This window comes from Marinobacter antarcticus (assembly GCF_011049865.1).
In the GTDB taxonomy this organism is placed as follows: Bacteria; Pseudomonadota; Gammaproteobacteria; order Pseudomonadales; family Oleiphilaceae; genus Marinobacter; species Marinobacter antarcticus_A.
In genome coordinates this window covers 1-50,767 of the sequence record NZ_DRGY01000091.1, presented here as the reverse complement: position 1 = coordinate 50,767, position 50,767 = coordinate 1, and the positions used below count along the sequence as shown (strand labels likewise).

The window sequence follows — 50,767 nt, the reverse complement described above, 5'->3', positions numbered from 1 at the left end:
GGCCCAAACATCTCTGCGCCCATGAACAAGCCACTGCCATGCTCACCGTAGACCCGCAACAGGCCTCTGTTTTTGCCGATCACCCGGCTTCGACCCTGGTCTTCAAACGACACCTCGCCCACTGCGAAGCGGCCCTGGCAGTGCTTATCGACCTCGTTAATCGTTAATCCCACCGTCGCGATTTGGGGGTCAGTGAACACAACCGCCAAGGGTGTGCGCCTGTGACCGGTAAGAACTTCCGGGTAAGAGGCAGCATTGTTACCCGCGATTCGACCCTCATCTGCGGCTTCATGCAACAGCGGCAACGCGTTGTTGGCATCCCCGGCAATAAAAATAGAGCTCTGCCCGCACCGCAGTGTGTAAGGGTCAAATAGGGGCATGCCTTTGTCATCCAGCTCGATATCCGCATTCTGGATATCAAGACCGTCAACATTGGGCCGTCGCCCCGTCGCCGCAAGCAGATAATCGAATGTTTCCGTCTTTTCGCCAGCGTTGCCGTCTGTGAAGGTGATTGCGACGCCGCTTTCCACTCGCTCAACCTGCTTTACATCGCCATCGGGGTCGAGTGGGAATTCTTCATTAAATCGCTGAAGCGCATACTCGCGGATACGGTCATCCTGAATCGGGCCTACGGAACCGCCTACGCCGAACATTCTTACCCGAACACCAAGTCTGCTGAGCGCCTGCCCAAGCTCAAGCCCGATCACGCCCGGCCCGAAAACCACCACCGACTCCGGCAAATCCTGCCACTCAAAAATATCGTCGTTTACCACCAGACGATCTTTCGCTTCTTTCAGAAAACCCGGAATGTTGGGGCGTGAACCGGTGGCGATAATAATCCGCTGTGCGTGAATTTCGATTTCATTGTCAACGATCAGGCGATTGGGCCCAGCGAAGCGGGCAGACCCTTTGATACGGTGTTCTTCAGGGAACGCCTCGACGGAACGGACAACCGATCCGACAAAACGGTCGCGCTCTGAGCGCACCCGCGCCATGACCTGTTTACCATCAATGGTAATATGCCCGGCCGAGACGCCGAACAGCTCGCCTTGTGCCATCTGATAGGCGTTTTCTGCGGCCGCAATCAGCAGTTTGCTTGGCATGCAGCCCACCCTGGCGCAGGTGGTGCCGTATTGGTCACCTTCAATCAACACCACTTTGTCTGTGGTCTTTGTTACTCTCTTATAGGCCACCATCCCTGCAGTTCCCGCACCGATAATGGCAACATCAACTTCTCGCTTTTCCATAAAACAGTCTCCAGACCGAAATTCCCAAAACGGGAGCGTGGGTGAAACGTTCAATTACGTATACGTCAGTGTAGAAGCCGGGATTGGTTTGCGTGGTGCGTGAAAAAAACCGCGATTGGTTTTATGCTGACATGGTTACACAGAGTCTGACAATTTCTGAACTCTTATTCATAAGCCTTTACCCGTAAACCCGATAGATCGAGATCCTTTTCTATGAGCAGTTACTGGCCAGAATTTTTCACTGTCGCTCTAGTGCACTTGCTGGCGGTTGCCAGCCCCGGACCGGATTTCGCCGTGATGCTTCGGCAGGCTCTGTGTCAGAGCCGAAAAAACGCGATAATCACATCCATCGGCATTGGTGGGGGCATTTTGGTGCACGTCAGTTACTCGTTGCTGGGCATTGGCTTGATCATCCAGCAGTCCGTCCTGCTGTTCTCGATACTCAAGATTGCCGGGGCTCTTTATCTTACGTGGATTGCCGTGCACTGTTTGCGAGCCCGGGCCGGTGGCATTCATGTACAAACCGAACCTGGCACTCTGCAGTCAGGGTTTGCCGCGCTGCGCCTGGGTTTCTTGACCAACGCCCTGAACCCGAAAGCGACGCTGTTTTTTGTTTCGTTGTTCTCGGTTGTCATCAGCCCGGGCACGCCCGTGGCGATTCAGGCCGGCTACGGTGTTTACATGGCCGTTGCGACGGGGGGCTGGTTCACCCTGGTTGCCATCTTTTTTACACTGCCCGCCGTTCGCAAAGGATTCAACCGCTTCGGTCACTGGCTGGACCGGCTGATGGGCGGTGTCCTGTTGCTTCTGGCGGGCCAGCTACTGCTCTCTACAGTGAGCGGAGCAGAGCCTCTGTCTGATTCCAGCACAAGCATGGATCAGTAATAGAACAGCCGTATCGCAAATCATCACCGTCGTCCTGCCGGCCAGGCTCGAGAAAACTTTCCAGCATCAGTCCGCGAATGCTGGCATTACCTGCGCGTTTCTGGCGCATCACCTCACGGGCGACGTCTATCTGTCGTTCGGCTTGCTTGCAGGCATTGTCGTGGCTGCAGTCCACCATGATGGCGGCACACACACCCGCACTGGAAAGGCTGTGGACGGCTTGCTCAACGCTCGCGGCATCGTAGTTGGTCATGCCCCGGCCGCCACGCAACACCAGATGGGTATCCGGGTTGCCCCCGGTGCTGACCATAACCAGTGTGCCGGCCGCGGATACGCCCAGATGATGATGCGGGTGCGCAGCGGAGCTCATGGCGTTAATCGCCACGCTGATTCCACCATCGGTGCCATTCTTGAACCCCGCGGGCATGGGTAAGCCGCTGACCATCTCACGATGAATCTGGGATTCGGTTGTGCGTGCACCAATGGCTGTCCAACTCACCAGATCCCCCAGATAATCCATAGCGAACGGGCTCAGGGCCTCGGTAGCCAGTGGCAGGCCCATCTCGGCCAGGTTCAACAGCAAACGGCGGGAGCGCAGCAAGCCTTCGTTAAGATCGCCGGTTCCTGTGCGTTCGGGGTCGTACAGCAATCCTTTCCAGCCGACGGTGGTTCTGGGTTTTTCCAGATATGCGCGCATGACAATCAAAAACCGGTCGCTGACGGCGTCAGCCAGAGTTTTGAGCTTTTTCCCGTACTCCAGCGCCGCGACCTCATCGTGTATAGAGCAGGGCCCGACCACAATCAGGGTGCGCTCGTCTGTGCCGTGCAGAACATTGCGAACCGATTGCCGGTGCCTGGCCACCTGCCCGGCAAGCTTCTCGTCTACCGGCAGCCGCGCTCTCAATTCCGCCGGCGTCGGCAAGGCTGTTTCCTGCCGACGCGCTGCTGGCGCTGATATCGGGTCTTGCTTGGCCGTTTCCAAAGGCATGTTCATATCTGTGTTTCCGTTTCCCTGCGTCAGAATCAAAAAAGCCCCGGTTGGTGGGCTACCAATCGGGGCTTTCTGAGTCCGATGGCAGCCTGGTTTTTCGCCGGGCTGCCATCCTCGTTGTTTGTTCGGTGAAGATGTTACGGGCGGCCCTGGCGCTGGCTAAAATAAAAGCCAAATCCAAACCGCCAAAAAAACACACTCGCGCTAGCCACCATCGGTTTTTGGCCGAAAGCTTGCAGAACATTCAATTGACAGATCGCTTGTGTCGTATTCATGCTAACCAATATACCCCCCGGGTTTTCAACTTGGCAACCCGTAAACCGGACTTTTTAGCAGACAAGTCAGCAGACCAGCCGAACTTTTCGGGAAAATGGGAACCAGACATGACACTGAATCTACGCAATTACGCCTTCTTGTTTTGCTTCATACTCGTGCTGGCACTGGTTTCCGGTGCCGGCCCTGCGAACGCTGAATCCCGAGCTTACCAGCTCAACAACCGGCCGGGGGACGACGTCGCCAACCAAGTGCGCGAGTTGTATAAAGGCGAGTCGTTATCGGTAACCGCCCGGGGTCAGCAACTGGTCGTTCGTGGCGATCAACAACTGCTGGACGAAATCGGCACCTTGGTTGAAACTCTGGACGTCGCCCCCGCACAGCTCCGGATAACCGTGCGCTCTCAGGAAGACATTGGCGGCAAACGTTCCGGCGGAGGCGTGACGACCACGCGGAACGAACTCGGCCTGAACGTGGAGCACCGCGTTACAAGCACCGCAAGCTCCCGGGAACGAAGCCTGATGGTGATGGATGGGCAATCTGCTCACATCACGTCTGGCCAGGTACGGGCATTGCCTTTGGCCGTGCGGGGAGGCAGAAATCCGGCGGCTATCTTTTCGCAAGTACAAACGCGCAGCGGGTTTATTGTCAGCCCTCAGGTTATTTCAGACCGTGCGGTGGAACTGAACATTGTATCTTTCGAGGCAGATCCCGCCGAGTTGGAAGGCTATGATATTCAGGCTCTGGTTACGACTCGCAGGGTAGAACCCGGGCAATGGGTTTCTTTGGGCAGCACGTTAACCGAATCCACCAGCAGCCAGTCTGGCATTGTCTATAACGTGAAAAGCAGCCGGTCAGACAACCGGAGTTTTGAGGTGAAAGTCGACGTTATTCACTGAGCCTCACACCCTGGTGCGCAACAATACACTTTTGGCTTCGTTGATTTTTGCCGCGAGATAATCACTGCCACCGCGGTCAGGGTGCAGTTTTTGCATCAACCGACGGTGGGCCATCACAACCTCCTCCTTCGGACAGGCCGCCGTTACGCCCAAAATTTCACAGGCTTCACGCTCTGACATAGCATTGCTTTGAGCCTGATCAGGCCCCTGTTGTTCCGTTCCTGCTTGCGCACCAGCTTCTCTATAACCGGTGCCGGAAAAGAAACGACTGAGGGCAGGCACAAACCGCACAAGGCCCGGTAATTTACGCAACAAGGGAATCAGCGCGGCCACGGCGGCCGTGAGCACATGCACTCGCCCGGTAAGCACCATGAATATCAGCAGCGCACCGCCCACAACGACAACGGCCTTCCAGGCAGCCGCTTTCTTTTTTTCATCTGACAGCCCACCCCATTGCTTCAGAACCACAAAAACGGCAGCCGCTAACGCGATTCCCAGTATCCATTGCATAGTTGATCCTTTCGCGACGTCTGGTCGTAATTCTGTCACCTGAGCGACCGATAATACTAGCAGCAAATATCCATAAATCGGTGACATTGCACTCTGAATTTTGTAGGATGCTATGTTTTATCGATGACGAACAGTTTCCGCATCCAAAACAGTCTATTGTTGTGCAACGACCCGGCGGGGAAACACGGCGAGCCCGGTTCCCTTTCGGTTCATCGCAAACCCCGGACCAGACAGAGATTCCCAGGACCTGAACTATGCGCACCGCTTCCCGCTTCCTGATCGCAATCATTTTCCTTGCCGTAGTGCTTGGCGGCATTTTCGGCTACAAGTTTTATCAATTTGGTCAGATGGAAGAACAGATGTCCAAGCCGCAGCCCGCCACGAAAATATCCGCGACTACGGCTAAAACCGAAAGCTGGACACCTTCTATCAAAGCTGTCGGCAGCATCAAGGCCATCAATGGCATAGAAGTGGCTAACGAGGTTCCGGGGATTATTGAGAGCATAAGTTTTGAATCCGGCGACACCGTCAAACAGGGCGACGTGCTTATCCGCCTGAATACTGCGATTGACGAGGCCTCCGTGCGCACGCGCCGCGCTGAGTCGCAACTTGCGGAACAAGAGTTCAAGCGCATATCCGACCTGCTGCCGAAGCGGGCCGTTTCCCAGTCCCAGTATGACGAATCCAAGGCTAACTTCGACGCAGCACGCGCTCGCGTGAACGAAGCCGACGCTCAACTGAGCAAGAAAATAATCCGCGCACCATTCGACGGAAATCTGGGTATTCGTATGGTAGATCAAGGGGAATATATTGCCACCGGCACGCCAATCGTTGAAATCAACATGCTCAACCCTATCTACGCAGACTACACCCTGTCTGAGAAGAACCTGCAGCAAGTTGCCCGGGGTTATTCTGTGGTTGTTACCGTTGCCGCTGTTCCCGAGCAGGAGTTCCTGGGCAAGGTCAGCGCTATCAACACGTCGGTAAACCCGGAAACGCGCACCGTGCGCGTCCGAGCGACTTTAGACAACCCGAAGAACCTGCTGCGGCCCGGTATGTTTGCAACCGTGCAGACCAAACAGCCAAAAGATAATGACGTTGTTACCGTCCCCCGTACCGCCATCTCCTACAACACCTACGGCGATTTCGTTTTTGCCGTTGAGAAAAACGACGAGGGTGATCTGGTTGTGAATCGGCGCACCATCACCGCTGGCCCGACTCGGGATAAGCGAATTGCGGTGCTTTCTGGCCTTAAGGCTGGCGAGAGAGTCGTTTCCAGAGGACTGCTGAGACTTCGTGCCGGCCAAAAGGTCACCGTTCAGGATGAGAACAAGGACGAAGAAAAGCAGCCGCAGGAGGCATCTGAGTAATGCGATTCACCGACATTTTCATCCATCGCCCCGTACTGGCGACGGTGGTCAGCCTACTTATTCTGTTGCTCGGTGCCCGGGCCGCCATGGAAATGGAAATCCGGCAATATCCAGAGCTTGAAAGCACCACCGTTACGGTCACAACGGCCTATCCCGGTGCCAGTTCCGACCTGATCAAGGGCTTTATCACCACGCCCCTGCAACAGGCTATTGCCGAAGCCAGTGGCATCGACTACCTGACCTCTACAAGCTCTCAGGGCTCGTCGACCATTGAAGCCAAGATGATACTGAACTATGACGCTAACGCAGCCTTGGCCGAAATTCAGGCGAAAGTAGCCAGCCAGCGCAATGTGCTCCCGGCGGAAGCTCAGGATCCCGTTATCTCCTCCACCACCGGCGACTCCACGGCGCTGATGTATATTGCCTTCTACAGCAGCCAAATGGCCGTCCCGCAAATTACTGACTACCTGACACGGGTGGTGCAACCCAGGCTTCAGGCTTTGTCCGGAGTTGGCAAAGCAGATTTGCTGGGTCGTAAATTTGCGTTGCGAGTTTGGCTGGACCCGGAGCGTTTGGCCGCCGTCGATATGACGCCCACAGAAGTGGTCGCCAAACTGCGCGCCAATAACTACCAAGCTGCTGTCGGTAATACCAAAGGTGCCTACACCGAAATCAGCATGACCAGCGATACCGATGTGGCGAACCCTGATGAGTTCCGCAACCTCGTGGTCAAGCAGGCGAACGGAACCCAGATCCGGCTCCAGGATATTGCCCGGGTAGAATTGGGGTCAGAAACTTACAGTGCGCTGGCGCTTTACAAAGGCCAGCCGGCGACCTATGTCGCGATTGAACTGGCACCCGGAGCTAATCCCCTCACAGTCGCGAGCTTGGTGAAAGGCGATCTTCCGGATATCAAAAGCCAACTGCCGGGCGATCTGGACGTTCGGCTTGCCTACGATGCCTCCAATTTTATTGAAGACTCCATCAATGAAGTTATCTTCACCCTGCTCGAAGCTATGGGTATTGTGCTCGTGGTGGTATTCCTTTGTCTGGGGTCGATCCGCGCGTCCATTGTGCCCTCTATTGCGGTTCCGTTGTCGCTGATTGGCGGCGCTTTTATCATGTTGATGTTCGGATTCTCCCTGAACCTGCTTACGTTGCTATCCATGGTGCTGGCAATCGGGCTGGTGGTGGACGATGCCATCATCATGGTGGAGAACGTACACCGGCACATTGAAGAAGGTGAATCGCGAATTGATGCCGCTTTGCACGGCGCACGGGAAATGGCAGTGCCCATTATTGCCATGACCACAACGCTGGTGGCGGTCTACGCGCCCATCGGTTTTATGGGTGGCCTGGTAGGCTCCCTGTTTACAGAATTTGCATTTACACTGGCGGGCACGGTCGTGATCTCGGGGATCGTTGCACTTACGCTCTCTCCAATGCTGTCCGCCAAAGTTCTCAAGCCCCACGGCAGTCCCGGCAAGTTTGAGAGTCTGGTAGAGCGCACATTCACTGGCATTTCTTCAGGCTATAAAGTTGCGCTCGGTTCGCTGATGCAAACCAAGTCTGTGGTGGTATTTTTTGCGCTCGTGATACTGGGCTCCATCTATTTCATGGCGATGATGAGCCAGAATGAATTGGCACCCACAGAAGATCAGGGCATTTTGTTTTATCAGGGTCTCGGGCCCCAGACGTCAACGCTGGATTATCTTCTGGAGAATGGAGAGGAAGTCCAGGAGCGTTTAGCCTCTGTCCCCGGCTACGCCGAAGATTTCATGATTGTCGGTATCACAGCTCCCAACGCCGTGTTCGGCGGTTTCAAAATGGCACCCTGGAGTGAGCGGGAAATAAGCCAATTTGAGGCTCAACCTCAGTTGGATGCGGCGCTCAAGAACGTAACCGGGTTGCAAACGGCGGTGTTCCCCCGGCCCTCCCTTCCCGGCTCAGGAGGTGGTCTGCCGTTCCAGTTTGTGATCACTACGGGTAGCAGCTACGAACAGCTCGATCAGGTGGCCGATGAATTGCTGGGCAAGGCCATGGGCAGCGGCAACTTCATGTTCTTGCAAAAATCGATAAACTTTGACCGCCCGATTACACGCATCAACGTAGATCGTGACCGGGTTGCCGACCTAGGGCTCTCGATGCAGGATGTGGGACAGTCGCTTTCCAGCATGCTCGGCGGTGGATATATCAACCGCTTCAGCATGGAAGGCCGTTCCTATCAGGTCATTCCGCAGGTGGATCAGAAGTTCCGGTTGAATGAACAGGCCTTGAACGATTATTACATCCGCACAGGCAAGGGCACCCTGGTTCCGCTCGGCAGTGTCGTGAGCTTCAGTCATGACGTGGAGCCCTCAAGCCGTACGCAGTTCAACCAGCAAAACTCCCTCACTCTGCAAGGCGTGGTTATGCCAGGGGTTGCGGCGGGCACGGCCATGGACTTTATAGAAAAAACGGCAGGTGAGGTATTCCCGCAGGGCTTCACCTTCGATTACACCGGTCAGAGTCGGCAGCTTGCAAACCAGGGAAGCGCCTTGGTCGTGACCTTCTTCCTGTCTTTGCTGGTTATCTATCTGGTGCTTGCGGCGCAGTTCGAAAGCTGGCGCGACCCGATTATCATTCTGGTGTCGGTTCCCATGTCGGTGGCCGGCGCAATGGCGTTCATCGTGCTCGGTTTCGCGACCATGAACATTTATACGCAGGTAGGTCTGATCACATTGATCGGCGTTGTGTCCAAAAACGGCATACTGATCGTAGAGTTTGCAAACCAGCTACAGAAGGACAAAGGCTTGAACAAAGTGGAGGCCGTTATTGAAGCAGCCGCCATCCGCCTTCGGCCGATCATAATGACGTCTCTGGCGCTGATCTTTGCCATGGTGCCACTGCTGCTAGCAGCTGGCCCGGGTGCAGAAAGCCGCTTCGCTATTGGCCTGACTATCAGTGCGGGTCTGGGCATTGGTACCTTGTTTACGGTTTTCGTACTGCCCGCGTTTTATATCCTGCTGGCCCGCGATCACAATCAGGGTAAAAACGAAGCGGACGAAGATTCTAAATCGTTACCGGCTAAAGCCTAGCGTATCAACGGCAAGTCCAAAAACCCGGCGCTCCTTGCGGTGAGCCGGGTTTTTGGTAGTCTTGCGTTCTCACCCGCCCCTTATCTCGGAAGATTGCCGTTATCGTGTTGTTATCATGACGCTGGGAACGCTGTTCTGGTTGTTTGTCGCAGTTTTTTTCATCTGGTATTGGTGGCGCGCCAAGGCTATCAAGGATTCCGTCCTGCGCGCCGCCCAGAACTACTGCAAAACCATGGACGTTATGCTGCTTGACGACGCCATTTATCTGCGGGGCATCTGGTTCAGGCGGGATGATCAGGGCCAGATTCGTGTATGGCGCCGCTTTATGTTTGATTTCACATCAACCGGCGAAGAACGATACAGCGGCCGAGTCATCATGCTCGGGCCCCGAATACTGCATATGGAACTTGATCCCCACCGATTCAATTGAAATCCGGCGCAAGCGCCCACAGCACCTCGGCAATCACCTATCCGCAAAGCCCACACAACCATGTTTGGGTTTCCTATACTGTTCCCGCCACTCTCTACCAATAGACCGGGACAATGGACATCCATAACGATCAACGCTTTGCAATCAACCTGAACGTTCGCGGCATTCAGCCTTCGGCCACTCTGCGCATCAACGAGTTGAGCAATCGGCTCAAATCCGAAGGCAAAGACATCATCAAGCTCGGGCTTGGGCAATCCCCCTTCCCGGTTCCTGAGCGCGTTGTGGGTGCGCTCAAAGAGCACGCCCACGAGAAAGACTACCTGCCAGTAAAGGGCCTCAAAAGCCTGCGTGAATCCATTGCAGCTTATATAAACCGCAGTGAACGCATGCGCTGCACCTGGGAAGACGTGCTCATTGGCCCTGGCTCCAAGGAGCTGCTGTTCATCCTTCAGCTCGCCTATTATGGCGATCTGCTTATTCCACGCCCAAGTTGGGTGTCCTACGCGCCCCAGGCCCGCATTATTGGCCGTTCCGTACACTGGTTGCCAACCCACGCCGATAACAACTGGCAGCTCACCGCTGAAGAGCTGGACATCGTGTGCCGGGACGACGAGTCGCGCCCACGCATCCTGATTCTCAACTACCCGTCCAACCCCACCGGTTGCACCTACACCGACGACCAGTTGCTGGCCATTGCCAATGTGGCCCGCAAATACAAGCTCATCCTGCTTTCCGACGAGATCTACGGAGAAGTGCACTTCGAGGGGCGCCACAAGTCCATCGCACGCTACTATCCGGAAGGCACCATCATCAGCACCGGCCTGAGCAAATGGGCGGGCGCCGGCGGCTGGCGACTGGGTACCTTTATTTTCCCGAAAGAGCTGCGACCCCTTCAGGACGCCATGGCCATCATCGCCAGCGAAACCTACACCGCCACCAGCGCTCCCATACAGCATGCGGGCATTACGGCGTTTAACGGTGGCGACGACATCGACGAATACCTCAAACAGTCCCGCCGAGTGCTTAAAGTGATTGGCGAGTACATGCATCGACGCCTGAGTGACATGGGCGCAGTTGTGCAGAAACCGGAAGGCGCGTTTTATCTGTTCCCGGATTTCTCAAGCTTCCGCGACCGGCTCACCAAAAAAGACATCAAAACCAGCCAGGCTTTTTGTCAGTCATTGCTGGAGGACACCGGCGTTGCCATTTTGCCTGCCAGCGACTTTGGCTTTGCTCCCGACCACTTGGGCGCGCGCCTGGCGTTTGTCGACTTCGACGGTGCTGAGTCCCTGAAACTGGCCGGCGGTGATTTTGCCGACCAGGATCTCGGTGATGGCTTTGTCGCGCAAGCAGGCCCTCGCCTGGTCAAGGCCATGGACAAGATGGAGGCCTGGCTGAACAGCCTCTGATCCTGCCCCATGATAGACTGGCGCCCTCATTCTTTAGAGACGTAACGGGGGCGCCATGTCTGATCCTGTTTCCCTTAGGGGCATTACCGATTTCGCAGAAGATCTGGCCCGGGAGGCCGGGAAGCTGATTCGCCGGGAGCGTGATCACAACACCCTGCGCACTGACTATAAACAGCAGACCGAGCTGGTCACCCACGCCGATATCATGGCCGATGAGTTCATCACCGGCGCCATCCGCAAGCGCTTTCCCGATCACCGCATCCTGTCCGAAGAAACCATGCCGGATCTCAGTCAAGCCGAGAACCTGGACACACCTCTGTGGATCATCGATCCCATCGATGGCACGGTAAATTACGCCTACGGTCACCCGCAGGTTGCGGTGTCCATTGCCTACGCTGAAAACGGCCACGTGCGAGCTGGCGTAGTGCACGCGCCCTTCCCGGGCGAAACATTCCGCGCCACCCGAGGCGAAGGCGCCATCCTCAACGGCAACCCCATCCGCCACAGCGGTGCTACCGTGCCCAGAGACTCGCTATTTGCAACCGGCTTCCCCTACACCAAAGACAACCTGACCCCGCTGATAAGCCGTCTGGACGCCATGATTCACCAATGCCGCGATTTGCGTCGCATCGGCTCTGCGGCTCTGGATATCTGCTGGGTGGCCTGTGGCCGGCTGGACATCTACTACGAAAACGTCAGCCCCTGGGATTTCGCCGCCGCCCGCCTGATCGCCCTGGAAGCCGGCGCCACTGCCGGCCACTTCGGTGAGGTTCCCGAGGGTTATCCCGCCGACCTCTGGGGGCGCGACATTCTGATTTCGGCACCTGCGATCTGGGAGCCTGTTCGAAAGATTCTTCGTGATGCTTCGGGGTATGAGTGAAGCGTGGGCGTTTCGATTATTGGGAGCCCCAAACACCCTCAGCAACCAGCCCCCAACTTTCGTCAAAGTCTGTGGAGGGCAACCGAGAAAACGAAGAGCGGATAAACCGCTGAATTCGGCCTTCCGTGAACACCAGAACAAAATCCGCGCCCCGGGTAGCGCTGGTGCGGGGCCGCAAGCCCTGGCGGATTTCGCCTTCCTTGAGAATTTGCCGAACCTGAGTTTCAAGACGCTCGAAGAACTGGGACGCGCGCTTGCGCAAGGCCTCGTTTTCCCCCACCAGCGCATCACCCGTAAGAACACAACACAAACCCGGATTACGCTCGGCAAACACCAGCACCAGATGCACCATCTGCTGCAACCGCACGCACACATCCTCCTGTTCCTGAAGAATAACCTGGCAGCGGGAGAACACAGCCTCTTCCGCAAACTCCAGGAGCGCTTCGAACATCTTCCGCTTGCTGGGGAAATGGCGGTACAGCGCTGCCTCCGTCACGCCAACGGATCTGGCAAGAACAGAAGTCGTAATTCTGGCTCCGGGATCGTTTTCCAGGAGTCCCAGAAGTGCGTGGAGAATCGCGTCCCGGCGACTGGGTTTCTGATCGGTCATGGCAATACTGCAGCGCTCTTAATCAGAATCAGAAGAAAGTGCCATCAAGGGGCGACGACGCACTCGCGTAGAGCTTTTTAGGCATCCGCCCGGCAAGATAGGCTTCTCGCCCGGCTTCGATGGCCAGACGCATGGCGTTGGCCATTTTAATCGGATTTTTTGCCTGAGCGATGGCGGTGTTCATCAGCACGCCATCACAGCCCATCTCCATCGCGATGGCGGCATCGGATGCCGTGCCAACGCCAGCGTCTACCAACACAGGCACCTTGGCATTTTCCACGATCAGCCGAATGTTGTAACGGTTCTGAATGCCCAGGCCTGATCCAATAGGCGCGCCCAGAGGCATGATCGCAATGCACCCCATCTCCTCAAGCCGCATGGCGAGCAAGGGGTCGTCGGAGCAGTAGACCATCACCTTGAAGCCGTCTTTGATCAGCTCTTCGGCGGCCACCAGGGTTTCGGGCATGTTCGGGTACAGGGTCTTGTGTTCACCCAGCACTTCGAGTTTGACCAGGTCGCGACCGTCAAGCAGTTCCCGGGCCAGTTTGCAGGTGCGTACAGCGTCTTTGGCCGTATAACAGCCGGCCGTGTTGGGCAAGATGGTGTACTTATCCGGGGAGATCACATCCAGAAGGTTGGGCTCATCCGGGTTTTGTCCAAGGTTGGTGCGGCGAACCGCGACGGTCACAATTTCAGCACCGCTTTTTTCAATGGCTTGGCCGGTTTCCATCAGGTCGCGATATTTGCCGGTGCCAACCAACAGGCGCGACTGATAAATACGGCCTGCAATTTCGAGTGGCTTGTCTTCGGGCAATTGGATTTCTGGCATCTCGGTCATAGCGTTTCCGGGTTGGTGAAACATAATAATGAGCGTTTAAAACGTGACGATACAGCCTGGCTTTTGCCGAGCAACAGCAGCCTTCAGCCGCCTCCGATCGCGTGGACAACTTCAACGCGATCGCCATCATTCAAAGCAAATTCAAAGTGCTGACTGCGGGGCACTATGTCTTGATTCACTTCCACCGCCAGCCGCTTGCCTGAAAGGTCCATTTTCTCAACCAATGCGGCAACCGTGGCCCCCGCAGGAAGCTCCATGGCTTCACCGTTTATCTGAACCTGCATCTCGTTTTTAACCTCTTAATTCGTTTGTCGGCGCACGCCAGCGGTTAACAATAACGCCCAGCCGATCATGAAACACAGGCCGCCCAGGGGTGTGATCGGGCCAACCCAGCGCATGTCGGTCAGCACCAAGGTGTACAGGCTGCCACTGAACAGCACAATGCCCGCAAGAAAGAACCTGGCCGCCAATGTCAGCAAGCGCCGTGAAAGATCAAGGCCGGACAACAGGGCAACGAGCACCAGCGCGATGGCGTGAGACATCTGATACGCAACCGCCGTCTGGAAAACGTCGAGGCTGCGATCACTCACCAGATTGCGCAGCGCGTGCGCCCCGAAGGCGCCGGCCATCACCGCTGTGAGCGCAAGGAATGCACCGGTAACAATGGGCCAGCGCATATGGCCAGAAGCCTTCGGTTCTACGGCGTTAACAGTCACAGTGGATCTTTTCTCCGGTGTCGAGGTTCATCATGGTCAACGAACCACCCCAAACGCAGCCGGTATCCAATCCGATAAACTGATCGATGCCGGTTTTACCTTCAAGTGCCGCCCAGTGGCCGAATATGACGCGTAAATCATCCGCACGGGAGAATTCAAACCAGGGAGCAAAGCCTTCGGGTGCGCTGCCCACAGAATCCTTCGTGGTCAGTTCGAGCCTGCCATCCGGGGCAATAAAACGCATACGCGTGAGGTAATTGGTAATTACTCGCCAGCGATCCATGCCGGTAAGGTTTTCATTCCAGCACTCGGGTTTGTTGCCGTACATCATCGCGAAATAGTCCGGGGCATCAGCGCCCCGAATCACATCTTCCACTTCCCGGGCGCCGTCCAGCGTCTGCTGAACGCTCCAGATGTGGGGCACACCGGCATGGGCCATTAAGAAGTTGCGATCAGGGTCGTGAACGCACAGATGCTGCTGACGCAGCCAGCCCACAAGCTTGTCCCGGTCTGGCGCGTTCAGTATCGCTTCGAGCGTATCCTTGCGCTTCAGAGCGTGACCACCGAGCACGACGGCCAGCAGGTGCAGATCGTGATTACCCAGAACCACAACCGCCGAATCACCCAGGCTCTCGATGTAGCGCAAGGTCTTCAGCGATGAGGGCCCCCGATTAATCAGGTCACCTGCCACCCACAGGCGATCTCGTGAGGGTGCGAAGTCCACCTTCGCCAACACCTCTTTTAGAGCATCGTAACAGCCTTGAATATCGCCTATGGCGTAGTCAGTCATGGCTACCCTCTACGCGTGTTTCACTGGCCTTCTTATTCACTAACAGGTCCGCGATGCTCACGTAGTCGGCCAGGCTGAGATTTTCTGGTCGCAGGCCGTCGTTAATTCCCAAACCCTGCAATTGCTCTACGGTTATCAGGCTAGCCAAGGCTTTGCGCAGGGTTTTTCGGCGAGCGTTAAATGCGGCTCTTACCACCGCTTGCAGCGTGCCGAGATCTTTCGCCGGGTGCGGGAGCGTCTCGTAGGGAACCAGGCGCACAATCGCAGAATCCACTTTCGGTGAAGGTCGGAAAGCGCCGGGGCCCACCTCAAACAGCGGCTGAACCTTGCAGAAATACTGGGTCATTATACCCAGCCGTCCATAATTGTTGTCGCCGGACACCGCTGCCATTCGCTGCACCACTTCTTTTTGCAGCATGAAATGCATGTCTTGCACCACGCCTGTCTGAGCCAGCAAGTGAAAAATCAGCGGCGTGGATATGTTGTAAGGCAGGTTGCCGATGATGCGCAGCGGTTTTCCGTCGGTAAGCTGGCTGAAATCGAACTTCAGCGCATCCGCCTGGTGCACACGGAATTCCGGGTAGTTAAAAAACTTGGTGCGCAGAATGGGGATAAGGTCACGATCCAGCTCCACCACCTGCAGCTTCGGATTGACGGCCAGAATCTCTTCTGTGATGGCGCCAAGGCCGGGACCGATTTCGACAATGGCATCGTCCGGCTTCGGGTGAATAGCGCGGACAATACGCTCTATAACGCCCGGATCATGAAGGAAGTTCTGGCCAAACCGTTTCCTGGCCTGATGGCCGGCTTTTTTACTCACTCAGGTTTCTCTTTATGGGAGGCTTTGCCATTAAAGGCTTTGAGGGACAATGCCATCTGCTCGCCCACGCGAATAGCAGTGTGCAGGCTGCCGGCATCTGCCTTGCCTGTGCCGGCAAGATCCAGAGCTGTGCCATGATCCACAGATGTGCGCACAATGGGCAAACCCAGGGTGATGTTTACCGCTCGACCAAAGCCTTGGAACTTGAGAACCGGCAGCCCCTGATCGTGATACATGGCCAGCACGGCATCGGCATCGTCGAGCCAGTGCGGGGTAAACAATGTATCTGCCGGCAGTGGACCTGTCAGTTGCATGCCGGTCGCTCGAAGCTTCTCAAGCGTCGGTTCAATCACTTCAATTTCTTCCCGGCCAAGGTGGCCGCCTTCCCCGGCATGGGGGTTCAGGCCAGCCACAAGAATCCTTGGCTGCGCAATTCCGAAAAATTTCTTCAAGTCGGCATTCAGAATGTTGGCAACCTGGGTCAGCCGCTCCGGCGTGATCGCTGCGGGTACGTCCTTGAGCGGCAAATGCGTTGTGACCAATGCCACTCGCAACTCTTCTGTGGCCAGCAGCATAACCACCCGTTCCACATCGCAGAGTTCCTGCAGGAATTCTGTGTGGCCGCTGAACTTAATACCCGCATCATTGATAATGCCTTTATGAACGGGCGCCGTTACCATGCCGTCAAAGTCGCCCTCAAGACAGCCCTTGGCTGCAACTGTCAGAGTGTCCAGAACATACCGACTGTTGGCCGCATCCAGTTTGCCGGCCGTGACCGACGCGCACCCATCCACGTGCAAAACCGAAAGCCCGCCGGCACCCATGTGCGGCGCCATACCCGGCTGCCAGGGGTGCAGGGTGACGTCGAGGCCGAGCAACCCGGCTCTTTCCTGCAGCAACTGCCGGCTTGCAATCACCACCACACCGGTATCACGCTGCTTGCCGGCCAGCTGCAGGCAAAGCTCAGGGCCTATGCCCGCAGGTTCACCGGCCGTCAGGGCCAAAACAATGCCATCACGCATTATTTTTCGGCGTCCTGCGCGTCGTTGGCGTCGTCCTCTGCGGCATTTTTTGCATATTCACCTTTAAGCTCAACAAACGCTTCATCACGGATTTCCCGAAGCCAGTTCTGCAACTCTGTTTCGAACTTGCGACGGTATATTGCCTGACGCGCCTCAGCTTCTTTGACGTCAGTACTGATGTCTTTCTGTCGGCGCTCTTCAACCTGGAGAATGTGCCAGCCAAACTGGGAACGGAACGGGCCTTTGACCTCACCCACATTCGCCTCCTGCATGGCCTGCTCAAACTTTGGCACCATCTGGCCCGGACTCACCCAGCCCAGATTGCCGCCGTCGGAACCCGACACGGGATCATCCGAATACTCCCGTGCCAGCTCGGCAAAATCAGCACCGTTCTGAATCTGCTGAGCGAGATCCCGAATGGTGGCTTCCGCCTCCGCATCGGTGACCGCTTCGGAAGGCCGTATCAGAATGTGCCGCACCCGATTCTGCTGGATAACCTGCTTCTGCGTGCCACCGCGCTTGTCCATCACCATGACCAGGTGGAAACCGCTGTTATTGGCCAGCACCTTCGAAGGCTCGCCAACAACGAGTTCAGGCACAACGGGTGCAACAAGCGAGGGCAACTGCCGCTCGCTGCGCCAACCCATATCGCCGCCCTCAAGCGCGTTGCTGGCGTCAGACTCCGCCACCGCCACTTCGCGAAAATCGCGGCCGCTTGCAATGGCAGCTCGAAGCGCTTCCGCTTTGGCACGGGCGGCATCGACCGACGCATCATCGGCGGGGTTATCCACCTCGACAAAAATATAGGCAAGCCGATACTCTGCATCGTTGCCACCATTAGATTCCAGCGCCTGCAGGTAATTCTCAACCTCTCGGTCGGTCACACGGACGCGATTACCCACCTGGCGTTGCTGCACCCGGCTGGTGATCATTTCCTGGCGAATCTGCTCCCTCGCCTGGCGGTAGCTTAAGCCCTCCGATGCCAACTGATTTTCGAACTCAGACAGGCTCATGTTATTACGGTCGGCAATATTTGCCAGAGTCTCGTTCAGCTCGTTGTCGCTGATGCGCATACCCATTTTATCAGCCATCTGCAGTTGGACAGATTCGGTGATCAGTTGTTCCAGAACCCGCTCTTCCAGAAGCCGACGCGGAGGCAAGCCCGTACCCTGGGCACTGAGCCGACTGGTAATGGTGTTAATTCTCGCATCCAGCCCGGTCTGGAGGATCACATCGTCATCAACAATGGCAACAACCTGATCAAGCATCTTGCGCTCAGCCTGGACCGAAAAAGAAAGCAACACTGCCATTAGCATTAGCAGCGTTTGTAAACCTTGGCGAATCGTCGCCTTCATAATCACCTCGTAATGAAGATATTAGCCTGCGGATAGGGTACCGGAATGGCACAGTTACCGTCAGGGGTAGCAATCAAAGGATATTCATCAGGGAGTTCCAAACCGGCGCCGTTCGCGTTCATTAAAACCGTAAATCGCGTCAGAGACGGATGTAGAAGAGCCTCCGCTGCCCCCCAAGCCTTTCAACTGGATCTGAAACAGTAAACGACTGTTGAGCTCCCTGTCATTGGTGAGATAGTTCTGGTGGACTACCTGAACGCTCCAGCAACAATTGTTGTACTCAATTCCCGCAAGAGATCCAACTGTACGATTCAGATCCGAATCGTACACCCAGCGGCCAATCAGACTAACACGGTCTGTTACCGGGAAAACCGCCGCAATATCCGACTGTTCCAACTCTCCCTTGCTGTAAGTATGACCAGCGCTGGCCAGGTATCGATAATCTTCGGAGTGGAAAATGAGTTGGCTGCGACCTTGTTCCGTATCGCCAGTATCCGGATCCCACAACCCCGAAGACCGGATCTGGAGGTTTTGCAGGGGATTGAGCACAACCTCACCCGCAAGCGGCGAGCGACTGCGAGTACCACCGCCCTGACCGAAAAGCGTGACTTCACGATCGGCGAAATATTGCACCTGACCAATACTGAAGCGGGCTCGCTCAGCGCCGGTCACCAGATCATTGAACCGGCTGGTCAGGGCCACCGTTAACTGATTGGCATCGCCTACCCGATCCCCTCCAATAAAACGATCCGGCCGGAACAACTGCTCAAACCGAAAGGTCTGCAGAGCCGTATCGAACGCCGGGATATAGTTCTGATCCGCTTCGGCGCCAGACCAGGCGTAGTAAAGCCGGGGTTCAAGGGTCTGATTATATGGCACATCAAACAGGCTTGATTGGCGGTCAAAATACAGCCCGTTGTCCCATTCTACTACGGGAACCGTGCGATCAAAGCTGCCACTCCCGGCGCTGTAGTCTTCCAGATCATATCGGGTGTAATCCAGGCTGAATGACGGGCGACTGAAACCCCAAAGCGCACGCATCGGCAGAGCCACCTCGGGCCTGGCCCGAAAGCGCTGGCCGTTGGCTTTATCAAGGCCGGTCAATGATTCGTTATCGCGGTAGAACCATGTGTATTGGGTCTCCAACCCCGCTTCGAACAAGCCCGCTTCAGCGGTTCCTGCATAAATAACTTCCGGCAATTGGGCATAAGGTCTGTTCACCTGCGCAATCCGGTCACTGATTGTTTGATAGTCATTGAGATACGCATCGAAATACTGATTCGGCCCCTGATAACGCACGCCGCCCCTGCGCAGCAGGTGCGTTGCCTGATTGATTTCCAGACTGCGATTCAGATCTCTCAGATAGTCCTCGTCACTGACTGCGGAATAATCGCCGTAGCCGACCCATCCACTGCCAAATACTGCGCGAGTGGAGGCATCCAGTGCCCAACGCTGACCGGATTTCTCCGGGTTTTCGTCCGCATAAGTGGAATCGTTATTTATATAACCCAACTGAACCGTGGTCTGCCCAAAACCGGAGAGGTAACGGCCTTCAGCCTCGTTAAACAAACCACGTCCCTGAATATACTGGGGTGTTAACGTGGCATCGTAATGGGGGGCCAGGTTCAAGTAATACGGCATAGCCAAAAATCCCCCGCTGCCGGAGCTGGACGAACCGAACTGCGGATACAAGAGACCGGATTTGCGACGGTCGTCAATGGGAAAGCTGGCATAAGGCCAGTAAAACACCGGAACATCCAGAACTTCCAGGCGGACATGCTTTGCGGTTCCAAAGCCCTCCGCCTGGTTCAACTTGATGTCCGAGGCAATAATCGCCCAGTCGTTCTGCTGCGGGCCGCAGGTGGTGAGCATGCCATCCCGGATCTGCACAGTGGAATCGCTCATCCGTGAAAGGCTGCCGGCACTGCCACGCATCGCCGGGCCGTGCAAAAGAAAGGTGGCGGTATTGATATCAAAACGCCCTGATTCAACACTGTAATCAGCGCGCTCCCCGGTCAGCAAAAACCCGTTGCCGCGGCTTACCAACGGCCCCTGAATGGCAACCTGACCACTGCTCTGGCGGTAGCGAGCCTCAGAGCCTGTCACCTGAAAACTACCCTGTTGCAATCTGACATCGCCTTGGAGATGCAGCTCGCGGTCAATTTCGTATTGGGCGTGAAGACCACTGGCCTGCAAGGGAACGGAGCTTTCAGGGCTTTTCGCCCCTGCGCCAACAATACCCGAATTGCCCTCCCCTGTGCCGGATGGCAGATATCCGCCCGCACAGAAGGCCGGTAACGCATTGCGAACCGACTCCGGAAGCTGGCTTTTCGGCCGCCAGTCCAACTCGGCGGCCGATGGCGCCTCTTCGCCAGCGGCAGCACTGGCCGTCAATATCAGGACAGACCCGGCAAGCAGGCTCACAGATCGGCGTCGCCATGTGCCTTTGTGCGCGCGCAAACAGCTGTCGGACATTGGCACGGTAGCAAGGTTCCTGTTTCGGATGCGTGAAAGACTGTGAATAACGCGATGGGGCACGAATACACAAGTATCAGCGCTGTAGTTTACACGTGCCCCGGAAGCTTGTTAACGGAAACGGAGGCGGATAAACGAAACTCCGCTGCAAAACCGCTTCACCCTCTTTATACTCGTGGCTACGGAGCCTCTTTAAAAACGCCAAAGTGGATGGAGTTCAAGGCTCGTTAACATTTACTCTCAACGCACTCACGACTTCAGGATAACCGCCCGAACCATGGACAAACGCCTGCAAATGCTGACTGCCTGGATCAGACAGCTTCCCGGTTTCCAGAGAGCCGATGCAAAGCCCGTTTCCGGCGATGCCAGTTTTCGACGGTACTTTCGGGTTTACAAGACGGATACCAACGGCAATCTTATACCTTTTATCGTTATGGATTCGCCTCCGGAACTTGAGGACTGCGGGCCTTTCATCCGCATTGGCGAGCACTGGCACCGCGCAGGCATTGCCGTTCCCCGAATTTTTGAGGCCGACCCTGCACGCGGCTTTCTGTTGCTGGAAGATTTCGGCGACCAGTTAATGCTGAGCCAACTCAACGCCGACACCGCTGACACGCTTTATCAAAGCGCACTGGCGGAACTTTTGCACATTCAGCAACTGCCCGCCGCGTCTGATCGCCCGTTACCCGCCTATGACGCAGCCTTGCTGGACCGCGAAATGGCGCTATTCCGGGACTGGCTGCTGGAGGGCTATCTTGGGCTGACGCTGGACAACGTTGAGAAATCCATGCTCGACGCCACCTTTACACGGCTTCGCAAGGGCGCTCTGGCGCAGCCACAGGTTACCGTACATCGGGATTACCACTCCCGGAACCTGCTGGTGCGGGAACACAGCAATCGCCCCGGCGTTATCGACTTTCAGGATGCCGTTGTCGGCCCGGTTACCTATGACGCCGTCTCGCTGCTTAAGGATTGCTACATTCAATGGCCAGACAAAAAAATCGACCACTGGCTGGAAACGTTCCGCAAGCAAACCCTTGCGGCAGGCCTTCATCGTGCGCAAAGCGACACGTTCGTGCAGTGGTTTGAGCTGATGGGTATGCAACGCCACCTGAAAGCTGCCGGCATTTTTGCCAGGCTGGCCATGCGCGACGGCAAAACCCGCTACCTGGAAGATATTCCCCGCACAGTGGGTTACCTGCTTAGCGCCAGCAAACGCCAGCCAGCCTTGCGACACTTCCATGAATGGCTGGCGGCGGTGGCCGCACCCCGGATTGAAGAACGCATAGGCCCCGTTCCGAGCCAGGAGTATTTGACACAGTGAAAGCGATGATCCTAGCCGCCGGCCGAGGCGAACGCATGCGGCCACTAACGCTTACCACGCCCAAACCCCTGCTAAGCGCCGGTGGCAAACCGCTCATTGAATACCACTTGGAACGCCTCCAACGCGCACAGTTCGAGGACGTTGTTATCAATCACGCGTGGCTTGGGGAGCAAATTGAGTACACCCTGGGTGCCGGTGAGCGATTCGGACTTGCTCTGCATTACTCCCGCGAAGGTGAGCCACTGGAGACAGCAGGCGGCGTCGTTCGCGCCCTGCCCATACTCACGTCCGACGGCAACGACTGGTTCATGGTTATAAACGGGGATATCTGGGCCGATTTCGACCTGACGCGGCTTCAGCCGCCGGCACCCGGCGAACAGGCAGATATTGAGGCCATTCTGGTGATGGCAGATAACCCCGTACATAATCGCCAAGGTGATTTTTGTCTGAACGATAACGGCATACTCTCTGAAGAATGCGCAGGAAAAGCAGGCGAAAAACTGACCTTTACCGGCATCAGCCTACTGCATCGCAGGCTGTTCGACGGGTTGAGTGATCAGGCTGGCAAGCTTGGACCTGTTCTGCGGGCCGCCATGGGTGAAGGCCGGGTAGCAGGGCTGCACCATCGCGGTCAGTGGATTGATGTGGGCACGCCTGAGCGGCTTCGGGCGCTGGATCAACGACTGGCCGCTCGGGAGCGTTAGCGCGATGGCAACCCGTTCCGCGCAGCCCGCCCTCCCGCCACGAATGGAATCGACATTCTCGGGACTGCTGCAACAACTCTCGGCAAGCGGGCACCAGGCGCACACCATGATTGGCCGAACGCGGCTGCCCCACTGGTGCAGACCTCCACTGTTTTTCTTTCTGGGCTATATCGCCAAAGCGGACGGGCGCGTTTCGGAGCAGGATATAGGTTTTGCAGAGAACCTCATCACAGCGCTGAAACTCTCGAGACGACAAAGACACAAAGCCATTAGCAGTTTCCAGAAAGGTAAAGCATCAGAAACACTTCCGGTGCTGAGCGGGCTCTCACTCAGGTTAAGCCACCGTATCTGGCCTTCTCCTGCCCTGAAAATAGCCATTTGCCTGTGCCACGCGACCCAGCTCTCAGGCCGCCCCCTGAAGCCCCGCCGCTACCGCTGTGAAGACACTATTGACCAGATTGGTTTGCCGGTTACCATCAGCGAGGATATTTTCGACAGCTATGCCAGCCGGGTGTGGTGCGACGTCAACGATGTGCCGTCAAAGCCGGTCAATCTCGAGCAGGCCTGCGCTCTGCTGGGCGTGACCCGGCGGGATCCACTGGCCATCATCAAGAACGCCTACCGGAAAAAAGTCTCCACGTGCCACCCGGACAAGCTGGCGCAGCAGCAACTCAGTGCCGCAGAGCTTGCGCTGGCCAAAGAGCGTCTGTTGCGTTATCAGCAGGCATGGGAACTGATCAAGCGCCACCATAACTAGCGAACTGTCATTGCTGCCTTGCATCACTGCTCTGGATCACTGCTCTAACCGCAGCCACGCTGAAATTCTGCCCGCAAGCGCCTTGCCGTTTCTCGACGTAAACGAAGCGTTGGCCCCCACAGACTGCAGACTGAAACCTTCAACGCCGGCGCGCTCCAGATCCGCTTTGCGCTGCATACCCTCACCGAATGATGAAAGCTCCAGAATCCGGGGAACCGAGGCGCTCCCCAGCGTCGCGACCACCTCGCTGGCATCTCGGGGATAGAATCTGGGAGCGACCCAGATCAGGGCGGGAGAGGCTTGAGCTGCCGCCGCATAGGATACAACGTGGTTACTGCCACGCCCTAAGCCGACCACCGCAATGAGTTCATAATCACGTTTTGCAAGTTCGGCAGCACCTGCCGCAAGCTCTTCGCGAATACGCTCCCGGTAGGCGTCTTCCAACCCGCCCACCGTTTCCAAAGCCATCACGTCGATTGTTGCGGTGTTGTTGGCGCTCTGATTTTGCTCTCCGGGCCTGATTTCGGTTCTGGCTTCGACCAGGGCTTCTTCAGGCTCGGCCTCAGACTCTGTGCGCGGCGCCTCCAGCGTCTGCTCAAGCGCTGCGGGAGGTGGCGCCAAACCCAGAGTGAGCACCGCAAACCTGCGACCCGCCAATTCCCGGGCCAAGGGCCCCGCCAGTCCCGACTCCGCGTTCTCGCCTTCATCTGCCAGAACAATCAGCGCGCCCCTTGCGGGGAGTTCCGTCTCGGGCCAGAAAAGCGCCAACGTGCGGGCGTCGCCTTCAAGATCAAGCCATAACGCGGCTTCCGGAAATCTCCGACTCAGACCCCATTCACCCAATCCCGATGATACAGCGCCGCGCACGTCCCCAAGCACATCACTGACCGGCGATTGGTCGCGCACGCCTGACGCGCTCTCTTCCTGGGCAGCGGCTGGAGCCCCGCTGCCTGCCAGCATTAGAGCCAGAAGCCCACTACAGAGGTTGTTGCGACCGTTTTTACGATAGCTTTTACGGCAGCTTTTATGATGACTGCTTTGGCTCAATGTTCTTAATCGGCGCAAAGTTCCCGCTCCCTTGGCGATAATCTGGCTATAAAAAAGCGTTCCTGAGCTGCTAGACTGTCATCATTATCAATGACTGCCAATTGTTTGCGAGAGCCGTGATGAACCCTTACCTGATTGCCCCATCCATTCTGTCTGCCGATTTTGCTCGCCTGGGCGAAGAGGTGGATAACGTTCTGGCCGCTGGCGCAGACGTGGTGCATTTTGACGTTATGGACAACCATTACGTGCCCAACCTGACCATCGGGCCAATGGTGTGTGAAGCCCTGCGCAAGCACGGTGTTACCGCTCCCATAGACGTACACCTGATGGTGTCACCGGTTGACGACCTGATTCGCATGTTCATTGACGCCGGCGCCAGCTACATTACCTTCCATCCGGAGGCGACCAAGCATATTGATCGCTCCCTTCAAATTATTCGCGAGGGCGGCTGCAAGGCAGGCCTTGTGTTCAACCCGGCCACCTCTCTGAACCATATGGATTATGTAATGGACAAGCTCGACATGGTTCTGATGATGTCGGTCAACCCCGGTTTTGGTGGTCAGAAGTTCATTCCCGGCACCCTGGACAAGCTGCGCGAAGCCCGTAAGCGCATCGATGCCAGTAACTACAACATTCGACTGGAAGTGGATGGCGGTGTGAAAACAGACAACATCCGCGAAATTGCCGAAGCAGGCGCAGACACCTTTGTGGCAGGCTCCGCTATCTTTAACACAGACCACTACAAAACCACCATCGATGCGATGCGCGTGGAACTTGAGCAAGCACGCACAGTGCTTAGCCACAAGGTTCCCGGCCAATGAGTTTGGCGGGCCTGTTCAATGCTCGTTGGCCTGGCGTTGCATTGTTCGATCTCGATGGCACTCTGGTAAACAGCGCACCAGACCTGGCCGCCGCCGTGGACCTCACCCTTGAACAACTGGGGCGCAAACCCGTCGGCCTTGAACAGGTACACCAATGGGTAGGCCATGGCTCCCCCGTATTGATAAGGCGCGCTCTGGCCGGCAAAGCCGACTGGGAACCTGCCACTCTCAATGATGACGCGTTGTTTGACGATGCCCTGGCGCTTTTCTATCAGAACTATCAACAGTTCAACGGCCAGTATTCAACGGTCTACCCCGGCGTTGAAGCCTGCCTGGACGCGTTGAATGATCGTGGCTGCCGCATGGCCGTTGTAACCAACAAACCTGAACAGTTTGTGGCGCCGTTGCTTGAGCAAATGGGTCTTGAGCATCACTTCCAGTTGGTGATTGGCGGTGACACGCTGAGTACAAAAAAACCGGATTCGGCGCCGCTGCTTCACGCGATGGAAAAACTTCAGGGCAGCCGTGGAGTCACTGTGATGGTCGGCGACTCCGCCGCCGACGTTGGTGCCGCTCAGGCAGCCGGCATTCCTTGTGTCGTAGTCACCTATGGCTACAACTTTGGCCGCTCCGTACACACATTGGGGGCCGACGCTGTGGTTGATTCCCTGAGCGAGCTTTTGTAACCTCTGGGGTACTGAACTTTCATTCTTTTCAATTCGGGAGATTCCTGCCGTGCAGGGACTGAATCTGACTTCAGCGCGAGGCATTCTTACACCCCGCGCAACACGATGGTGGCGATGGCGTACCGGCTGAAAACTCTCAGCCCGTAAGACAACGAGCGCCTGCTCGAACGCAGATCAGATCCCAGGAAACCCGACCATGACGTCCGAACAATTCAGCAAGCTGGCACAGGCTGGCTTCAATCGTATCCCCGTGTATCGCGAAGTGCTTGCGGACATGGACACCCCCTTGAGCACCTACCTGAAACTGGCCGGCGGGCCCTATTCTTATCTGTTTGAATCGGTACAGGGTGGCGAAAAATGGGGTCGCTATTCGATCATTGGCCTACCCAGCCAGGAAGTACTGAAAGTATTCGACCACCGCATTGAAATCCGCCGGCATGGCGAATTGACAGAAAGCGCCGATGTCGACGATCCGCTGGCGTTTGTTGCCAGCTATCAAGCGCGCTTCAACGCCCCCGATCTGGAAGACTTGCCCCGTTTCAACGGCGGGCTGGTGGGCTACTTTGGCTACGACACCGTGCGCTACATCGAGAAACGCCTTGCAACCAGCTGTCCGCCCGACCGCATTGGCACACCCGATATACTGCTGATGGTATCCAACGAGTTGGTGGTGTTCGACAACCTGCGCGGCAAGCTGCACCTGATCGTGCACGTGGACCCGGCCGATGAAGGTGGTTACGAACGCGCCCAACTGCGGCTCGACGAGCTGGAACAGAAGCTGCACCGACAAACCGCCAACACCCCGAAAACACCCGCACACCTGCGCGGCAAAACCGTGGATGAAAGCGAATTTGTTTCCGGCTTCAGCCAGGAAAAATTCGAGGCGGCGGTCGACAAGATCAAAGACTACGTGCTCGACGGTGACGTGATGCAGACCGTCATTTCCCAGCGCATGTCGATCCCGTTTGAAGCACCGCCCCTGAACCTGTATCGCTCACTGAGGGTACTTAACCCTTCGCCATACATGTATTTTCTGGATCTGGACGACTTCCACATTGTGGGCTCGTCGCCGGAAATTCTGGCGCGCATGGAAGATCGCGAAGTGACGGTTCGCCCCATCGCTGGCACCCGCAAGCGCGGCGCCACCGAGGCAGAAGACCGGGCGCTGGAGGCAGAACTACTGGCCGACCCGAAAGAAATCGCCGAGCACCTGATGCTGATTGATCTTGGCCGTAACGACGCCGGTCGCGTTTCAGAAACCGGCACCGTGCGGCTGACCGAGAGAATGGCCGTAGAGCGCTACTCCCACGTGATGCACATCGTATCCAACGTAACCGGCCAGGTAAAAGATGGCACCAGTTGCCTTGATGTGCTCAAGGCCACCTTGCCCGCGGGCACATTGAGCGGCGCGCCAAAAACCCGGGCCATGGAAATCATCGATGAGCTGGAACCGGTGAAACGCGGAGTGTATGGCGGCGCCGTGGGTTACCTCTCGTTCAACGGCAACATGGACACGGCCATCGCCATCCGCACCGCGGTGATCAAAGACAACACCCTGCACATACAAGCCGGCGCCGGCATTGTTGCCGACTCGATACCTCGCCTTGAATGGAAAGAAACCATGAACAAGGGCCGCGCTATTTTTCGCGCAGTGGCAATGACCTACAACGACTTTGACCACTGAGGCGAGGGACAGATTATGCTTTTAATGCTCGATAACTATGACTCCTTCACCTACAACGTGGTGCAGTATCTTGCAGAGCTGGGCGCGGATGTGCAGGTGCACCGCAACGACGAAATCACCCTGGCGCAGATTGAAGCGCTGAACCCGGAACGGCTGGTGATCTCGCCTGGCCCCTGCACGCCGAATGAGGCCGGAGTGTCCATGGACGTCATCCGGCACTTTGCCGGCAAGATTCCCATACTCGGCATCTGCCTGGGCCACCAGGCCATCGGCCAGGTGTTCGGCGGCAGCGTCATCCGCGCCGGGCGCGTGATGCACGGCAAAGTATCTCCGGTTTACCATCAGAACAGCGGCGTGTTCCGCGGCCTTAACAACCCGTTGCAGGCCACGCGCTATCACAGCCTGGTCATTGAGCAAGCCAGCCTGCCGGACTGTCTGGAGATGACCGCCTGGACTCGCAACAGCGACGGCAGCGTGGAAGAAATCATGGGCGTGCGCCACAAAACCCTGGCCATCGAAGGGGTGCAATTTCACCCGGAGTCGATCATGAGCGAACAGGGCCACGAACTTCTGCGCAACTTCCTGCGAACCCAATAAAAAAGGCGAATCCAATGAACATGAAAGACGCACTGAGCCGGGTGGCTGAAAACCTGGACATGTCCCGGGAAGAAATGAAGCAGGTTATGCGCACCGTGATGAAGGGCGAGGCTACCGACGCTCAGATTGGCGCCCTGCTCATGGGCTTGCGCATTAAAAGTGAAACGGTGGACGAGATTACCGGCGCGGTGGAAGTCATGCGCGAACTGGTCTCCGGTGTCACCGTCAACGCAGAACCGCTAGTGGACATTGTGGGCACAGGCGGCGACGGCGCCAACCTGTTCAACGTATCCTCCGCCTCCGCTTTTGTGGTCGCCGCCGCCGGCGGCTTTGTGGCCAAACACGGCAACCGTGCGGTGTCGTCCAAGAGCGGCAGCGCAGACCTGATTGAACAAGCCGGCATTAACCTCAACCTCACACCAGAACAGGTCGCCCGCTGCGTCGAGCAGATCGGCGTCGGCTTCATGTTTGCCCCGGCTCATCACGGTGCCATGAAGCACGCCGTTGGCCCGCGCAAGGAGTTGGGTTGTCGCACCCTGTTTAACATTCTCGGCCCCATGACCAACCCGGCCGGCGTTAAACGCCAACTATTAGGTGTCTTCAGCAAAGCCCTGTGTCGCCCTATGGCCGAAGTTCTACAAAAGCTGGGCTCTGAGCACATCATGGTGGTGGCCTCCAAAGACGGCCTCGACGAAATCAGCCTGGCCAGCGCCACTCATGTGGCTGAACTGAAAAACGGCGAGATCATCGAATACGACATCACCCCGGAAGACCTGGGCGTTAAAAGTCAGAGTCTCGTCGGCCTGACGGTCGACACCGCCGAAGAATCCCTGAACCTGATCAAAGCCGCCTTTGGCCGCGGCCACGACGAAACGGCCGAAAAAGCCCGGGATCTGATCGCCCTGAACGCAGGCGCTGCTATCTACATAGCCGGTCTGGCGCCGACAGCGAAAACAGGCGTTGAAATGGCCCTCGACGCCATGGGCTCCGGCCTGGCCGCCGGCAAACTCGCTGAGCTGGCCGATTTCTCCCATTGTTTCTGAGCCAGGACAACTCAATGACGAAACACAGCGACAAAACCCCCACTATTCTGCGCAAAATCATCGCAAGAAAGTGGGAAGAAATTGACATTCGCAAGCGCACCGCAAGCCTTGAAGATCTCAAAGCCCGAGCCGGCGACCAGCCAGGCACAAGAGGTTTCACCAATGCCCTGCGCCAGCGTATCGAAGCCGGCACGCCTGCGGTCATTGCGGAGATCAAGAAAGCCTCACCCAGCAAAGGCATACTCCGCGATCCGTTTGAACCTGCCAAGATCGCCGAAAGCTACGAACAGGGCGGCGCTGCGTGCCTGTCAGTGCTCACCGATCACGATTTTTTCCAGGGTCACGAAGACTATCTGATCGCCGCCCGCAACGCCTGCAGCCTGCCCGTTATCCGCAAAGACTTTATGGTCGCGCCCTATCAGGTATACGAAGCCCGCTCCATGGGCGCCGACTGCATACTGCTGATCGCCGCCTGCCTCACCAGAGACCAAATGCAGGAACTGGAGGGCATCGCCCACGAAACGGGTTTGGATGTGTTGGTAGAAGTGCACAACGGTGAGGAACTGGACGACGCACTGACCCTGACCACGCCGTTGATCGGCATCAACAACCGTGATCTGCACAGCTTTGATGTGTCACTCGACACCACCTTCGAACTGCACCAGCGCATTGGCGCAGAGCGCCTGGCGATCACCGAAAGCGGCATTATGACCCGCACGGATGTGGAAGCCATGACTGATCGCGGTATTTACGGGTTTCTGGTGGGTGAATCCTTCATGCGGGCCGAGAACCCGGGGGAGAAACTTCAAGAACTGTTTTTCCCCGAGCGTTGAACGCCCAAACAGGTCCGCAACCCCGGCCCTGGTGAATCAGGCAGCAGGATCCGCCAGGGCTTCTTGCATCAGCAACTGCAAGTGCCCGGGCAGCTTCACCGAGAGCGCCAGAGCCCGCTCGTGAGCACGGGGCGACATTTTGCCCCAGGTACGGCGCACAATTCTCAGCCATTTCTCCCGTTCGTATTCCGCGTTATCGGCGTAAAATTGCGCGAAATATTTTTCCAGAAACACCATGCAGGCAACGTCTTCAAGAAGCTGGGTGTCTGCGTCTTTGCGCAACTCACGCTTGGTCACAATCACCTCGACCCGCGCGCACTCACTCTCAGGATAGCCACAGCCCGCCATAATCTCTGCGGCCCTGCGGCCGTGCATACGGCCACAGGCCTGGCGCCATTCGTAATAGGATTTACGGCCCTCGGGATATTCGCTCCGGGGCATTTTCCAGCGCTCCATATGCTGGGCACGACAGGCAATCTGCATTCGCTCCGAAGGTGAGGCGTCCAGTTCATGCAGCCAACGAGTCATATGCAGGCTGTAAACATACTCTCTGGGCAAGGACTCACCCGCCATGATCTCGAGGTTGGGGTCTGCGCGATTTGCCTTGTCTATCGCACCCAGAGCGCACTCAAGCGACGCCTGCTTCATATTACCTCCTAATAAACACCGTGATCGCTTTGTCAGCGTTACGTCGCCGACGCTATCGGGTCACCATATTCTGGGCGTGTTTAACCAGTTCGTCCGGGCTTTTCAGGCGCTCCGGTTTTTTGATTCCGGACTGGCAACCCGGGCGGGCGTAGAGCTCATCTATCCAGCGGTTCAGATGCTCCAATCCTTCCACCGATGCGCCGGACCATGAGTGCGTGCGCACCCAGCACCAGTTGGCAAAATCGGCGATGGTAAGTTCGTCGCCTACCAAATACGGAGATTCTGCCAGCCGACTGTCGAGCACCTCAAACAGCCTCCTGCACTCTTTCTGATAGCGATCAATCGCAGGCTGAATCTTTTCCGGAAAGTACCGGTAAAACACATTGGCCTGCCCCATCATCGGGCCAACGCCGCCCATCTGAAACATAAGCCACTGAAGTGCGCAGGAGCGTACTTTGGGATCTCGCGGATAAAACTGCCCGTACTTTTCTGCCAGATAAATCATAATGGCGCCGGACTCGAACACCACAAAATCGTCGTTGTCCCGATCCACAATAACCGGAATGCGGCCGTTGGGATTCAACGCCAGGAACCCCGGCGTTTTCTGCTCGTTTTTGGAAAAGTCTATCGGTATCAGGTTGTACTCAACACCCATCTCTTCCAGCAGTACCGTAACCTTGTATCCGTTGGGCGTTGGCGCCGTGTATACATCAATCAAGCGAACCTCCTGCACAGCTCATGCGTATGTGGTTCAGACCTGCGCAGACGAACGCGCCTTGATGCGGTCATACCAGGCCTGAAGGTGAGTGTGTTCAGGCAGGATGCGAATATTCACAACCCGGGCGAACGCAACCGTGGTGAATGCATTAATGTCGGCAGCCGTAAAGCGGTCGCAACAGATGAATTCCCGGTCGGCAAGATGACCGTCCAGGAACGCCATAAACTTGTTAACGCTCTTCCCGCATTCCTCGCCCCATTCCTTGATAGGGTTCATCCGGTCTTTAAAATAGCCGCTGGTGTGCTGGAAACACATGCCCGTGGGCGTAAAGAAGTAGAACTCGATCCACCGGACCCATTGCTCAATGGTGGCTTTCTCAATCGGGGTGTCGCCCAACAGCGTTGGCGTTTCGGGATAGCTCTCCTCGAAGTAACGACAAATGGCCATGGTCTCGGAGATACAGATTCCGTCATCCAGCTCCATCACAGGCACTTTCTTCATGGGGTTACGTGCTACGTACTCGGGCGTGAGGTTCTCGCCTTTTTGAAGGTCAATCTCAATGAATTCGGCTTTTTCCAACAACCCTTTCTCAGCCATGAACATGCGTACCCGGCGTGGGTTAGGTGCGGTTTTTGTTTCGAAAATCTTCATTTTGGGGGCTCCGTTCCGAAATAAATCAGGAATCGCTCAGTGTGGCGAATGACCTAAAGACTGACCTTAAAAAAGGGTTGCGTCAAGCAACTGATAAGCAAGCATTTTGGCATACTGGCACGGCCTTCAAAACCCCTTGCCAATTGCCCTTCCACCCCTGCAGGATACGTCTTCAATGATGACGGTTTCTTGTTAAAACCTTGTAACTCGGCTCAGGATCCTTATGCTTGTTGATAAGTGGTAACCGAGATGAGCTGCTTTGCCTTATTTTCTGTATTGCCAGAAAACCGCAATTTATCCAGCCCCTCCCGGTTGCTTCCTGTCAGTCGTTAATCCGGTAGCAAAACAACCAACAACAAGACAATCATTACAAAAAAACGACAGCGAGCGTTTACAGCCGGATTCACCAACCCTCAAACGGAGAAGTGACTATGCGAAAGCTTACGTCTGCTGCGCTGCTATGCGCGCTATCAATACCTGGCATAGCACAAGCCAACTGTGGCGAAGTTTCCATCACTGAAATGAACTGGGCTTCCAACACCGTGGTCACCAACGTAGCCAAATTTATTATGGAACAAGGCTATGGCTGCGATGTCTCTGTAGTGCCATCCGATACCGTACCCGCCGTCACGTCTGTTGCGGAAAACGGAGAGCCCGACATTGTTACAGAACTGTGGCTTAACTCGGCGGGTGACGCCTACTTGCGCCTGGAAAAAGAAGGCAAGATCGAGCGGTTGGGCAAGGTTCTCGACCCCGGCGGCATTGAGGGCTGGTGGATTCCAACGTATCTGGCAGAGAAACATCCCGAGCTGAAAACCATCGAAGGCATCATGGCGAATCCGGAGCTTGTCGGCTCTCGCTTCAACAACTGCCCTGATGGCTGGGGCTGCAGGGTTGTCAGCGACAACCTGATTCGCGCTCTGGATCTTGAAGATTCCGGTATCAAGGTGTTCAACCACGGCTCAGGCGAAACCCTGGCCTCTTCAATGGCATCAGCGGTTCAGGACGAAAAGCCCTGGTTCGGCTACTACTGGGGCCCGACCGTACCGCTGGGCAAGTATGATATGACTCGGGTAAAGCTGGGTGAATACAACGCGAAAATTCACCAGAAAAACCAGACCGCCAATGCGGACAACCCCGGAGTGTCAGAATTCCCGGCCGCAACCATCCTTACCTCTGTGACAACCGACTTCAAGGATCGCGAACCGGAAGTAACGGAGATGCTCAGCAAAATGACGTTCAAAACGGACACCATGAGCGCACTCCTGGCCTGGATGGACTCCAACAACGCATCCGGCGAAGAAGCTGCCGTTTATTACTTGAGCAACAACCGTGATGAATGGTCTGGCTGGCTGAACGATAGCGCCAAAAAGAAACTGGCGGCCGTTCTTGAAAACTGATTGACCCGCCCTGGCCCGGGAGCCGCATTGTGACAGATGCGCCCGGGCACATCTGATTGTGACAGCAACCGAATTCTTTGGCGTATGGAACCTCCTGCGCGCAAACGAGGCTAAACGTAAATGGCAACCTACGACTCCCTGTTTTCGGCACTTGGGTTAAAACAATGGTGCGCGGAAGGTAAGGCCGACGGCCCGATGTCGATGGCCGACCTGCTCAACAAAGCCAGCGGCAAGAGTGCAGAGCCTGAATCTCTTTGGGACCTGCCATTTCCTTCAATGGATGCGCTTAACGATTCCTGCGCGGCATTTCCCAAGTCCAGAGAGCTTACACAAGGCCTTGAACAAGGCTTTCTTGCCATAAAAGACAACCTCAGTCTGGTGCTTGATCCAATCACTCAACCCCTAAGCTGGTCGCTCGATGGCGCCCTTTACGGCATGATTAACACGCCCTGGTGGATTGTTATCCCCATCATGCTTGCGGTTGTTTTTCTGGTTACCAAATCCTGGAAACTGGTTGTATTCGTAGGCGCCAGCCTCTGCCTGTTGGCGTTCATTGATTACTATGTGTACGCCATGCAGACCCTCGCCATCATTTTTGTCTGCGCTTTCCTCTGTGTCTTGTTCGGGGTGCCCATAGGCATCGCCATGTCTCGAAGCAATACCATGCAACGGTTAACAATTCCGGTGCTCGATATGCTGCAGACGCTGCCACCTTTTGTTTATCTGATCCCGCTGATCTTTCTGTTCAGCGTGACGGAGTCCAAACTCTACGGCATCGCCATCATCCTCTATGCGATTGTGCCCGTCGTGCGGCTGACCAATCTCGGCATACGGTTGGTAGACAAAGATGTGATCGAAGCGGCCGACGCCTTTGGCATGACGCCCAGGCAAAAGCTGTTCAAGGTTCAAATACCCCTGGCCTTGCCGAACATCATGGCCGGTGTAAACCAGACCATCATGATGAGCCTGGCGATGGTGGTTATTGCATCGTTGGTGTCCGCACCCGGCCTCGGTGTTCTGGTACTTCGCGGTATTCGTAACCTGGATCTCGGCGTCGGTCTGATTGCCGGCTTCGGCATCGTTATTCTTGCGGTCATCCTTGACCGGGTGACAAAGGCCTCCCTGGCACGCATTAATGCCAGCCAAAATCAGTGAGGACAGAACGTGGCAGACGATATTAAGATTTCCATCAAAAACCTCTACAAGATTTTCGGGCCAACGCCAGACGTGGCACTAGAGCATGTAAAGCAGGGCATGAACAAAGCGGATCTGCTGGATCAGCACAACCATGTTCTGGGGTTGAGAGATATCAACGTGGATATTCTCGATGGCAAAATCACCGTTATCATGGGGCTTTCCGGCTCTGGCAAGTCAACACTGATTCGCCATCTGAATCGCCTGATCGAACCCACGGCGGGGGAAATCCAGCTTAACGGTGAGGACGTTCTGGAACTGAAAGAAGGGCAGCTACGCCAGCTTCGGCGGGAACAGATGTCGATGGTGTTTCAGAAGTTCGCTTTGTTGCCGCACAAAACCGTGCTTGAGAACGCCGGCATGGCCCTCAATATTCGGGGCTCTTCCGTCGCAGACTTTGAAAGCGAAGCCGTAAAATGGCTGGCCCGAGTGGGTCTTGAGGGCAATGAAAACCAGTTCCCTCATCAATTGTCTGGCGGTATGCAACAGCGGGTTGGTATCGCGCGCGCGCTGGTCTCCAATTCCCCTGTCATGCTGATGGACGAAGCCTTCTCGGCGTTGGATCCTCTGATTCGCTCAGACATGCAGGATCTCTTACTGGAGCTTCAGGGTGAGCTTCAAAAGACGATCGTATTCATCACCCACGATCTGGACGAAGCACTGAAGCTTTCAGACCACTTGGTCATTCTCAAAGATGGTGAGGTGGTTCAGCAAGGGGATCCTCAAGACATCCTGCTCAATCCCAACGATCCTTATATCGTTGCCTTTATAAACGATATAAATCGTGCACGAGTGCTTCGTGTGCGTTCCGTGATGAATCGCACCGTCGATAACGACGTCGACTACGCCGGGGACCTTTTGGAGAATGACAATCTGGAGACGGTACTTTCCCGTTCGGGTGGTGACCTGGATAAGGTATTCAGAGTGGTTCGAAACGGTGAGGCGGTGGGCAGTCTGAGCATGAAAGAGCTAACTCTCGCGCTGGTTCCAACCGGCGAGCCAACGGAAGAAACAGCGGCGTGAATCGACCATGGATGTCGGAGCTCCGGAAGGCGCACGGGCATCCATGGCGGATTCGACGGAAGGCGGTTCCGTCGACCGCTATTTTTGCACTCCGTCGGTAGACTGAAACGCGGTAATTTCCTCGCCCGTTGACGTTGTGAGCACCAGCTGTCCATTACGACCAATCGACGCAAGCTTGACCTTCGACATGAGAGTTAAAAAACGCTGTTCCTGGTTCATCAACGCCGGTGCACAGGCCATTTTCGTCGCAAACAGGTAGTCGAAACTCACACCTTCAGCCGTGCGCTCATACTGGCCTCCATAACGATTACAAGAAGCCAGGCCAGCCAGACGATTATCCTCGAAAAATTCGACGGTCATCCGGGAGCTATCAATAATGCCGGTGCCTGCCAGATCCTCTACAACCCATTGTGCACCCCGGAACAAACGCTCTGGGTCGCCGCCACAGCCCTCAAAGACTTCGTCGTTCCACTCAAGACGAACCTGCGCCGGGAACTGGGCGCCAGACATCGTATCTTCACACAGCTGAGGGGCCACCTTGAGCGTCAGCTCCTGCCCGTCCAGCTCACCACGAAACTCGCGGCCGTGGCGGTTGGCAACGGTCGTTTCAGGCGCGACCTTTTCAGGCTCTGCGGATTCATAAGGCCGATTAAACAGCAGCTCTTCGCCCACCACACGGGCGTGCCAAAAAGGCTCGTTGCCAGTGGCTTCAAACGGCATTTCCAACGCGCCCGCCTGCAAGCACTCCGGGTACGTCTGTCCTTTTACCGTCAATGTTGCTCGCTCACCCTTGCTCCAAAACCGGGTCTCATCGTCTTCGGGGGCCACATAAAGTGCGCCGGACGCACTCTCTTTCGGCTTCAGCAGCAACCGCTCGCCCCGATAATCAACACCCAGCAGGCCGCCATCCTGCGCATCCGCAACACTGACATCAAGCTGACCACACTGATAAACACCCGAAACCATCGGGGCATCAGGCCCCGTGGCACACCCGGCGATAAAAAGCCCGGTAGCTGCGACGACCGATGTCATCAAAAACCGCTGCAAGTACATAGACACATCCTGGGGTTAAAACGTGAATGAATGTCGGCATCTTAAAGACTCGCTTGTGTAAAAACCAATGGCCGAGGCAGCACAATGATCAAAACACCGATTCAAACGGCTTTGCCACTGTTTATCCTCTTGGCTCAAAGCTATGCTGAGGCCCATCACTCAGGAGGCATCGCATGGCTCTCAGGCTCTATCAGTTCGCCATATCCCATTACTGCGAGAAAATTCGTTGGGCGCTAGATTATAAAAAGCTCAATTATGAAACCACAAACCTGCTACCGGGACAGCACATGAAAACTGTGCAGAAACTGACCCGGGGCGCGGGTGCCTCGGTGCCGGTTCTGGAGCACGACGGGACGGTGCTTCAGGGTTCGTCCGCCATACTTGATTATCTTGACCGCACCTTTTTGGACAACCCGCTCACGCCGGCGGACGAATCGGTACGAGCGCGCGCACTGGCGTGGGAAAAACGCCTGGACGAGGAGGCCGGCCCCGCCGTTCGCTGCTACTCGTATCACCATTTTCTGCAACGCCCGAAGATTGTGGTGCCATTGCTGACCGCGGGCACACCTTTTTACAATCGTATTTTGCTCAGCCTGGCGTTCAGCCGAGTAAACGAAGTGATGCGGAAATGGTTGAAAATCAACGATAAAACGGCGGAAGAATCCCGGAAAGTCATTGAGGGTCTGTTAATAGAGCTGTCAGAGGTTTACGGCCAACAGCCGTTTCTGGCCGGCGACGCTTTCTCCCGCGCGGACCTGACAGCCGCCGCTCTGTTCGCGCCACTTTTTCAGCCTGCAGCCTACCCTGTACCCTGGCCAAAACCGGCACGGGTGCCAAAAGAGATACAAGCCCAGCTCAGCCTTTGGCAGCCACAATTGCAGGTTCTCAATCGTATTTACAGTGACCATCGGGAGCGCGGAGAAAAACGGGATGACTGAAAAAACGCCCCGGCTGGCATTGCTGTGCCTACTTCTGATGTTCGGCACTGGTGCTCACGCTGCCGATGTGCGCATTGCGGTAGCGGCCAATTTTACCGACACCACTCGGGAACTCATTGCGGCATTTGCTGAAACCACCGGCCTGGAGGCCATTGCAAGCTATGGCTCAACCGGGAAACTGTACGCACAGATAAACAATGGCGCGCCGTTTGACGTATTTCTCGCAGCCGACCGTCATCGGCCCGAACTTCTTGAGCAAAATGAGCAAGGCGTAGCCGGCACCCGATTCACTTACGCCAGGGGTAAACTGGCTCTCTGGAGCTCCGCGCCGGATACCTTTGAAGATCCATTAGCCTGGCTCGAATCTGGCCGTTTTGCGCATCTGGCCATTGCCAACCCGAAAACAGCACCCTACGGCTTTGCTGCCCGGGAAGTGCTCACTAAGCTGAATCTCTGGGAGTCGTTGCAGGGTCGACTGGTGCGCGGTGATTCCATTGCGCAAACCTTCCAGTTTGTCGCCACCACCAACGCTCAATCGGGATTTGTGGCTTTGTCTCAAGTGCGCGCCTGGCCCGAAAAAGGCGGCGCCCTGTGGCTGGTTCCACAATCCTACTATTCCCCTATCAATCAACAAGCTATTCTTCTGTCTCGCAGCAAAGATAACAATGCGGCTCGCCAATGGCTTGAGTTCCTACGGGGCGACAAAGCCAGAAGCATCATTGAGAAATTTGGCTATGAAATCGATCACTGAACAGTAATCCGGCCACCACTATGGACACATACTGGGAGCCCGTGTGGCTCACTCTGAAACTCGCAGGCTGCACCACCGCCGTGCTTCTGATCATCGGAACGCCTGTCGCCTGGTGGCTTGCCCGCAGCCGCCATTGGGTAAGGCAACCTGTTGCGGCGATTGTCGCCTTGCCCCTGGTGCTGCCCCCCACGGTTCTCGGGTTCTATCTTCTGGTATTGATGGGGCCGAAGGGCATGGTTGGCCAACTCACCGAACAGTTGGGGCTGGGCTTGCTGCCTTTCACGTTTCAGGGGCTGGTCATTGCCTCGGTTATTTATTCTTTGCCGTTTACCGTTCAGCCCCTGCAAAATGCTTTCGGATCGATTAATCAACAACTTCTGGAAGTTGCGTCTACACTTCGGGCCTCACCTCGGGATCGCTTCTTTTCCATTGTCATCCCCCTGGCCCGGCCGGGCTTTCTCACCGCCGGTGTACTCACGTTTGCCCATACCATCGGCGAGTTCGGGGTTGTGCTGATGATTGGCGGTAATATTCCCGGTGAAACCAAAGTGCTCTCTGTGGCTATTTACGATCATGTGGAATCCCTGGAGTACGTGCAGGCCCATTGGCTCGCCGCTGGCATGGTGGCTTTCTCCTTCATCGTGCTGGTCGTGCTCTATTCACTCAACGGCCGCCTGCAGTCCGGGTTGGTGAAATGACGACGCCGTCAGGAATACAGGCAAGGTTCAGGTGCACGCTTGGCGCATTTGAACTGGACGTTGATCTCGACCTGCCCGGTACCGGGCTCACCGCCCTGTTCGGCCACTCCGGTTGCGGCAAAACCACGTTGTTGAGGTGCATGGCAGGCCTGCAGGCAGCGGACGGCACAATGAACGTTAACGGAGATGAATGGCAGAATGAGGGTGAGAGAAATGGCCGCCCCGTTCATCAGCGACCTCTTGCCTACGTGTTTCAAGAGACCGGCCTGTTCCCTCACCTCTCGGTAAAACAAAACCTGATGTACGGATACAAACGCATTCCGAAAAGCGAGCGCCAGATATCCCTCGATCAGGCGACGAAATGGCTGGGCCTCGCTCACCTGCTGGAGCGCATGCCAAAAAAACTGTCAGGCGGCGAACGCCAGCGTGTCGCGATCGCCCGGGCGCTGCTCACAAGCCCCAGGCTGCTACTGATGGACGAACCCCTGTCGGCTCTGGACCAGGCCAGCAAACAAGAGATCATGCACTACCTGGAGACTCTGAGAGACAACCTCGCCATACCCATACTCTATGTTTCTCACTCCACCACCGAAGTCGCACGATTGGCTGACCACATCGTGATGATGGACAAGGGACAGGTTGTTGCCGAGGGCCCGCTGCAACAGATAATGGCGCGCACCGACCAGCCCTTTGGCCTTGAGGAAGATGCCGGCGTCATTATTGATGCCGTCGTTTCAGAGCTGGATGCGCAGTGGCACCTGTGCCGTGCGGATTTCGCGGGGGGCCATCTCTGGCTGCGTGCCGATGAAGGTCTGGCAGTCGGACAAACGATACGCCTGCAAGTACTTGCCAGAGATATCAGCCTCGCTCTGAGCGAGCAAATCGATCAAAGCATTCAGAACCTTATTCTAGCCACCGTCGACGAAGTCGTTGCAGATATCAGCCCGGGAACGTCCATGATACGACTTTTGGCGGGACATACTCCGTTTCTCTCGCGCCTTACGACACGGGCCTTACACACCCTTGCTATTGAGCACGGGCAGCAGGTCTGGATGCAGGTAAAATCGGTCGCGATTGTTGACTGACAGGGCTTTGCCCCGGGCCCTCTGTCTCATGAACCCATAACGACTCAGCGGGTGCCGAACACCACCATGGTTTTGCCTTTTACCCTTACAAGCCCTTGATCTTCAAGAGTTTTCAAAACCCGACCTACCATTTCACGAGAGCACCCGACAATTCGGCCAATTTCCTGACGGGTAATCTTGATCTGCATGCCGTCGGGATGCGTCATGGCGTCCGGCTCCTTGCACAAATCCAGCAGGGTGCGGGCAACCCGCCCGGTTACGTCCAGAAACGCCAGGTCGCCAACTTTACGGGTCGTCTGGCGCAGGCGTGATGCCATCTGCTCGCCAATGAAGTAGAGCACCCCGAGATCCTGCTGGGCAATTTCCCGGAATTTCGGATAGCTGATTTCAGCCACCTCGCATTCGGTTTTAGCCTTCACCCAGGCGCTGCGGGAATCCATGTTGTCAAACAGTCCCATCTCACCGAAAAAGTCCCCGGCATTGAGATAGGCCATGATCATTTCACGCCCGTCATCATCTTCGATGATCACCGTGACGGAGCCCTTTACGATGTAAAAGAGGGAGTCGCTTTTGTCACCCGCATAAATAATGGTGCTCTTGGCCGGGTACCGGCGGCGATGACACTGCGAAAGAAAATAATCGAGATGTTTTGTTTTCTGCTCAACCGGCTTGACGATAGTGGCCATAATGCGAGTCGTGCCTCCTCAGATACTGACGGGTTCCGATGTTTGTTATTCACCCGGCCTTCCCTGCGGGTTCATTCTTTTTTACGACAAAACAGAGCAACTTATAGCAAGAAGGCCTGCGTCGGGCAACTGGAAACGGTATACAAGATGTATCCGGGACTGGGGTTGGCAACTGCCAGTTCACCCAGGTTGTGCTAGCATCCTGCCGAGATATTTATATTCCGGGCCGGCTAATGCCTGCCCCTGCGCAACAGGAGAATACCGTTCATGAAAGCAACCGTCGACTGGACAGGCAATGCCAGTTTTCGAGTTACCAGTGGTTCCGGGCACGCCGTACAACTGGATGGTCCACCCGATCACGGTGGCGAAAATCTGGGCCCCCGCCCCATGGAAATGATATTGATGGGCTTGGGCGGCTGCTCATCATTTGATGTCATGAGCATTCTGAAGAAGAGTCGTCAGGACGTCACAGCTTGCCACACGGAACTCGAAGCCCAGCGCGCGGATGCTGTGCCGTCAGTGTTCACCCATGTGCATCTGCACTTCGTTGTGACCGGTCGCAACCTGAAAGAAAATCAGGTAAAGCGTGCCGTGAGCCTGTCGGCCGAGAAGTACTGCTCTGCCTCGATCATGCTGGGAAAAGGCGGCGTGGACATCACTCACAGCCACGAAATTCGCGACGCGGAATAAGCTTGGCTTACAACACTATTCAACACTTGGTGGGGAGTGCATAATACCGCCCTTTCTCCGCCGGTCTGCGCAAAAGGTGAACAACCTGGTCAGTAGTCGGTGGCGGCCTACGCAGAGTGAGCAATTGCCGCTCTACCGTCATTCATCTCCATATTCCGGAGGGGCTGAGCATGGAACCAAAACTCCAGTTGCACGGTTTCAACAACCTGACCAAATCTTTGAGTTTCAATATCTACGACATCTGTTACGCGCAGACTGAAGAACAGCGGGAAGCCTACATTGATTACATTGATGAGATGTACAACGCGGAACGCCTGACTCAGATCCTGACGGACGTCGTCAAGATTGTTGGCGCCAACGTACTTAACATCGCCCGCCAGGATTATGAGCCTCACGGGGCCTCGGTCACAATGCTCATTGCTGAGCATGAGTTGGCCGGGAACGATTCAGACAACGAAGAATCACCCGGGCCGCTTCCGGATACCATTGTGGCGCATCTCGACAAGAGCCACGTCACGGTGCACACCTACCCCGAGAGCCATCCCCATGAGGGCATCAGTACCTTCCGGGCAGACATTGATGTCTCTACCTGCGGCCTGATCTCGCCATTGAAGGTTCTGAACTATTTGATTCACAGCTTTGATTCCGATGTGGTGACGTGCGACTACCGGGTGCGCGGTTTTACCCGCGATGTAGACGGCACCAAGCATTACATTGATCACGACATCAATTCGATCCAGAACTATCTGACCGAAGATACGCAGAACGCGTATCAGATGATCGATGTGAACGTTTATCAGGAAAATCTCTTTCACACCAAAATGATGTTGAAAGAGTTCAACCTGGACAACCATGTCTTTGGCGTGAATGCCGACGAGTTGGACCCAGACGTAGCACAGTCCATCGAAGATCGCTTAAGGCGCGAAAAGCTGGAGATCTTCTACTCTCGCAACGTGGAATAGAAGCCCCGGGCAAAATCAGGCAAAAGGCTTTTCTTAGGCAAAAGACTTGCGCGCAATCAGGCGCTGCACCATGGGTCTTACGATAAGATCCATGGCCAGCGCCATTTTTGTGCCCGGAATAACCAGAGTGTCGTGACGTGACAGGGTGCTGTTCCGGATCGCCTGCAGCAGGTAGGAAAAATCCACGTCCGTGGCATCTCTGAAGCGAATCACCAGCATGCTCTCATCCTCTGTCGGCACGTCCCGGACCACAAACGGGTTGGACGTATCCACCAGTGGAATGCGCTGGAAGTTGATATGGGTGTGCGAAAACTGCGGCACTATATCGTGAACGTAGTCGTTCATTCGGTTGAGGATTGTTGCAACCACGGCTTCCTGGCTGTAACCACGCTGATGGGTATCCCGGTGTATTTTCTGAATCCACTCCAGATTCACTATGGGTACCACGCCGATGAGCAGATCCACATGCTGGGCGATGTTAAACGCCTCGCTTACCACGGCCCCATGCAGGCCCTCGTAAAATAACAGATCGGTCTCCGGCTCAAGCGACCCCCAAGCGGTGAACGTGCCCGGCTTGTGCCCTTCAGCCTGCAGGGTGCGATCCTCATCGTGAACATACTGTCGAGACCGGCCATTACCGGAATGCCCGTAGTCGTAAAACAGGGCTTCCAGCTTGTCGATATGGTTGGCGGCGAGGGCAAAGTGGTTGCGTTCACCAAACTGACCCTTGGCCGCCAGCCGCGCCATTTGCTCTCGGGTATAACGATGAAAACTGTCACCGTTGACCATCGCCGCAGCCAGTTCCTCACTGGCAAACATGCGCCGGAAAATCTGGCTGGTGGTGCTTGTGCCAGCGCCGGACGAACCCGTAACGGCAATGATGGGGTGGCGTTTTGACATGGCTGAGCGGCGCCCGGGGTTAAGTTAAGAGTTATGAGCTATATCGAGAGTCAGGTGACCATCAAATAAGGCTATCGAGTGCGCACGGTTTCTCCACCACGAAGCCCTGAGCGTAATCCACGCCCAACTGCCTCAGCGTGTCCAACACGTCGCGGGATTCAACCTGGGCCGCAATCACCTCCCGATTCATATAGTGCGCCATGTCCACCATGGATTTCACCATGGCCCGATCGGCTTCACTGGTATTCAGCTGGCCGGTGAACGCGCTGTCAATCTTGATGAGGTCAACCGGTAGCGAACGCATGAACTCGAACGAACTGGGGCCACTGCCAAAATTCCCGAGGCAGAACCTGCACCCCAACTCCTTCATCTCAAGGATGAAATCCGCTACCGCCTGCACGTCGGTGATCGCAGACGCTTCGGTTATTTCAAACCAGAGACGCTCGATGGGCGCGTCTTTTTCACTTAATTTTTCATAAATGTATTCAAGCAACGACTGGTCGTTCAGCGAGTAGCCAGACAAATTAATACATACACCACCCAGGTGGCGAGGGTCTGGCGCTTTTTCCCGCAACCAGTCCAGCATGTGGCCGACCACCCAGCGATCGACGGCCTGCATGCGATCATACCGCTCCGCCATGCGCACAAAATCACGGCCGGTAATCAGTACCCCGGCGTCATCGTACATGCTGATCAGCACTTCATACTGCGCCGCCATGGATGCGCGGCTGTGCAGGGGGATAATCTTCTGGCAGCGCAACAGCATGCGCTCTTCGTCCAGATCACCAAGGCTGGCAACCTTGGCCGCGATCTGCTCCTGGCGCGCCTGGTCTTCGGCATCCAGGGAATAGAACGCGATCTTGCCATGCCCTTTTTGCCTGGCGGCGCCCAGCGCCTGTTCCGACGCTCTCAGCCAGCGCTCTGCGCTGACCAACCCGGTCAATTCGGCCACAATCCCGATGCTTGCCGACAGCGTGTAGTTGCGACCGCCATAAGCAAACTCCGCACCCTCCACCACCGCAATCAGATTTCGCGCGGCATCGTCTGCGTTTTCAGACGGTACCAACATGCCGAATTCGTTTCCCGCAAGCCGGGCCACGGGCATTCCGTCGCCCACGTGTTTGCGCAGCAGATCAGCGACGCGTTTCAGCGTGTCATCGCCGGCCTGATAACCGGCGGTGTCGTTTAACAAACGAAACTTACGCAAGTCCAGCCGCACCAGAGAGCGTTCGTCCTCGCGCCGGGCTAGTTGCTGGTCAAGCATGCGCTCAAACTCCCGGCGCCCCAGAAGACCCGTCAGTTCGTCGTGGGTAGACGCCCAGGACAACTGGTCGTAAACCTTGCGAACCATGCGGTCAATGCTGTCATCCACCAGCGGCCGCTCATACTGACCATCGGGAACAATGATGCCCTTGCGCATCTGGCGCGCCAGAGCGTCCAGCTCAAGCTCCACAACCCGCATGCCTTGATGGTTTACAAAAACAAACCGGCTGAACCCGCGGGCCACCCAGACCAGTCGAATGTACTGGGGCTCGTCAGGCTTTTCCTGATCCCGCAGCCAGTCGCCTGTGCGAAGTTTCTGGGCGCGGTTTATCCAGCGCTGAAGGCTGCGCTGCTCACGTTCAGACAACGACTGCTTGAGATCTTTTTCTGGCAGTATCGCCGGAACATCCACCATATCCAGCGGTTGATCAGGACTGCGCACTAAAAACTGCTTCAATTCATCGCGTATCTGGGAAGACGGCATGTGGTTACTGGAAATAGAGGCAAGCCCGTCCTGAATGACCCGAAGTAACTCCGGCAAATTCACGGTGCCGTCTCCGTCATCGGCAAACGCCAGTAGGGAATCAACCACCAAGAGATAATCCTGCCAGATCTGGCTGTCTGGCCCTTGTCGAATCCAGGTCAACGACAACAAGTCCCGCCAGCCACCATCCAGCAGGCTGAGAACGGCTTTGGGTATTTTGCGCCCCGCCAGTTTCCGGTTCAGCATGTCGGCAACGGCGGTCTTGGATTCTGCCACCTTCTGGGCGCCTTCCGCTGCGGCTGTAACCCGCTCCACGTTGCGGCGATACACCAGATTCTGGCGGTCAATCAGGCCATCGAGTTCCTGAACGGTCTGCTCAAAAACCCCGGTATCCTGCTCGAATTCTGTCGTAATACGCTGAATCAGTTCATCGACCCGGCGTTGAACCACGGGGTTAAGCCGGCCACCCTTAACACCAAGCTGTGCCAACCGGTTCATCACCCCTCTGACAGGGCTGTTCTTGTCATCAAAAAAGGCGGGGTCACGCATGACTGCTTTCAAGACCGGCACTTCCAACTGGCGCATTCGCGTCTGGGCGTATTCGCTGAGTTTCGGGCTCTCGGTAACAGAGTTGAAAAAGCGATCTACAACATCCAGCGTATCCTGCTGTTCATCGTTCAATTTTTTTGCACCGCTCTCGCGGACTTTTCCGACCACCCGCTCCCGCAGCGAGACAACATTGCTGGCACCATCAGCCGGTTCTGTCTGAAGCTGTTGAAGCTCGCGCTGCAACTCACCCGAAGACAACGCCTGGGCGTTAACCGGAAAAGGTGCCGGCTCGGCATCGCCACGGGTTGCGCGACTCGCGGCAAGAGTACCCAGCAAATTCTTCACGGTCGCAAACGCCGTTTGCGCAGTCTGGGCATAGCTCCGGAACTCACTGCCCACGCGCGCTTTCCCCTGCGCTTTGGCAAGGTTTTCCGATGCGTCCACGACCGGGGCTGGATCGCTCGGCTTTTGCGCAGGCTGGCTCGATTCCGATGCCGGTTTGCCCGGATCGTTTGTTGCCGTTTGCTCACTCAAATACTTACTCAGATCCAATTCGGGCAACACGCCATGACGAATCAGGATATTGTTCAGTTCTTTGTAAAGCGGCCCCAGGTGAAACAGAACGGATTGTTCAAATACCTTCAGGCAGATTTTTTCGACCTCTCTGGAGGCCTTGAGCTGGCCCAGGCCCGCATGGAATGACTCGCACACAAGCGATGGGCCAAGTGGATTATGGTGCCCGGTGGCGTTGGCAATGCCCAGCTTGTCCAGCCGGAGTTTGAGCTGCAGCAGCTCTTTCCGATACTGGGTGTCGGCTTTTGTCACCATCACCCGGATTGTCAGCCAATCTTCAAATTCACCCTTGTCGACCACGGATAACTCAGAGCCCGGGAAGCCTTTGGGCGCGGGTTTTAGGGGGGACTCAAGGTTTCGGGCTATCTGATGCCAGATAACCCGCTGTCGGGCCTGAACCTGGCCCGAAAAATCCATTAGCTCGTTGGCCTGTTGATCGTTCTTGGCTTTTTGAGCAGCCGCCTTCAGGCCTGCAGCCATTTGCACGAAACAGGCGTCCATAAGGGGTTCTATGTGCTGGATAACCGCCCGCGCAGACTGGTGCAACACAAACTGCACTCGCTCACTGGGGGCGCGCAATGAGGCCCGTTCCTGGCCATGGGAACCGCCGCACTGCAGCAGCATCGCCGCGACCGCTGTCGGGTTTGTACGTGTGAAGTTGACGCCCATGGCACCGTCAATACGCCGGACAATACTGACGTGAAGTTCATGCCGGCGTTTTCCATCTGTATCGCGGAAGCGCACAATCAACTCAGCCGGGGTAGACGACGAAAATGCCCGGTCCAGCTTGCGTGATGTTTCACCGGAATAGCGAACAAACAAGCCCTCGGGGCAAAAATCCGCAATCTGACATGGCCAGAATTCGCCCGTGCCCAAATCAATCTGGGCAGCAAGTTTGATGGGTTTTCGGGGGCTACTGCGTCGTTCTCTTGGATCCATGAACTACCTGATGTTGCACAAAGCCGGGGGGAGCCAAGTATATTGCCCGATATCGGCTAACGTCCTTTAAATTGGTGGCCGTGATTACCTGCTCTCATGTAACCGTGGCGGCGATTATACCCGCCACGATGAGTGTACTATAGCGACTGATCGCGGGCACACAAACAGTAAGGTCTGGCGTCTTAACCTATGAAACAGCTTAGTCAGATCTATACGGTTTTGCTACTGACAACGTACCTGAGCGGTTGCAGTGCTATCGGTTACTACACCCAGGCCATTCGTGGTCATCTGGCGCTGACCACAGCCGGCAAGCCGGTAGACAGTTTTATTGTTAGCAAACGCACCCCTGACGACCTCCGCAACAAGCTGCTTTTATCCCGCCAAGCCCGTCGTTTTGCCGACAGGCGCCTGGCATTACCCGTTGGCGGCGCCTTCACAGACTATGTGGTTCTCGATCACCCCTGGGTGGTGGTCAATCTGGTGGCCGTGCCCGAGTTTTCCCTGCAACCCAATCAATGGTGTTATCCGTTCCTCGGCTGTCAGGCCTACCGGGGCTATTTCCACCTTGAAGATGCCCGGAGTGAGGAGCGACAGTTCCGAGCCAAAGGTTACGACACCTTCGTCGGCGGCGTAACGGCCTATTCGACGTTGGGATGGTTTGATGATCCTCTGCACTCCGGCTTTACCAACCTGCCGGATGAACGCATGGTTGCCCTGATGTTTCACGAACTGGCCCACCGGGTTGTCTACATCAAAGGAGACACGGCTTTTAATGAAAGCTTTGCTACCGCCGTTGAATTGGAAGGCCTGAAGCTTTGGCTGACTGACCAGGGCGATCTCCCTGCATTCGAACAAGCACTTACCCGCCTGGAGTTGCGCAACAAAACTCACGCCCTCGTGGCCATCGCCAGCGCCGACCTGCAACGGCTTTATCAGCAACAGGGCTTGCTTTCTGATAGCCGACTTCGCGAGCGTAAGCAGCTCATTTTTGAGGAACTCAATGCGGCCTATGGTCGCTTGATTGGCCAGGTGGGCAAAGGGGAAGACGGCGAAAACGAAGAAGAAGCCGGGCCGTTTGGCCCCCCTCCTGTTGCGTTCAACAACGCCCGGATTGCCCTGTTCACCCAATACAATCAATACGTGCCGGCCTTTCGACAGCTACTGAAACAGTCAGGCGGTGACTTCCCCGTGTTTTACCGCAGCGTGGAAACACTCTCCGGGCAACCTGAGGAGCAGCGCCAGCAAGCGCTGCAAGACCTGTCAAAGCGGTTTAAAGAAAACCTTTGAATTGCGCTGAGTATTGTAGGAGGCAAGCTTCGGCCCGGGCAAAGCCTGAACCGTGCTGGGCTGGAAGCCCCGCTCACGAAACCAGTGCTCTGTTTGTGTGGTGAGCACGAACAATTTCCGGATGCCCTGGCTGCGGGCGTGTTTTTCGACCATCAACAGAATTTCGTCGCCACGGCCAGCGCGGCGATAGGCAGAATCCACCGCAAAGCAGGAGAGTTCTCCGGCACCCTCATCAGGATAATTATGCAGGGCAGCGCAGCCTACGATGGTGCCGTCACGTTCTGCTACAACAAAGTATTCAATGTCGGTCTCCAGCATTTCCCGCGACCGCCGCACCAGGATGCCCTGCTCCTCCAGCGGTTCGATCAGCCCCAGAATGCCACCGATATCCTCGGCCCTGGCCTGCCGAATCTGCTCGTAATGGTCACCACTGACCAACGTGCCTGTGCCATCCCGGGTGAACAGCTCTTCCAACAGAGCGCCATCGTTCACGTAGCTGATAATGTGCGCCCGCTTCACCCCCTTAACACAAGCGTCGCAGGCAGCCCGCAGCAGATCCGCGTCGTGACCGGTGACCGTTCCACCCGTCAGTCGCTCCGGAGCCTGTCGCGCTGAAAGCTCACGAATCAAAGAACCGTCCTGTTCCAATAGCCCCTGATCGTGTATAAAAACAATAAGCTTTTCAGCTTGCAGCGCTGCCGCTACCTGGCTGCCCACATCTTCGTAAGACAAGTTGAAGGCGTCTCCTGTGGGCGAATAGCCCATTGGGGGAAGTAAAACAATGTGCCCCTGTTCCAACAGTTTCTCGATACCGGCCACATCCACACGCCTTACCTTACCCGTGTAACCGAAATCGACTCCATCCAGCACGCCGACAGGTTTAGCGGTTACATAGTTGCCGCTGCTCACGCGGATACGGGCATTGTGCATGGGGGAGTTCACCAGCCCCATCGACAACCGGCTTTCAAGGTAGGCTCGCAAACCACCGGTTGCCTCCATAACCAGCGGCAGATGGTTTTCGGGGGTGATGCGCAAGCTGCGGGAAAACGACGATTCCAGGCCGGCATCGTTCAGACGGTTCTGAATCTGTGGCCGCGAACCAAACGCAACCACCAAACGCACGCCCAGACTGCTGAGCAGCGCTATGTCGTGGATGATATTGATGAAATTTTCATGTTGAACCGCATCACCCGGAATCGTCAACACAACCGTACGGCCACGATGGGCGTTGATATAAGGCGATGAATGGCGAAACGAATGCAGCCAGCCGTTTGATTTCAAAGATTGCTCTCCAATTGAACGCGTCTGATTGTTTAAAGGCAAAACTTCCGGATAAGGCCCCTAAGGATGCTTACGGTGGGTTCCAACTGCGACATCTCCAGATACTCATCCGGCTGATGGGCCTGGTCAATAGAACCCGGGCCCATAACCAGGGTTTCCATGCCTAGCTTTTGCAGCCAGGGGGCCTCAGTGGCAAAGGCAACCGCATGTGCCGTATGGCCGGTAAGTTGTTCACAGGCCTTCACCAACTCGGCATCCGCCGGCGTTTCGAAGGGCGGAACACCGTCAAACAGCGGCTCGAACGCCATCAACAGTTCGCGCCGCTCAGCCACCGGCGCAATTCGGTGCAAAATGGCTTGGCGCAAGCTGTCCATGCTCATGCCCGGCAGAGGGCGCAGGTCGAAGTGCAGCTCACACCTGGCACAAATGCGATTGGGGTTGTCGCCACCGTGAATGCAGCCAAGATTGAGCGTTGGCACCTGCACATCAAAATTCGTATTGCGATACTGTGCTTGCCAGTCAGTGCGCAGGGCCAGAAGCTCACCAAGCGCCTCGTGCATGCCTTCAAGCGCATTGCGACCCAGCCCCGGGTCGGAAGAGTGACCAGACTGCCCTTCGAACATCAATCGCTCCATCATAATGCCTTTGTGCATGCGCACAGGCTTCAGGCTGGTGGGCTCGCCGATAACGGCGTAACGAGCGTTTGGCTTGCCGGCCTCGGCCAGGGCTCTGGCGCCGTTCATGGAGGTTTCCTCATCCGCGGTCGCGAGGATGATCAACGGCTGCTTCAGATCGGCGGCTGTAAACGCTTTGGCCGCTTCAATAGCCAGCGGGAAAAACCCTTTCATGTCGCAAGTGCCCAGCCCGTACCAGCGGTTATCACGCTCGGTCAGGGTAAAAG

The 50,767-nt window shown here is 56.1% G+C and carries 48 protein-coding genes; 26 read left to right on the top strand and 22 right to left on the bottom strand.

Going from position 1 to position 50,767, the window contains the following annotated elements; genetic code table 11:
- Nucleotides 1–1,247 (bottom strand): dihydrolipoyl dehydrogenase (locus ENI00_RS11780; RefSeq protein ID WP_304102415.1); only part of this gene is annotated, 1,247 nt, incomplete at its 3' end.
- Between the two features lie 213 nt (nt 1,248–1,460).
- Between ENI00_RS11780 and ENI00_RS11775 the strand changes: the two genes are divergently transcribed.
- Nucleotides 1,461–2,132: a LysE family translocator gene (locus ENI00_RS11775; protein ID WP_304102413.1), complete on the top strand. Its 672-nt coding sequence runs from the start codon at nt 1,461–1,463 to the stop codon at nt 2,130–2,132.
- On the opposite strand, the gene ENI00_RS11770 is transcribed toward ENI00_RS11775, so the two are convergent.
- Nucleotides 2,077–3,126: a 3-deoxy-7-phosphoheptulonate synthase gene (locus tag ENI00_RS11770; protein WP_304102411.1), complete on the bottom strand. Its 1,050-nt coding sequence runs from the start codon at nt 3,124–3,126 to the stop codon at nt 2,077–2,079. The genes ENI00_RS11775 and ENI00_RS11770 overlap by 56 nt on opposite strands.
- A gap of 380 nt (nt 3,127–3,506) precedes the next feature.
- On the opposite strand from ENI00_RS11770, the gene ENI00_RS11765 reads away from it, so the two are divergent.
- Nucleotides 3,507–4,295, top strand: a complete 789-nt coding sequence (locus ENI00_RS11765; protein WP_304102409.1) for a secretin N-terminal domain-containing protein — start codon at nt 3,507–3,509, stop codon at nt 4,293–4,295.
- A 3-nt stretch (nt 4,296–4,298) separates the two neighbouring features.
- Here the strand turns inward: ENI00_RS11765 and ENI00_RS11760 are convergent, their stop codons facing one another.
- Nucleotides 4,299–4,805: a molecular chaperone DnaJ gene (locus ENI00_RS11760; protein ID WP_304102407.1), complete on the bottom strand. Its 507-nt coding sequence runs from the start codon at nt 4,803–4,805 to the stop codon at nt 4,299–4,301.
- Nucleotides 4,806–5,059: 254 nt separating this feature from the next.
- Here ENI00_RS11760 and ENI00_RS11755 point away from each other — a divergent pair, with 254 nt between their 5' ends.
- The 5 genes from ENI00_RS11755 (at nt 5,060) to ENI00_RS11735 (ending at nt 11,971) form a co-directional block, all read left to right on the top strand.
- A complete protein-coding gene (locus tag ENI00_RS11755) occupies nt 5,060–6,175 on the top strand; it encodes an efflux RND transporter periplasmic adaptor subunit (RefSeq protein WP_304102405.1) in 1,116 nt (371 codons plus the stop codon).
- Entirely contained in the window at nt 6,175–9,252 is a 3,078-nt protein-coding gene (locus ENI00_RS11750) for an efflux RND transporter permease subunit (RefSeq protein ID WP_304102404.1), read from the top strand. The genes ENI00_RS11755 and ENI00_RS11750 overlap by 1 nt, the downstream gene beginning before the upstream one ends.
- A gap of 115 nt (nt 9,253–9,367) precedes the next feature.
- Entirely contained in the window at nt 9,368–9,682 is a 315-nt protein-coding gene (locus ENI00_RS11745; RefSeq protein WP_304102402.1) for a DUF3301 domain-containing protein, read from the top strand.
- A 113-nt stretch (nt 9,683–9,795) separates the two neighbouring features.
- Nucleotides 9,796–11,091, top strand: coding sequence for a pyridoxal phosphate-dependent aminotransferase (locus ENI00_RS11740; protein ID WP_304102401.1), 1,296 nt, complete (start codon nt 9,796–9,798; stop codon nt 11,089–11,091).
- Between the two features lie 55 nt (nt 11,092–11,146).
- Nucleotides 11,147–11,971, top strand: coding sequence for an inositol monophosphatase family protein (locus tag ENI00_RS11735; protein WP_304102399.1), 825 nt, complete (start codon nt 11,147–11,149; stop codon nt 11,969–11,971).
- Between the two features lie 16 nt (nt 11,972–11,987).
- Here ENI00_RS11735 and slmA read toward each other — a convergent pair whose 3' ends face one another.
- The 9 genes from slmA to ENI00_RS11690 all read right to left on the bottom strand — a co-directional run bounded on the left by slmA (nt 11,988) and on the right by ENI00_RS11690 (nt 20,597).
- Nucleotides 11,988–12,581, bottom strand: a complete 594-nt coding sequence (gene slmA / locus ENI00_RS11730) for a nucleoid occlusion factor SlmA (RefSeq protein WP_304102398.1) — start codon at nt 12,579–12,581, stop codon at nt 11,988–11,990.
- Nucleotides 12,582–12,609: 28 nt separating this feature from the next.
- Nucleotides 12,610–13,419, bottom strand: coding sequence for a thiazole synthase (locus ENI00_RS11725; protein WP_304102397.1), 810 nt, complete (start codon nt 13,417–13,419; stop codon nt 12,610–12,612).
- A gap of 83 nt (nt 13,420–13,502) precedes the next feature.
- Nucleotides 13,503–13,703 (bottom strand): sulfur carrier protein ThiS, encoded by a 201-nt coding sequence (thiS, locus tag ENI00_RS11720; protein WP_304102396.1) that lies wholly within the window; start codon nt 13,701–13,703, stop codon nt 13,503–13,505.
- A gap of 15 nt (nt 13,704–13,718) precedes the next feature.
- Nucleotides 13,719–14,096 (bottom strand): DUF423 domain-containing protein, encoded by a 378-nt coding sequence (locus tag ENI00_RS11715; protein ID WP_304102419.1) that lies wholly within the window; start codon nt 14,094–14,096, stop codon nt 13,719–13,721.
- A gap of 28 nt (nt 14,097–14,124) precedes the next feature.
- Nucleotides 14,125–14,925, bottom strand: a complete 801-nt coding sequence (locus tag ENI00_RS11710; RefSeq protein WP_304102395.1) for a symmetrical bis(5'-nucleosyl)-tetraphosphatase — start codon at nt 14,923–14,925, stop codon at nt 14,125–14,127.
- A complete protein-coding gene (gene rsmA / locus ENI00_RS11705) occupies nt 14,918–15,745 on the bottom strand; it encodes a 16S rRNA (adenine(1518)-N(6)/adenine(1519)-N(6))-dimethyltransferase RsmA (RefSeq protein WP_304102394.1) in 828 nt (275 codons plus the stop codon). Before rsmA ends, ENI00_RS11710 begins: the two co-directional genes overlap by 8 nt.
- Nucleotides 15,742–16,767, bottom strand: a complete 1,026-nt coding sequence (gene pdxA, locus ENI00_RS11700) for a 4-hydroxythreonine-4-phosphate dehydrogenase PdxA (RefSeq protein WP_304102393.1) — start codon at nt 16,765–16,767, stop codon at nt 15,742–15,744. The genes rsmA and pdxA overlap by 4 nt, the downstream gene beginning before the upstream one ends.
- The gene (locus tag ENI00_RS11695) at nt 16,767–18,122 is read right to left on the bottom strand and encodes a peptidylprolyl isomerase (protein ID WP_304102392.1); all 1,356 of its coding nucleotides are present in this window, start codon (nt 18,120–18,122) and stop codon (nt 16,767–16,769) included. Before ENI00_RS11695 ends, pdxA begins: the two co-directional genes overlap by 1 nt.
- 87 nt (nt 18,123–18,209) lie before the next feature.
- On the bottom strand, nt 18,210–20,597 hold the full coding sequence (locus tag ENI00_RS11690) for an LPS-assembly protein LptD (RefSeq protein WP_304102417.1): 2,388 nt from the start codon (nt 20,595–20,597) through the stop codon (nt 18,210–18,212).
- A gap of 277 nt (nt 20,598–20,874) precedes the next feature.
- On the opposite strand from ENI00_RS11690, the gene ENI00_RS11685 reads away from it, so the two are divergent.
- Genes ENI00_RS11685 through ENI00_RS11675 form a run of 3 tightly spaced genes read left to right on the top strand, consistent with a single transcriptional unit; the run spans nt 20,875 to nt 23,382 of the window.
- Complete coding sequence (locus ENI00_RS11685; protein ID WP_304102391.1) at nt 20,875–21,921, top strand: aminoglycoside phosphotransferase family protein; 1,047 nt, start codon at nt 20,875–20,877, stop codon at nt 21,919–21,921.
- Nucleotides 21,918–22,625: an N-acetylmuramate alpha-1-phosphate uridylyltransferase MurU gene (gene murU, locus ENI00_RS11680; RefSeq protein ID WP_304102388.1), complete on the top strand. Its 708-nt coding sequence runs from the start codon at nt 21,918–21,920 to the stop codon at nt 22,623–22,625. The genes ENI00_RS11685 and murU overlap by 4 nt, the downstream gene beginning before the upstream one ends.
- A gap of 4 nt (nt 22,626–22,629) precedes the next feature.
- Nucleotides 22,630–23,382, top strand: a complete 753-nt coding sequence (locus ENI00_RS11675) for a molecular chaperone DjlA (protein ID WP_304102385.1) — start codon at nt 22,630–22,632, stop codon at nt 23,380–23,382.
- A gap of 36 nt (nt 23,383–23,418) precedes the next feature.
- Here the strand turns inward: ENI00_RS11675 and ENI00_RS11670 are convergent, their stop codons facing one another.
- Entirely contained in the window at nt 23,419–24,447 is a 1,029-nt protein-coding gene (locus ENI00_RS11670) for a DUF3530 family protein (RefSeq protein ID WP_304102382.1), read from the bottom strand.
- Between the two features lie 101 nt (nt 24,448–24,548).
- On the opposite strand from ENI00_RS11670, the gene rpe reads away from it, so the two are divergent.
- The 6 genes from rpe to trpC all read left to right on the top strand — a co-directional run bounded on the left by rpe (nt 24,549) and on the right by trpC (nt 30,093).
- Nucleotides 24,549–25,250, top strand: a complete 702-nt coding sequence (gene rpe / locus ENI00_RS11665) for a ribulose-phosphate 3-epimerase (RefSeq protein ID WP_304102379.1) — start codon at nt 24,549–24,551, stop codon at nt 25,248–25,250.
- Nucleotides 25,247–25,936: a phosphoglycolate phosphatase gene (locus ENI00_RS11660; protein WP_304102376.1), complete on the top strand. Its 690-nt coding sequence runs from the start codon at nt 25,247–25,249 to the stop codon at nt 25,934–25,936. The genes rpe and ENI00_RS11660 overlap by 4 nt, the downstream gene beginning before the upstream one ends.
- Nucleotides 25,937–26,132: 196 nt before the next feature.
- The gene (gene trpE, locus ENI00_RS11655; RefSeq protein ID WP_304102373.1) at nt 26,133–27,620 is read left to right on the top strand and encodes an anthranilate synthase component I; all 1,488 of its coding nucleotides are present in this window, start codon (nt 26,133–26,135) and stop codon (nt 27,618–27,620) included.
- Nucleotides 27,621–27,635: 15 nt separating this feature from the next.
- Nucleotides 27,636–28,217: an anthranilate synthase component II gene (locus tag ENI00_RS11650; RefSeq protein WP_304102371.1), complete on the top strand. Its 582-nt coding sequence runs from the start codon at nt 27,636–27,638 to the stop codon at nt 28,215–28,217.
- 14 nt (nt 28,218–28,231) lie between these two features.
- Nucleotides 28,232–29,260 (top strand): anthranilate phosphoribosyltransferase, encoded by a 1,029-nt coding sequence (trpD, locus tag ENI00_RS11645; protein WP_304102369.1) that lies wholly within the window; start codon nt 28,232–28,234, stop codon nt 29,258–29,260.
- 14 nt (nt 29,261–29,274) lie between these two features.
- On the top strand, nt 29,275–30,093 hold the full coding sequence (gene trpC / locus ENI00_RS11640; RefSeq protein WP_304102366.1) for an indole-3-glycerol phosphate synthase TrpC: 819 nt from the start codon (nt 29,275–29,277) through the stop codon (nt 30,091–30,093).
- Between the two features lie 36 nt (nt 30,094–30,129).
- On the opposite strand, the gene ENI00_RS11635 is transcribed toward trpC, so the two are convergent.
- Genes ENI00_RS11635 through ENI00_RS11625 form a run of 3 tightly spaced genes read right to left on the bottom strand, consistent with a single transcriptional unit; the run spans nt 30,130 to nt 32,110 of the window.
- Complete coding sequence (locus ENI00_RS11635; RefSeq protein WP_304102363.1) at nt 30,130–30,741, bottom strand: DUF4202 domain-containing protein; 612 nt, start codon at nt 30,739–30,741, stop codon at nt 30,130–30,132.
- Nucleotides 30,742–30,793: 52 nt separating this feature from the next.
- Nucleotides 30,794–31,459 carry a glutathione S-transferase family protein gene (locus ENI00_RS11630; protein WP_304102360.1) on the bottom strand — a complete coding sequence of 222 codons (666 nt, stop codon included), beginning with the start codon at nt 31,457–31,459 and terminating at the stop codon, nt 30,794–30,796.
- 33 nt (nt 31,460–31,492) lie between these two features.
- Nucleotides 31,493–32,110 carry a glutathione S-transferase family protein gene (locus tag ENI00_RS11625; protein ID WP_304102357.1) on the bottom strand — a complete coding sequence of 206 codons (618 nt, stop codon included), beginning with the start codon at nt 32,108–32,110 and terminating at the stop codon, nt 31,493–31,495.
- Nucleotides 32,111–32,541: 431 nt separating this feature from the next.
- Here ENI00_RS11625 and ENI00_RS11620 point away from each other — a divergent pair, with 431 nt between their 5' ends.
- From ENI00_RS11620 to ENI00_RS11610, 3 genes are all read left to right on the top strand, one after another.
- Nucleotides 32,542–33,510 (top strand): ABC transporter substrate-binding protein, encoded by a 969-nt coding sequence (locus ENI00_RS11620; RefSeq protein ID WP_304102354.1) that lies wholly within the window; start codon nt 32,542–32,544, stop codon nt 33,508–33,510.
- A 120-nt stretch (nt 33,511–33,630) separates the two neighbouring features.
- Nucleotides 33,631–34,665: an ABC transporter permease gene (locus tag ENI00_RS11615; protein WP_304102352.1), complete on the top strand. Its 1,035-nt coding sequence runs from the start codon at nt 33,631–33,633 to the stop codon at nt 34,663–34,665.
- A 9-nt stretch (nt 34,666–34,674) separates the two neighbouring features.
- Entirely contained in the window at nt 34,675–35,727 is a 1,053-nt protein-coding gene (locus tag ENI00_RS11610; RefSeq protein WP_304102349.1) for an ATP-binding cassette domain-containing protein, read from the top strand.
- Between the two features lie 78 nt (nt 35,728–35,805).
- On the opposite strand, the gene ENI00_RS11605 is transcribed toward ENI00_RS11610, so the two are convergent.
- Nucleotides 35,806–36,780, bottom strand: coding sequence for an META domain-containing protein (locus ENI00_RS11605; RefSeq protein WP_304102346.1), 975 nt, complete (start codon nt 36,778–36,780; stop codon nt 35,806–35,808).
- A gap of 173 nt (nt 36,781–36,953) precedes the next feature.
- On the opposite strand from ENI00_RS11605, the gene ENI00_RS11600 reads away from it, so the two are divergent.
- Genes ENI00_RS11600 through modC form a run of 4 tightly spaced genes read left to right on the top strand, consistent with a single transcriptional unit; the run spans nt 36,954 to nt 40,252 of the window.
- Entirely contained in the window at nt 36,954–37,718 is a 765-nt protein-coding gene (locus ENI00_RS11600; protein WP_304102343.1) for a glutathione S-transferase family protein, read from the top strand.
- On the top strand, nt 37,711–38,469 hold the full coding sequence (gene modA, locus ENI00_RS11595; RefSeq protein ID WP_304102340.1) for a molybdate ABC transporter substrate-binding protein: 759 nt from the start codon (nt 37,711–37,713) through the stop codon (nt 38,467–38,469). Before ENI00_RS11600 ends, modA begins: the two co-directional genes overlap by 8 nt.
- A gap of 20 nt (nt 38,470–38,489) precedes the next feature.
- A complete protein-coding gene (gene modB, locus ENI00_RS11590) occupies nt 38,490–39,167 on the top strand; it encodes a molybdate ABC transporter permease subunit (protein ID WP_304102336.1) in 678 nt (225 codons plus the stop codon).
- Entirely contained in the window at nt 39,164–40,252 is a 1,089-nt protein-coding gene (modC, locus tag ENI00_RS11585) for a molybdenum ABC transporter ATP-binding protein (RefSeq protein WP_304102333.1), read from the top strand. Before modB ends, modC begins: the two co-directional genes overlap by 4 nt.
- Nucleotides 40,253–40,296: 44 nt before the next feature.
- Here the strand turns inward: modC and crp are convergent, their stop codons facing one another.
- Complete coding sequence (gene crp / locus ENI00_RS11580; protein ID WP_096783948.1) at nt 40,297–40,938, bottom strand: cAMP-activated global transcriptional regulator CRP; 642 nt, start codon at nt 40,936–40,938, stop codon at nt 40,297–40,299.
- A 267-nt stretch (nt 40,939–41,205) separates the two neighbouring features.
- On the opposite strand from crp, the gene ENI00_RS11575 reads away from it, so the two are divergent.
- Nucleotides 41,206–41,628, top strand: a complete 423-nt coding sequence (locus tag ENI00_RS11575) for an OsmC family protein (protein ID WP_304102324.1) — start codon at nt 41,206–41,208, stop codon at nt 41,626–41,628.
- Between the two features lie 170 nt (nt 41,629–41,798).
- Nucleotides 41,799–42,590 (top strand): adenosylmethionine decarboxylase, encoded by a 792-nt coding sequence (speD, locus tag ENI00_RS11570; protein ID WP_304102322.1) that lies wholly within the window; start codon nt 41,799–41,801, stop codon nt 42,588–42,590.
- 33 nt (nt 42,591–42,623) lie between these two features.
- Here the strand turns inward: speD and ENI00_RS11565 are convergent, their stop codons facing one another.
- Nucleotides 42,624–43,490, bottom strand: a complete 867-nt coding sequence (locus ENI00_RS11565; RefSeq protein WP_304102320.1) for a phosphoribulokinase — start codon at nt 43,488–43,490, stop codon at nt 42,624–42,626.
- A 61-nt stretch (nt 43,491–43,551) separates the two neighbouring features.
- A complete protein-coding gene (locus ENI00_RS11560; protein WP_304102317.1) occupies nt 43,552–47,298 on the bottom strand; it encodes a DUF1631 family protein in 3,747 nt (1,248 codons plus the stop codon).
- Between the two features lie 189 nt (nt 47,299–47,487).
- Here ENI00_RS11560 and ENI00_RS11555 point away from each other — a divergent pair, with 189 nt between their 5' ends.
- Nucleotides 47,488–48,585: an aminopeptidase gene (locus ENI00_RS11555; protein WP_304102315.1), complete on the top strand. Its 1,098-nt coding sequence runs from the start codon at nt 47,488–47,490 to the stop codon at nt 48,583–48,585.
- Here the strand turns inward: ENI00_RS11555 and argA are convergent.
- A complete protein-coding gene (argA, locus tag ENI00_RS11550) occupies nt 48,559–49,866 on the bottom strand; it encodes an amino-acid N-acetyltransferase (RefSeq protein WP_304102312.1) in 1,308 nt (435 codons plus the stop codon). The genes ENI00_RS11555 and argA overlap by 27 nt on opposite strands.
- A gap of 32 nt (nt 49,867–49,898) precedes the next feature.
- Nucleotides 49,899–50,767: acetylornithine deacetylase (gene argE, locus ENI00_RS11545; RefSeq protein WP_304102308.1), on the bottom strand; the 869-nt coding region annotated here is incomplete at its 5' end.

Bases quoted from the DNA above. Each gene is read 5' to 3' on its own strand.
- trpD (WP_304102369.1), top strand. From the start codon at position 28,232: ATGAACATGAAAGACGCACTGAGCCGGGTGGCTGAAAACCTGGACATG.
- ENI00_RS11710 (WP_304102395.1), bottom strand. From the start codon at position 14,925: ATGACTGACTACGCCATAGGCGATATTCAAGGCTGTTACGATGCTCTA.
- modA (WP_304102340.1), top strand. From the start codon at position 37,711: ATGACTGAAAAAACGCCCCGGCTGGCATTGCTGTGCCTACTTCTGATG.
- speD (WP_304102322.1), top strand. From the start codon at position 41,799: ATGGAACCAAAACTCCAGTTGCACGGTTTCAACAACCTGACCAAATCT.
- crp (WP_096783948.1), bottom strand. From the start codon at position 40,938: ATGGCCACTATCGTCAAGCCGGTTGAGCAGAAAACAAAACATCTCGAT.
- ENI00_RS11615 (WP_304102352.1), top strand. From the start codon at position 33,631: ATGGCAACCTACGACTCCCTGTTTTCGGCACTTGGGTTAAAACAATGG.
- trpC (WP_304102366.1), top strand. From the start codon at position 29,275: ATGACGAAACACAGCGACAAAACCCCCACTATTCTGCGCAAAATCATC.
- ENI00_RS11715 (WP_304102419.1), bottom strand. From the start codon at position 14,096: ATGCGCTGGCCCATTGTTACCGGTGCATTCCTTGCGCTCACAGCGGTG.
- ENI00_RS11635 (WP_304102363.1), bottom strand. From the start codon at position 30,741: ATGAAGCAGGCGTCGCTTGAGTGCGCTCTGGGTGCGATAGACAAGGCA.
- ENI00_RS11775 (WP_304102413.1), top strand. From the start codon at position 1,461: ATGAGCAGTTACTGGCCAGAATTTTTCACTGTCGCTCTAGTGCACTTG.
- ENI00_RS11690 (WP_304102417.1), bottom strand. From the start codon at position 20,597: ATGTCCGACAGCTGTTTGCGCGCGCACAAAGGCACATGGCGACGCCGA.
- ENI00_RS11675 (WP_304102385.1), top strand. From the start codon at position 22,630: ATGGCAACCCGTTCCGCGCAGCCCGCCCTCCCGCCACGAATGGAATCG.
- ENI00_RS11760 (WP_304102407.1), bottom strand. From the start codon at position 4,805: ATGCAATGGATACTGGGAATCGCGTTAGCGGCTGCCGTTTTTGTGGTT.
- ENI00_RS11620 (WP_304102354.1), top strand. From the start codon at position 32,542: ATGCGAAAGCTTACGTCTGCTGCGCTGCTATGCGCGCTATCAATACCT.
- ENI00_RS11605 (WP_304102346.1), bottom strand. From the start codon at position 36,780: ATGTACTTGCAGCGGTTTTTGATGACATCGGTCGTCGCAGCTACCGGG.
- ENI00_RS11770 (WP_304102411.1), bottom strand. From the start codon at position 3,126: ATGAACATGCCTTTGGAAACGGCCAAGCAAGACCCGATATCAGCGCCA.
- ENI00_RS11555 (WP_304102315.1), top strand. From the start codon at position 47,488: ATGAAACAGCTTAGTCAGATCTATACGGTTTTGCTACTGACAACGTAC.
- ENI00_RS11575 (WP_304102324.1), top strand. From the start codon at position 41,206: ATGAAAGCAACCGTCGACTGGACAGGCAATGCCAGTTTTCGAGTTACC.
- modC (WP_304102333.1), top strand. From the start codon at position 39,164: ATGACGACGCCGTCAGGAATACAGGCAAGGTTCAGGTGCACGCTTGGC.
- ENI00_RS11685 (WP_304102391.1), top strand. From the start codon at position 20,875: ATGGACAAACGCCTGCAAATGCTGACTGCCTGGATCAGACAGCTTCCC.
- ENI00_RS11650 (WP_304102371.1), top strand. From the start codon at position 27,636: ATGCTTTTAATGCTCGATAACTATGACTCCTTCACCTACAACGTGGTG.
- ENI00_RS11660 (WP_304102376.1), top strand. From the start codon at position 25,247: ATGAGTTTGGCGGGCCTGTTCAATGCTCGTTGGCCTGGCGTTGCATTG.
- ENI00_RS11560 (WP_304102317.1), bottom strand. From the start codon at position 47,298: ATGGATCCAAGAGAACGACGCAGTAGCCCCCGAAAACCCATCAAACTT.
- ENI00_RS11750 (WP_304102404.1), top strand. From the start codon at position 6,175: ATGCGATTCACCGACATTTTCATCCATCGCCCCGTACTGGCGACGGTG.
- ENI00_RS11755 (WP_304102405.1), top strand. From the start codon at position 5,060: ATGCGCACCGCTTCCCGCTTCCTGATCGCAATCATTTTCCTTGCCGTA.
- pdxA (WP_304102393.1), bottom strand. From the start codon at position 16,767: ATGCGTGATGGCATTGTTTTGGCCCTGACGGCCGGTGAACCTGCGGGC.
- ENI00_RS11625 (WP_304102357.1), bottom strand. From the start codon at position 32,110: ATGAAGATTTTCGAAACAAAAACCGCACCTAACCCACGCCGGGTACGC.
- trpE (WP_304102373.1), top strand. From the start codon at position 26,133: ATGACGTCCGAACAATTCAGCAAGCTGGCACAGGCTGGCTTCAATCGT.
- slmA (WP_304102398.1), bottom strand. From the start codon at position 12,581: ATGACCGATCAGAAACCCAGTCGCCGGGACGCGATTCTCCACGCACTT.
- ENI00_RS11740 (WP_304102401.1), top strand. From the start codon at position 9,796: ATGGACATCCATAACGATCAACGCTTTGCAATCAACCTGAACGTTCGC.
- ENI00_RS11745 (WP_304102402.1), top strand. From the start codon at position 9,368: ATGACGCTGGGAACGCTGTTCTGGTTGTTTGTCGCAGTTTTTTTCATC.
- ENI00_RS11565 (WP_304102320.1), bottom strand. From the start codon at position 43,490: ATGTCAAAACGCCACCCCATCATTGCCGTTACGGGTTCGTCCGGCGCT.
- rpe (WP_304102379.1), top strand. From the start codon at position 24,549: ATGAACCCTTACCTGATTGCCCCATCCATTCTGTCTGCCGATTTTGCT.
- ENI00_RS11765 (WP_304102409.1), top strand. From the start codon at position 3,507: ATGACACTGAATCTACGCAATTACGCCTTCTTGTTTTGCTTCATACTC.
- ENI00_RS11725 (WP_304102397.1), bottom strand. From the start codon at position 13,419: ATGACCGAGATGCCAGAAATCCAATTGCCCGAAGACAAGCCACTCGAA.
- ENI00_RS11735 (WP_304102399.1), top strand. From the start codon at position 11,147: ATGTCTGATCCTGTTTCCCTTAGGGGCATTACCGATTTCGCAGAAGAT.
- thiS (WP_304102396.1), bottom strand. From the start codon at position 13,703: ATGCAGGTTCAGATAAACGGTGAAGCCATGGAGCTTCCTGCGGGGGCC.
- modB (WP_304102336.1), top strand. From the start codon at position 38,490: ATGGACACATACTGGGAGCCCGTGTGGCTCACTCTGAAACTCGCAGGC.
- ENI00_RS11600 (WP_304102343.1), top strand. From the start codon at position 36,954: ATGGCTCTCAGGCTCTATCAGTTCGCCATATCCCATTACTGCGAGAAA.
- ENI00_RS11695 (WP_304102392.1), bottom strand. From the start codon at position 18,122: ATGAAGGCGACGATTCGCCAAGGTTTACAAACGCTGCTAATGCTAATG.